Origin of the sequence: Legionella gratiana, from assembly GCF_001467695.1 — a bacterium.
Taxonomy (GTDB): domain Bacteria; phylum Pseudomonadota; class Gammaproteobacteria; order Legionellales; family Legionellaceae; genus Legionella; species Legionella gratiana.
In genome coordinates, this window is sequence record NZ_LNYE01000022.1 from 173,015 (window position 1) to 230,685 (window position 57,671).

Below are 57,671 nucleotides of genomic sequence, written 5' to 3' on the forward strand. Positions count from 1 at the left end.
AAAATCAGGTGCTTGGTACAGTTATAAAGGCGAGAAAATTGGCCAAGGTAAAGAAAATGTGCGTTTGTATTTGAAGGATAATCCTCAAATTGCAGCAACGCTTGAGCAGCAAATTCGTACCGAGCTCTTAGAGAAGAAGCTGCCTATGCTTGCAGCCACTGAGGACGAATTTGAGACTATTGATGACTGAAGCATTTGATAGTGCTGTGCGCTTGTTATCCAGGCGCGAACACAGTGCGTTAGAGCTTTATGATAAATTAAAACAGAAAGGATATAGCTCAATAGAAGCTCAAGAAGCTTTGGATGCATGTCAACGTATGGATTTGCAAAGTGACTGTCGTTTTGTAGAAGTGTACAGTCACTTACGCATTCGTCAGGGTTATGGCCCTTTAAAAATAAGTCAAGAGCTAAGTACTAAAGGAATTGATAAGGAATTAATTCATCAGCTCTTACAGCAGGAACAAGAGAATTGGTTTCAACATGCTTTAAATGTTTGGCGGAAAAAAAGTAAAGGACAACTTAATTTGACTTTTGATGAGCTGCAAAAACAGCAGCGTTTTTTGCTTTATCGTGGATTTAGTATGGATATTATTGCTCAGATAAAAAAAGAATTAAAAGGTTCGTCTCTTCCCCAAGCTGGAGAAGAATCATAGTCTGGATACGGCAGGTTCAGCACCTTTAGCTTGCTCGTTAAGGACGCAACTGCTTTTTCTAGGTTGAAGATTAAAATTAACTTAAATTGGTATTGGTTCGCAAATGAAAAGTTCTGAAATTAGACAAGCATTTTTTGATTATTTCACAAAACAGGGGCATCAATTAGTGGAGTCCAGCTCTTTGATTCCAGCTAATGATCCTACTTTATTATTCACCAATGCAGGTATGGTGCAATTTAAAGATGTATTTTTAGGAGTTGAAACACGATCTTATCAACGTGCAGTTACAGCACAGCGATGTGTTCGTGCTGGCGGCAAACACAATGATTTAGAAAATGTAGGATACACCGCAAGACATCATACTTTTTTTGAGATGTTGGGTAATTTTAGTTTTGGCGATTATTTCAAACGAGAGGCAATAAAGTTTGCTTGGGAGTTTCTAACGCAAGTGATGCATTTGCCTGAGGAACGTCTATGGGTTACGGTTTATAAAGAAGATCAGGAAGCAGAGGACATTTGGTTAAAAGAAATGAAGGTTTCTGCAGCACGTTTTTCGCGATGCGGTGAAAAAGATAATTTTTGGTCTATGGGTGACACAGGCCCCTGTGGACCATGCACTGAAATTTTTTATGATCATGGGGCTGAAGTTCCTGGAGGGCCTCCGGGAAGTCCTGATGAGGATGGAGATCGCTATATCGAGATTTGGAATTTAGTATTTATGCAATTTAATCGAGATAAAGAAGGTCATTTACATCCTTTGCCTAAGCCTTCTGTGGATACCGGTATGGGACTTGAGCGCCTTGCTGCAGTCGTTCAAGGGGTCCATAGCAACTATGAAATTGATACATTTCAATACTTGATTCAATCTATTGCAACGCTTGGAACTATTACTGATTTAAATCACACTTCTTTAAAAGTAATTGCAGATCATATTCGTTCGAGCGCTTTTTTAATTGCTGACGGAGTACTTCCAGGGAATGAAGGTCGGGGTTACGTATTAAGGAGGATTATTAGACGGGCAATAAGGCATGGTAATAAGTTAGGACTGCCAACTCCATTTTTTTCACAGTTAGTAGGGTCTTTAATTACCGTTATGGGGGATGCTTACCCTGAATTGATTCAATCCAAAACCCACATAGAAAGAATTCTTAATCAAGAAGAAAATCAATTTGCTCGTACCTTAGAGCAAGGCCTCCGTTTATTGCAAGAACAAATGCATTCTCTAGGTGGCCATGAAATATCAGGAGAAATCGCATTTAAATTATACGACACCTATGGCTTTCCTATTGATTTAACCGCTGATATTGCTCGAGAGCAAGGTTTATATGTAGATATGAATGGCTTTAATCAATTAATGCAACAGCAAAGAGAACAATCTCAGGCAGCCAGCCAATTTACTGTAGATTATAGTACCAACACTCAATTAGATTACCAATCTGATTTTCATGGTTATGAAAAGAAAGAGGTCGAGGCAAAAATTATTGCATTGCTTCAAGATGGAAATGAAGTTCAAGTGTTGGATCAAGGAATGAAAGGATCGGTGGTGCTTGATCATACTCCTTTTTATGCGGAAAGTGGCGGTCAGGTTGGCGATAAGGGAATGCTGACAAGCACCGATTTTCGATTTCGAGTCGATGACACACAAAAAAAAGGTCAAGCAATAGTGCATTACGGAGAAATGTTGGATGGTACGGCTACTTTGAATCAATTTGTTCATGCACAAATAGATAATGAGCGGCGTGAAGCGATTCGATTAAATCATACAGCAACCCATTTATTACATGCTGCTTTAAAAATGGTAGTAGGTTCGCAAGTCCAGCAAAAAGGTTCTTTGGTTGATGCAGAGCGGGCGCGTTTTGATTTTTCTCATTTTGAGCCATTGACTGCTGAACAAATTCAGGTAATTGAATGCTTAGTTAATGAGCAAATTCGAGCAAACAATCAGGTAGTAACTCGAATTATGGATATTGAATCTGCTAAAAAAAGCGGGGCGGTTGCTCTTTTTGGGGAAAAGTATGCTGATGAAGTACGTGTATTAACTATGGGGGAGTTCTCTAAAGAACTTTGTGGAGGAACTCATGCTCGACGAACGGGTGATATAGGGTTATTTAAAATTACTGCTGAATACGGAATCGCCAGTGGTGTAAGGCGCATCGAGATGATAACAGGTCGTTATGCTTTAGCTTGGGTTAATGAGCAGCAAGCTCTGTTAAATGAATTAGCTTCTTTGTTAAAAACGACAATGAATAATTTATCCGATAAAGTAGGACAGCTTATTGCTGAAAATAAAAGCTTGGAGAAAGAAATTACCAAGTTACAAAGTGAAAAAGTGCAAAAATCGGGCGCCGATCTGGCAAATGAAGTAGAGAAAATTAATGGAGTCAGCTTACTTATCAAGCAATTAGATGATGCAGATAATCAAACCATGCGAACTACTTTAGATCAACTGAAGTCGAGACTTGAGTCTGCTGTAATTGTTTTATTTACTCTGGGGCAAAATAAAATGAATGTGATTGCAGGAGTAAGTAAAAATATCTTAGGTAAAGTACCTACTGCTGCTGCTTTGGTCAAGCATCTGTGTGGTAAAGGTGGAGGACGTGATGATATGGCTCAAGGCGGAGGAGAAATTCCAGCTGATTTAGAGAGCAGACTCAAGGAAATTAGAGAAATGGTATCTCGCTCCTAAGGTGTACTGGCATTGTTGACTTAAGGGTTTTGTCATTTTCGCACTAATGTGCCAAATGTCGCCTTTCGGTATATGATGCATGAATGCTTACCCTCAAAAAATAGGTCCTCGCTTTCGCGAGGACGACAACAAGTTCCTTAAGTCAATGGAAAGAAGATACGGAGATATTATGAGGTTTTTACAGGAGTTTAAAGAATTTGCTATTAAAGGGAATGTTATTGACTTGGCAGTTGCGGTAGTTATTGGTGGTGCCTTCGGTAAAATAACCAGCGCTTTAGTTAGCGGCATTATTATGCCGATTATTGGCTTATTATTAGGTGGAATTAATATTACTAATAAAGCGTTTACTGTGGGTGATGCAGTAGTTAAGTGGGGGGAGTTTCTGCAAACAGTTATCGATTTTACGATTATTTCCTTTTCAATTTTTATAGTGATAAAGGTTTTTTCATTTTTGAAAAAGAAAGAAGAAAAGAAGGAAAAACCTTTATCAAGAGAAGAAATTTTATTAGCTGAAATTCGTGATTTATTGAAAGACAAAACGGACATGAAAAAACAGTAAATAGGGTGCCTAGATGAGCAGCAGCTTCAAATAAATGGCGAAAACGGATAAACAAATTTGGGACAATGCTGCTTTTGATCTTCTTTGTGCCTAAAATCAGAAAATTTATCTTTTTTATCTTCAAATCATTCACCACTACACATTAAGGAAGGTTTGGATTTATGCGATTAGTGTAATTTTCATCCAAAAATGATTCTTTAAGATGATCTTTAAATGTTTGGCTTGCGAACTTTTCTTTTCCATCTTGCACTAGTTCCTTTATCTCTTCAGAGGTTGAGTTCATCAATTTTTCAGAGCGTGTTTTATTAAAAAAGAACCAGTTCCCAGTAAGTGCAAAATTTACTGTATTCGTCAACAAAAATAATCCAGTAACATGTAAAATAAAATTAGTAATTACTTTCATTGCTTTTAAACTAAGATTTCTATTAATACTCAAGGCATTATCAACAAATGTTTGATCTGCTAAACTAATTTCCTGCAACAGCTTTTCTTGATCTTGTTGGGTAGGTGTTTTGTTTAATAAATAAGCGTAACTACTCTTAAATATCTCTGCTTTATACTCTAAAGCCTCTTTCTTTATGCATTCAGATTTACAACTAGGATGATCCTTAGGGCTTTTTGGAATACGCTTTGTGGTGGCAATAAGATACTGGATCACGTCTTCAGTTTTATTGACAATTTGAGTAAATTTTTTACCAGAATCATTATTTTCTAAAATCAAGTTAATAAACTTTTTTTTCCATTCATGTTCAAGTTGTGTGTTACCTACTGCCGCAATTGCACTAAGTTGTTCAAAATTGAGGTTATCTGGAAACTCTTCTTTTTTAGTTTCTGAAGACTCGTTTATTGTTTGATATGCTTCTTTCGCCTTTTCTTCAATCATCCTCCTATAAAATGGTTCTTTAACAATAATCGAGCAATTATCAGCACCAAAGATTTTTTGCCTGAATTCTTCAGGTGTAAAACAAACGTTATACCTTTCATAGAGTTTTTGTGCATCTTTATAAGTTCGGTCATGATCAAAATCTTTGGCGTAGCCCATTTCATGTAATTCCCAGCGAGTTAGATTGCCTGCAATACTATAATGAACCGAATCGCCATGATCTTGATGTGGCATTAACAATACTTTTGTTTTAGTTTCCTTTGGAAATTTTGCTACCATCTGGGAAAAAAATTGATTGTGTAAAATATCATTTTCCATATTATGAGTGGCTAAAAGAGTAGTAGCTGATCTAATATTTTTGCACTTAGTTAAATCATGATACTTAGAGTAAAGCGAACGGAAACTTTTTTCTTGCGCTTGGCCAGGGACAGGTTGATTCGGAAGAATATCTATGGGAATGTTTAAGTCATTAACTTTTTGTGCCACGGCCAAAGCAGTTACTCCACCTCTACTAAATCCTGTTAATCCAATAGCAGTGGCTGTAATTTTTTTACAATCTTTAGGTTCAATCCTACAAATGCCATCTCCGAAAGTGGTACGTAGTTCCTCTAAGTCTAAAATTTGGTCTTTATCAAATGAGTTTCTTATTCTGGATGCAACATTTTCTATTTCGGGAAAAATAACCCCATTACCTATTTCTTTATGATAACAGCCTCGAAAGTAAACCCGGATTACCTCATCTTTCTTAAGGCCCATAGCAATTTCCATATTTTCAGCATTTTGCGTTCCATCTAATCCAGTACCATCAAAATAGAATAATACTTTTTTCGATTCTATAGTATCTTTCGACATTGCTTCCACCTTCTACAACAATACTTCGTATTTTTATATATTTAACCATCTAGATTTAAATTAATACAATCGAATGTATTTATATATAATATAAGGATTGCAAATAACTTATAAATTTCAATAAGTTAATTAGATTAATGTAATGAAATAAAGTTCAAAATTAATCTTTTTAGCCAATGCAAATCACCTCTTTAAAACGAGAGCCGAACTTGATGCACCAAGTTCTTGCTGTTTTATGGCTTACCGCAATACCACGATAAAGTAAACGCTCTTTTTATATCACGATAACTGTCATTAAAACGGCGATAGCTCCATACGACAAAGCTAATTATTTTTAGGAAATCGATATCTTTTTAACTTTTGGGTCCAAATGGATCGATAAAATATTGTTTTTTAGTCTATGGTACAAAGTCCGAACAGTGGATAAAAAACAACTGAATTTAGATGAAGAGTTAGTTACTTTAAGGGATCAATATAAAAAAACACTCCCAGAAAGACCTCGATAGTATGTTGGCTACTGAAGAGATAAAGTTTTATCAATTAAATGAACATCGGTTGACGGACTCAATAATTGCAAAATGTACCCATGCAACGATTTGTTCCTTAGCTAATACTAGAAACAAGCATGTGCTATAGAGCACTCAGTCCCAACACCTCATCATACTGAAACGTGACGAAGAGGTTGTTATCGAATAAGGTTCGTAGGATTTAGATATGAAGCAAGTTAGCAGCATTTAAGTAACTTATTTTCATTTTATCTTCATCATCCAATTGCACAGAATCGAGCCATTGGCTTGCTTTTAAGTTATCTTCGTAAGGGTAGTCAACAGAGAACATGATTCTATCTGTGCTAACTGTGGAAATTGCATGCATCAAGGACGGAGTATCAAAGAAACCACTTGTTGTTAGGAATATATTAGTATTTAAATACTCTGTAATTGTTTTCTTACATTCTAATTTTTCACGCCAACCTTCTTCTTTTAACCGATGATCAAGTCGCCAAGCCCAAAATGCAAGCATTTCCCCCATGTGTCCAATGATAATTTTAAGGTTTGGATACCTATCAAAAAGTCCTGATAGCATTAAGCGCAAAACATGTTCGGCTGTTTCAATATGAAATCCCCATGTTGAGCCATGTAATGCTTGATAGGGTGAATAGGTAGCTACTCTTCCTTCAGGAATGCCTCTGGGATGTATATAAACCGGGATGTTATTGTCATGAATGTATCCCCAAAATTCATCATAAGCCTTGTCATCCAGATATTTTGCAGGTGTATAGTTACTGCTATCATATCCATTAATTAGGCAGCCAACGATTTCTTGAGCACCTTGAATGCGTTCAAGCTCATTGATGGCAAGTTCTGGGGCATAAGTGGGGACGCAGGCAAAGGCACGAAATCGACTTGGGGATCGAGTAACACAGTCTATTAAGTAGTCATTCCACTTTTGGGCGCACGATTCTAATTGCGATGCCAGCGCTAATGATTGCAATCCTGGAGTCGTTACAGAGAGTACTGATAAGTCAATCCCCGCTTCATCCATACTCTCAACTCGTAGCTTATGTATCTCTTTTAAAGCAGCTAAATTTTGACTAAACTCGGGATGGCTTTTGTGTTCCAGAATTAAGTCTTGACCAGGAACAACAATCGCTTCTTCTAAAGCAATCCTTTTCATTTTCAACCCGTTTTATTCATTAATATAGATAAGTCTAGTATATTATTTATGGAATAAAGAATATTTGTTCCATGACTAGCCAAATTTATAAATCAAATGGTGTAAAAGGATTTTATCCTTTAATTGGCTTATCTGTTTTTGGAATGTTTGCTCGTGGTATGGCAATTAACCATGGTAAAAAATATATGATTCATTAATGAATAATGATAAATGTGAAACAAGTAATAAATTGTAGTTTTCAAAAAAATAATTTTTTGCGACATTTATCTTTGGGATCTAGAATTATCCAAATACCTTATAGTTTCAGGGATGAGATTATGTGCTTTTCAGCTTCTGCTAGCTTTACTGCCGCTGGTGTTCTTTCTGCTGTTGGCATTTGTTCCTTATTAAAAGCACGCACCTATCCTTTATATCTGTTTGCTGTAACTCCTTTATTTTTTGCATTACAGCAGGCTTTAGAAGGTATTGTTTGGATTACTTTAATGCAAGGTGATTCTATTAGTCTTTTAAACAAAATAGGGGTTTATGGGTTTCTATTTTTCGCAGGTGTTTTTTGGCCAATTTGGTTATCAGGTTGTTTGTATCTTTTAGAAGATGATAAAAAACGTAAAAAATTACTCTTTATTGTTTTTATCATTGGTATTATTGCAGCAAGTAAAATTTTATTTCGATTAGTTGCTCATGAACATACGGCAGTGATTAGCGAACATCATATTAATTATCCTATGTTTGCATTAACTTATGAGATTACTTCCATTAAACGTGTTTTATATTCCTATACTCTTGATTTAATTTTAACGATGGCATACCTCATAGCAGTAATCGTTCCATTTTTTATTTCCAGTATTAGGGGGATGTGGATTATTGGTGCGGTAACGGCAATAGGTTTTATTGTCGCAGCAGTCTTTTATTCCTTAGCCTTCGGATCAGTTTGGTGTTTTTTTGGTGCCTTAGCAACAATTGCAATTTATTATGTAGTAGTGAACTATAATAATACGCATTTAAAGGGGTGATTTTAATATCATCATAGATCTCATATGAATCCAGGCTGGGCGAATCAATGACTGTTCTTTTTAAGAATAAGGCTTTCCTAGCTTAGTTTAAAAACGCTGAACTGTTCCTTCTGTAGTATGTGTTTGTACTTGTTCTTGTTCGCTATTTTTTTCCTTAATAAAATTAAGCCGTTGTTTTAAATCACCTGTCGGATTGGCCTTCTTACTTATTGTGAGATTATCTATTTCAGTAACTAACTCAGCAGAATCCTTAAAGCCACCGTTATCAATTTTCTTAACAATCTTATCAACATCCGATACATGGTGCCTATTCCAATGACCAGTAAAAAATCGTTTTATTGCACCCCACAAGTTATCTCCTCCTTTAGTATAGAACTGGATCCCGTATAAATGCCACGTATCCTACTTCGCTCATGATATAGGGGGAGTGAGAGCCACTATTATCACAAATAGCTAAGTTTTGCATGAAACGAAAAAAGCATTGATTAATCCCCTAAGTGTCTGTAAATAGGCTATAATTTGATCCAGGAAAGGACATTAACAGGGATTATTATGACTACTGGATTATTAAATTTAATCGCCGTGATTGTTGTTTTTGGGGTGGTTTTATGGCTAATAGATACATTTATTCCTATGCCACCATCCATTAAAAGTCTGTTAAATGTATTAGTGCTGATTATTTTAGTTATTTATATTTTACAGTTTTTTGGTTTGATTAAAACAATATTACCTATGATTAAAATTTTAAAATAAATGCACTAACTTTATCTTTTATAGGACAGCTGCAAGTTTTGGTTATTCTGTATTTAGGTGTTTCAGTGCAATTTAAAAATACATTCATATGTTGCCCATTTTTTTATAAAGAAAAAAGGGTAGGCGAGTAATGATTGCCATAATTGCTCGCCAGAAGAAAGGATAATAGATCATTCTTTTGTTTTTACTTAGGGCCTTTAGGCAGGTTTTTGCACAAGAATAGGGCGGTGCAGCATAAAAAACTCCAGGTACACCATAGGTTTGTTTTGTATCAATAAAGCCCAGTCGAGCTATAGTGATGTGCTGATTATTAGGCGCAGCCTGTTGTAAACCCTGTAGGTAAATTTCAATGCTTGCTTTACTCGCCCCATACAGACTGTTTTTGGCACGTCCACGACATGCGGCAACAGAGCTTAAAAACAATAAATGATATTCTTTTTGTGGGCGCTTGAAGTAAGAGTGGATAAGCAAGGTAGTGGTTAAAATGTTTGTTTTTATAAGTTGAGTAATTGTTTCTGCATTCAAATGCAAGTTATCGGTGCAATCACTGTGCGCCATAAACACATCGAGCTCACGCTCTTCATTTTGCAGAACTGTAAGTAATTTATCAACTTGCTGCGCTAGATCTACAAGGATTACATCACAGCGTACTTGATATCGCAGTCTGATATCATTCGCAATAATATTGAGCTGATTGATCTGACGTCCAACGAGTAATAATTGATGCCCAGATTGAGCTGCAATATGGGCAAATTTTTCCGCAATAATAGAGGATGCACCTACAACAAGCCATGTTCGTTGTCTCATTTTATTATCCCTAATCGTGTTGCGAGATCAGAATGCATAGTACATGCATGATGTTTTAGTGTTTCTGAAAACTGTTTATGGTTTTCATACATTTTTTTATATTGCGCTTCATTTAAAAGTAAATCTTTAGCTAAATAAATGCGACCATTTAGTTCTGTGATTAGTTGATTCATTATGGAAATGGTCTGTTTTGCGGCGGAATTATGAATAAAATCTACTGCTAGAGTAAAACCTGGTTTACAAAAAGACAGCAAACCTTCTCCAGATCGATTAAAAAATTTCAGTACTGCAAGCGTGGGTGTCGCATTGTAAGTTCGCATTATTTGAATGAAACGCTCTAAGATTGTTGTTACATTCTCTGTGTCAAAAACCGCTTGAAATTGAATTAATCCTTTAGGGCCATACAGCCTATTCCAGTGCTTTATCTTATCAAGTGGATTATTAAATTGTTCGAGTGTGAGTTTTTCCTCTTCTTTTTTACTCTTAAAAAAATATCGATTAAATAATTTCATGTTCCAAGACCTAATCAAAGAAAAAGGAATTTTAGGTACAGTATAAGGTTTATGTTCTTTAATATTAAAAGACTCACAGTGATTCGCTATAGACAGGATGGCGTGTGGCATGGGGTTTAATAAATCAAGCCAAGCGACTTGATAATCATAATGAATTCCATCACTTAACATAAATTCAGTAAGTGCTCTTAGTGATTGAAATTGCATGTGTTTTGCAGCAATAAACCGGGAGGCTTTTTTAAGACGGAGAGTAGCACGAGTAATAATACCAGTAAGTCCTAAGCCCGCGATTGTAGCGTGAAATAAATCGCTATTTTCGTTGCGGTTGCAGTGAATTTTATTATTAGCAATTAATAAATCAAAACTAATAAGATGATGTCCAAAACTACCTGCTTTATGATTGTTTTTTCCATGAACATCATGAGCGATCCCTCCTGCAACAGTAGCATGTACTGTGCCAGGGAGAACTGGAGGAATGAAATCGGGATGCAATAAAAATAAGTCTTTAAGTGGTACTCCACCTTGGCAGATAACAATCCCAGTTTGAGAATCAAAGTCAATAAAATGATTCAATCGTTCACTGTCGATAATATAACCATTAGTATTAAAGCAACTGTCGTTATAGCTTAATCCTGAACCACGCACGAGTAGTTTTTGTTGCGGATTATGAGCGATATAATCCGCAAGCTGTTCTTCATTATCAGGTCGTAAGCAAAAAGATGGGCTTTTTCCACGGCTGAAATTAGAAAGAATTTGTTTTTTGCTATACATTTCTAATGTCCGCAAATTAATCGGGATATTTAAGACTATAATTCATTTAGAAAACCATTGAAAAGAGAATTATCATGAAAACTCTAATTGTCTTTTTAAGCTTCATTTTTTCGTGTTCTGTTTTTGCAGCAATTATTCCTCAAGATAGTTTGGGTGCGCAAAAATACGATAGATCTCAGTGTCTTAATAATACGACTCAAGATTGTATTAACTCCCAATGCTTGACGTCCGAGCAAATGGATTGCCAGGATAATTGCCGAAACATGGCACAAGCAAAATGTCAGCAAGAAATTAATGAGTAAATTTTTTGACTATGTTTTCTCAGGATTTTAACAATCCACATAGTCGAAATTTTGACAAGGTTTGCGTCAAAATCCAAGACATTTTATTTTTATAATGAGCTATCTCGAATCGTTTTAACTTGATGAATGACTTAAAGAATGGGCAGTATTTCGTGAAAGCTGCTGATTGTTATTCATCAGACTAGAGTTGGAACAGTTATTGCAGGATATACGTCAAAGTAGTGAATTTGTGCAGAAATAGTGTATGAAAAAAGTACGATGATGTACTAGGAGAGAATATCATGTCTAAAGAGAAGCAAAACATCAGTGATGAAGCTTCTGACCTGAGAAATTTATCACATTCAAAACCTATTCAAGTCATAGCAGTTTCTGCCGGTAAAGGAGGAGTGGGCAAGAGCAATGTTGCTGTTAATCTAGCAGTCGGGTTAGCTCAACTTAATAAGAACGTAATGTTGCTTGATGCTGACCTAGGGTTAGCAAATATTGATATCATGCTGGGACTGCATGTTAAATACAATTTATCACATGTGATTCGAGGAATTTGTCATTTAAGTGATGTTATCTTACCTGGACCTTATGGTCTTAGTGTTATTCCTGCAGCTTCGGGCACGGAGTTTATGACTCAACTTTCTCCCCCAGAGTTAGCAGGGCTTATTGATGCATTTAATGAACTGACTGATGACTTAGATTATATGATTATTGATACGGCAGCTGGAATTTCTGATACTGTATTAAGCTTTATTCGTTCTTCACAAGAATTAATTGTAATTGTTTGTGATGAACCTACCTCTTTAACCGATGCATATGCTTTAATTAAAGTAATGAATAAACGTTATGAATGGACTCGATTTCATATTTTGGCTAATATGGTGAGCAATGAGAAAGAAGGACGAGATTTATTTAATAAACTATTTAAAGTTTCTGAGCAATTTCTGGAGGTTCAGCTAGACTATTTAGGGGGGGTTCCATTCGATGTACATATACATAAAGCGATAAAAATACAAAAACCTGTGTTAATTGCTTATCCTGAATCTGCTTCTGCATTAGCACTAAAACGGTTGGCAGAAGAGATATCTGAATGGTCACCTAGTTCTTTATTAGGTGGTAATACCAGCTTCTTTTTAGAGCGTTTGATAACAGGTGAATTTTAAGGAGATTATTGTGGATGCTTTGGCTGCTTATAGCAAAGTCAACCAGCAAATCCAAGAAACGCTGGTAAAAAATCATGCTTTGTTGGTTAAACGCATAGCTCACCACTTATTGGGACGCTTACCTCAAGGGATACAACTCGATGATTTAATCCAAGCTGGAATGCTTGGCTTGTTGGAGGCGGCGAGACATTACGATTCGTCAAAGGGTGCTTCATTTGAAACTTATGCAGGAATTCGTATAAGAGGCTACATACTTGACGAGGTACGACGTAATGATTGGGTCCCCCGTTCAGTACATCGAAATGCGCGACTGATTTCTGAAGCCGTTAAATATGTGGAGCATCGATTAGGAAGAGAGGCTAAGGATTCAGAGATTGCTGCGGAACTTGGTGTGTCACTGGAAGAATATCATGAAATGCTGCAAGATTCCGTCAGCAGCCATTTATATGGTTTTGAAGATTTAGGGGTTACTGATGACGCACTACAAATAGATGAGGAATGTGCCTCTACTGAACCTCATGTCAATGTATTTCGTAATGACTTATTGAAACGTTTATCCGAAGTTATTCGTGGATTACCTCATAAAGAAAAAATGGTTTTGTCATTATATTATGAGCAGGATTTAAATTTAAAAGAAATTGGAGAGGTTATAGGAGTGAGTGAATCTCGTGTTTCACAAATTCTTAGCCAGGCAACACATCGTATAAAATCACGCTTACCGGAATAAATGAAGGAAATTAGACTTAATACTAACTATCTATCAAATTTTTATTCCTAGTTTTAATTAAATTTCATGCAAATAGATTTTTAAGCTCCCCTCAAATATTGGATTTAATTTTTTTCAACAAGTATATATAATTAGCACTTGGTAAATAGTTTTAAATTGAAACTTAGTTTATGGTGATGTTTATGCCTAAAAGTTATAAAAAAATACACGATCAAATAGCAAAACGATATCAGCTCAATTACTTGAAAGATCCTACCTCCAATGCTTTGGCTGAAGATATTAACGATCTTACGCTTGATGATATTATTTGTTTATTAGAAGAGATCAGAGATACTCCAGAGCTAATCAAATTATCTATTTCCTTATCGAGAAGAAGTGATTTATTTGATAAGTTGATCCTTATGAAAGGAGCTGTACCCCATGAATGGGTTTTAAGATTGCATACATATAATATGGTGGCTCAATGTGAGGAACCTGGTTATGTAATCAGTAACTTGAATCGAAAAATAAGAGATGATGAGAATCACATTCATGAACATAGTTGGCAACTTGCTTCTCGATTTTTGATGGGCGGTTTTAGGAATCATCAGTATGCAAAAACTGAAGATGGTCCTTTATTTAATCGCTTTAATTTAGTTCCTACCAGTAAAGATGGCGTATCGGGGGAGAAATCTTCTAGAAAGGCAGTATTTGAAGGCAAAACAGGTATCAAAGAAATCAGCGATGAATTATATCAGCAAGGTGATTTAGTACATTATCCAATAGAAATTCCCCATAAAGTCGATACTAATCTTGCTTCTTATGTAGGAATGACGATAACGTTAGCACATACCTCGGAACGTCACCATGAAAATTCTATCTTCTATGAGCAAACACAAGACATGGAAGCCAATTATGAAAATAATGAGCTGGCTGTTGAAGCTCAAAAATATACAGAAGAAGAGCATCTTGATGCGATAAATACAGCGATCACTACCCTAAAGCTTTTGAAATTATGTGATCAATTAGCGGAAGCAGGCTTTGAACGTTTTGATCGACATGTTGATCCAATTACAAAACAGTTTTCTCCAAATAATGTTCTTGAAACAGAATTATTACCAACAATTGCTATGTTGATATTACAAGAAAATGATACGTTTGTAGAATACCCAATGACAGCGGAATTATGCGGGAAATCTCAAAGTGAAATTCAAAATTTGATGACAAAGCATGCGAAGAGGAGTGAGGCATTAAAAAAGCTTATTAATAATGCAATTACAGAGATGCATGAATCATCTTTGCTGCAACTTATCAAAGTATCTCAGCATAATCTAATTGAAAATTTATATACAGATTCTCCTAAAACTTTAGCTGAGGATGCGCTGAACGTACTAGAAAGAAGAAAAAAAGAGGTGCCGAAACATGTAATTAGTAGGACTCTGGGATTTTTTTCTCCTGTACAAACGAACATAGGGACTGAAGAGACAGAACTCAAGGGGCAATTTATGAAAAAGGGAACAGAAATTAATTCTGTGAGTTTGGTTTTGAATTAAGTTTCACTCTAGAAGAAATAACGCCGCTGTTTTTTTACTTATTTTCACGGTAAAATCTGCGGTTTATCTTTGGCTATGCTCATGTAAAATCGTAGATTGTATGCCATGAAGCGGATCTAAGAAATTTGTGTTTTTTAAATCTAAATTCAGTTTTATTGCATCAACTACATTATGAGGCATTAACCTAATCACTATTTTTTAAGAGACATTATATGTTAGAAGTGAATCAAATTAGCCTTAATCTAGTGGATCTAGATAAGCGAGTATCAGCACTTAGGGGGTATCTTTGACTTTGATGCGAAACGTGAGCGTTTGGAAGAAGTTGTTCGTGAATTAGAGTCATCTACGATTTGGGATAATCCTGATGTGGCCCAAGCATTGGGCCGTGAGCAAACTCAGCTTGAGGCTCTTGTTTCTACTCTAACTCAATTAGGTCAATCCATTACTGATTTGAATGAATTATTTGAAATGGCTCGTGAAGAAAATGATGAGCAAGCAATCAATGAAATTAATGAAGAATTACAGACCATAGAAAAAAAAGTAGCTGATTTAGAGTTTCGGCGTATGTTTTCAGGGAAAATGGATGATTCCAATGCCTATTTGGACATACAATCCGGATCTGGTGGTACTGAAGCGCAGGATTGGGCTGAGATGTTATTACGCATGTATTTGCGCTGGGGTGAGCAACATGGATTTACAACGGAACTTATTGAATGTTCGCCTGGAGATGTTGCCGGTATTAAAAGCGCTACTGTTTATTTTCAAGGTGAGTATGCTTTTGGGTGGTTGCGTACTGAGACAGGAGTGCATCGCTTAGTACGAAAGTCACCTTTCGATTCAGGAAACAGGCGCCATACCTCTTTTGCTGCGGTTTTTGTCTCACCTGAAATAGATGATGATATTGATATAGAAATTAACCCAGCTGATTTACGCATTGATACATACCGAGCTTCTGGAGCGGGTGGCCAGCATGTAAACCGAACTGATTCTGCGGTACGAATAACGCATGCACCAAGCGGTATTGTGGTACAATGTCAGACTGATCGAAGTCAACATCGCAATAAAGATCAGGCTATGAAGCAATTGCGTGCTAAGTTGTATGAATTGGAAATGCAAAAGAAAAATGCAGAGCAGCAAGCATTAGAAGCCAGTAAATCTGATATAGGTTGGGGATCCCAGATTCGTTCTTATGTTTTGGATCAATCTCGTATTAAAGATCTACGTACTGGTGTTGAAACAAGTAATACCCAAGCTGTTTTGGATGGTGCATTAGATCAATTTATTGAAGCCAGTTTAAAGGCAGGAGTAGGGCAGCATGACTGAAGAACAAGTAGAACATTTAGATGAAAGTGAAGTTTACCATATTCGTAAACAAAAATTAGCAGAACTAAGAGCCCAAGGTTTTAATTTTCCAAACCAATTTCGCCGTGAACATTTAGCTCAGGAACTCATAAAAGAGTATGACTCATTAGATAAAGAAACATTAGCACAGAAACATATCAAAGTATCTGTAGCAGGTCGAATCGTTTTAAGACGGATTATGGGTAAGGCGAGCTTTTTTCATATTCAAGATTTTTCTGGACGCATACAAGTATATATTCGAGCTAATGATCTTCCAGAACAGTATGAACAGTTTAAACATTGGGATTTGGGGGATATCGTTGGTGTTGGTGGAGAATTATTTAAAACAAATACAGGTGAGCTTACAGTAAATGCAGAGAGTATTGAATTATTAACCAAATCATTGCGGCCTTTACCGGACAAATTTCATGGCTTGGCCGATCAAGAAATGAGATATCGCAAACGTTATGTGGATTTAATTGCTAATGATGAAAGTCGCGTCACTTTCTTAATAAGATCGCGATTAATTCAAGCGCTTAGACAATTTATGGATAAGAATTATTTCTTGGAAGTTGAAACTCCAATGATGCATCCTATTCCTGGTGGTGCCTTGGCGCGTCCCTTTGTGACCCATCATCATACCTTGGATATGACCATGTATTTACGTATTGCACCTGAGCTTTATTTAAAGCGTCTCGTTGTGGGTGGTTTTGAGCGTGTTTACGAAATAAATCGTAATTTCCGTAATGAAGGCATTTCAACTCGTCATAATCCTGAGTTTACCATGGTTGAGTTTTATCAAGCTTATGCAGACTATAAGGATTTGATGAATTTTACTGAGGAAATGATACGTTATCTTTGTAATACAGTATTAGAAAGACGTCAGGTAGAATATCAAGGTCAAATTCTTGATTTTGATAAGCCATTTGCACGAATGACCGTGAAAGAGGCAATTTTACATTATCATCCTGAAATCAATGTGAAGCAGTTAGAAAGTGTAGTTTCCTGTCGCACTTTATTGGAAGAAAAAAAGCTACCCTATAAGGAAACTGACGGTATAGGAAAATTGCAAATTATCTTATTTGAAGAAACCGTTGAGCACCAACTGTTTCAGCCTACGTTTATCACAGGTTATCCTACAGAAATATCACCATTAGCACGCCGCAGTGATCAGGATCCGGAGTTGACCGATCGTTTCGAATTTTTTATTGCCGGGCGTGAAATTGCCAATGGTTTTTCTGAGTTAAATGATGCAGAGGATCAAGCAGAACGTTTTCGTAAACAAGTTGCAGAAAAAGATGCAGGGGATATGGAAGCGATGCATTTTGATAGTGATTATATCGAAGCTTTGGAATATGGATTGCCTCCTACTGCAGGGGAAGGGATAGGTATTGATCGATTAGTGATGTTATTTACTAATTCACAGTCAATCCGCGACGTTATTCTGTTCCCTCATTTGCGACAATAACTCACATTAAGTGAATAAGACATCATCCCGAACAAAGCGAGGGATCTCCCTGATGTGGCATTGTGCTAAACCAAGGAGATCCCTTGCTTTGTTCGGGATGACGGTTTTGCGGACATACTTATTCTAAATTTAAAAAAAGGACTAATAATAAAAATATCAGGAGGATCTGGTTGTGACTTACTTCCAAAAAGTAATTGCATACATTCGAGAAACACAGGAAATGGCTTTATTTGCCACTATGGCAGATGCAAGATTATCAGCAGCGTTTCGCACATCACCGTTGTTTTATATCATGTTGCCTTTTATAGGCTTTTTATTAACTCTGAATGCCATGGCCAATGGATATCAACTTGCAAGAGCCAATAATAGGAATTTTGATCGGTGGTTCTTTTTTATTACTTCTATGACTTGCGCTACTTTAGCGAGCATCTCGCTTTATGGGGCAGCATTATCTGAAATTCTAAGTTTTACCTTTGCTGCAGGCCCCTGGTTCTTTTTTAGCAGTTTAATTGTTGGTTTAGCCAGTCAGTTAGTGATGTTTGGATTAAATTTACATAGAGTTTCTGAGTCACCTAAAGGAAGCATCCAACAGGCACATTATATTCAAGCTACTTTTAATAATGCATTTGTTCTGAGTTTATTAACGACAGTTTTAGGAGCAGTTATTTTTGTGATGCTTTTCCCTGCTGTTGCTCCTGCAGCTGGTTCTGCTTTTGCAATAACAGCAGTAGTTCTGACCGCTTTGGATATCTTATGGCAAGTGATGCCTCAAAATCAAAAACAAAAAGTGAAAGAATGGTTTAATATAAATAAGCCGGATTTGGAGCAAGATGCAACGGCGAGTCAAAAGCAGCATGAGAAGTATGCAAACATCATCAATGATGAAAAAGAACCTCAACATCATCGACTATTTACGCGCTGTGATTACAGTGCAGTGATTAGAACGATGAAGGTCGATGAAGCAAAAAATTATTTGTCAACGCTCATTCAGTATAAATTAAATACATTTGGAAGACATATCAGTTTACACGATGAAAAAACGAAGGATAAGGTTTTCCTTTTAAACCAATTATTAAATGTTATAGAAGGTTCTGTTGAAATTTCTAGAAAAGATATTATGGCAATGTATCCTTTAGCTTTTCAAAGTTTCTGGGCTGAAAAAGGGGAAGTAGAACAATTATTTGATGCAGTAATTATGTTGCAGAATAAGTGTCGAACTGAAGAAATTAGAACGTTGCGTGCTGTAATTTCTTGTTAGCAGTGATGATATATCAATGAATAGGATAAAATTCACTCAAACGTTTATTTAACGTGAGTTCGATATAAAAATAAAGATATCGAACTGAGTTTATTTAGAACTCATGTTATTTAATCTATATTATTAGTTAAAAATTTTTTTATAATTTTATCCAGAGAGTGAAGATGTCTTTTAAATACCGTGCAATTACAGCAAATTGTGGCAATGATGCAATTGGGTCCGTAGCCAGTCAACAAATTACTGATTTACTTATAAAGGATGAAGCTGATTTTTTTATCGTTAATTGTCAGGAAACTGATTTTAATAAAACCAAAGAGCAATTAGAAAGTCGAACTCCCAAGGGGTATACAATAGAATGCTTGTCTCAAATGGCGACTCATACTAAATTTGGAACGCAATTCCATCATAACACGGGAATTACCTCATTTATTATTTACAAAAAGGATCTGATAATTAGTTCGATTCATGTTGTTGAGGCACGACGTGAAGAGAGTCGATTAAAAGGTGGCTCTGGATACAATAAAGGCGGTTTAGTGACCGATTTTACCATCACCGGATCTGATGGTAAAGGTATTAAGATACAAACAGTTAGTGGCCATTTGGATGCAAGTAAAAAGATAAAACGTAATCAAGATTGGCATACTCTTTATAAGGCAACCTTAAAAAACGTAAAAACATGGGATGATCTTGTTGATGCTTGTCCTCATTTATTGCTTTCTGGCTATGATGCAAATACTAGAAATCAACTTGATGATGAGGATAACGAGAAGAACATGTGGGATAGTCCTGATGATTATCCAGAAATACAGGCACTTTATCATGCTTCGCTTGGAGGAGTCCATTATAGTAGGCAGTATACCTACAATCATGTGTTTGAACCTCATGATGTGAGGGACCCTAATCGACTTGGTTATGCAGCACGGGGAATGTTGGACTTTGTTGGGGTTTCTGATGGTCGTATCGGTCAGAAAGAAGTCATCACGAATCAGCAAGTTATTCAAATCCAACCTGAGAATGGTACAAGGCGAGATCACAGTGTGATTGTTAGTCCCATCCAAGATTACACACTACTTTCTCCTTTTGAACGCGTTAAAAATCAAGTTGCCGCTCGATTACAAGGCGTGGCGCCTCAATTGGCTTGTGACATTCGTGCATTTAAAGAAAATGAGAAAGAAAAATTAGTAGAAATCTATAAGGATTACTTAAATCCCGATGGATTATTAGATAAAGCGATTGCTTTACATACAAGAAAATTGGAAAGTTTTAATCGCCTCAATGGCCTACTGATAAATAGCTCCATTCAACAAGAGATTGCCGATGTTCTATTTGGCGAATGGTTTACAGGAAATGCAAAAAAAGACAGGCAGCAACAAGAATTAATGCGCGCATTTCTGGATTCCTTGAGTTCTTGTGCACATGAATCAGGGATGGGCGTTCGTCTGAGTTTATATAAACAATTGAAAAGTAAGATTACTAAAAATGAACCAATAAATGCTGTAGATGAGTTTAAAAATTTGGCAGTTAATCATTATATCAAACTATATAATTCATTTGCCGAAGCTTTAGAAAAAGAAAACAAGAACGATTTTATGCTTGACTTGAAGGAAAGAGGTGCAAACATTTTAAAACAACTTGATATGATTGCACATCATAAAGATCTTAATGCATTGAAAAAATTAGATCCCAATAAACTCGATATGCTCACTCATATTGTTGAGCGATGTGGCGATGCTTATGAGAAGTTAGAGAGAGGTGAGAAAACAGAACCGGTTACAGAGGAGTTAACTCAATTGTCTCATGAGGCTAGAGGAAGCAGCTCTATCCTTTGGCAAGCTTTAGGGGATTCTTTAGATTTATTTGTGCGTCTGATTTCATTTATTTCTCGTTTATTATCCAATGGAGAAACTTCCGCTAGTGCTGAAAATACCAGTTTAGAAATTGTTCAGGATAAAAGACTGTCTGATTCTATACTAGACTATAAAACCGCTTTAAAAGCGATGACTCCTCAAGATGAGGATGGAGAGCAAAACGAAAATGAAATGGATTTAAGATAGATAAAGCATCCTTGCTTTATAACTTCTTTTAGATGTGGTTGCCCTAAGTTTTATTAATGTTTTGGCAGTGCTACAAATAAGGAGCCTGCGTGATTTAGCTCATTTGCCTCTATACCAGCTTGGTCACCTTCTCCCTTATAAACGTCCACATGTGCCCCCATAATGGCGCCGCCTGCGTCTTGAGCCACACACCATGAAGTAGCTTTTTGACAGTTATAGATAAAATTCATTCCAATAGGAATGACCTTGTGATCTGTTGCGCAAGAAGCGTGTGGTGTTAGAGAAATATTTTCTGAGCCGTAAGGTCCACCAGCTTCTTTAGCAAAAAATACAAAGCTTTGATCGCGATTTCGTAAGTCGGTAGCTCTATTGCGGTTAAGAGGGTTATCTAGATATTTGCGGATTAGCTTTTCTGATGCAGCACTTTGCTTAATTTTTTTAGATACATTACAGCGCAACTTTGCTTCATCATGACATTTAGGATCTTTAGCACAACGTTCTATTGTATCAAGATTGCCCCCGCAGGTTGGATCTTGGGCGCATTGGACTATACGGCCAAGCATGGTGCGTGGTCTACCGTTGGCGCCATCGTAATTGAGACGAAATAATTGACCATCAAGAATTAATGAACCAGATCCTTGAAGCATTAAAAAAGATGGGTCATTGGGATCTTTAACATAGCCAATTACATATTGTGGATTTAAAGCTCCATGATCAATTTCTTCTCGGTCTGGCACTACAGAGTATGTGCCATCGGCATTTTTCAGACAAAATCCACGTACCATTTTGGTAAGTGGGTCAACGCCGCAAAGAGGCGCTTTTAAATTAAATTTTTTGCATTCCAAAGCGACATTTACAACGCCTGGATTACTATAGATAGGATGTACAAATGCTCCACCACGTTTGGTACGGGCTTCAATAGCGGTTGGGGCGTAATAGGCCGTAAATTGAAATTCACCTTTTTTAAATCCTGCATGATTTTCTGGCCAGCCATCGCTTTTATACCAGTCAAATTCCGTTTTGATGTTCGATAAAAATTTTTGAAAATTGCCATCAGCAGCTTTTGCAAGCATGAGCATTTTTTTGTTAGTATCAAGACACCATTCTCGGCGCTTGAATTTATGTCCAGCAATGGTCACTGTCTGAAATCCACCATAGTTTTTATTGCAGTTTTCGATCTGATTATTTAATGCTTTAATCACTTCATCCATATTGCCCACGGGGTTATTTGACGGCAATTCTGATGCGGAAATTTTATGAAATTTAAAGCGCAATACACCAGGCTCTTTGGCGGCCATTTTCTGTCTGGTGGTAAAGTCTGCGAACCTTCTAATATCTAAACAGCGCTGGATTGGATCAGCAGGCAGGGCTGCTTGAGCAATGATGCTAAAAGTCATGAGTGCCATTATTAAAGCTGATTGAAACATGGGTATCCTTTACTATGAAAGATTCGGAAAAAAAGTAATTCTTAGAGCTTACAGGAGATGCGACTGAGACTCAAATCTGATTTTTAATGTTCTGTATTAGTTGAACTTGAGATACACATAGTACGAATTCATATAACAAAGGCTATACTTGTTTACAGAATTGTAAAATTAATATCAAAGATTATGAGAAAATTTCATTTAGTAGAAGACAAATCGCCAACTCATGCTAATTTAACTCGTTTCTTAAAAGCCGATGGATGGAAGCCGAGTAAATTTTCAGCACTAGCTTCAGTGAATGAAGAATGGCTCCAGTTTTCACCGCTGATTAGTGAAACCTTAGAATATAAACATCTGTTGGCGGCATTTCTTCAAGCAAATAATCTCGAATATTTGATGCCGGAGACCTTTTTTATCGATGATCAGATTTGGCCTGTAGTATTGGCAAATGTTGGCAACTCACCGTTTGCTAATACTCCTTGGATATTAAAACCATCTATGTTGAATAATGGACAACATATTCATATATTTCATGATTTAAATGACATTGAGGCGCATTTTCTTTCTCCTCAGCGCATGGGTGGGCCTCAAGTTTTGCAACGTTATATTGTTAAGCCGCAACTAATCCAGGGACCCATATCGGGCCATAAATTTTCTATTCGAGAATTGTTGGTGATCTCCACACACTTTGGCTCAGCACTTTTTCCTAGTGGCTATTTGAATATTGCCTTAAAACCTTATCAAGAAGATAATTTCAACCAACTGGAGGCTCATCTCACTAATGAACATCTTAGTGATGAACGATTGAATGTAGTTCAACGCTTAAGTGATGAGATGGCAATTTTTCAACCTTATAAAAATAAGATTATTTCTATCTGCCAACTTGTAGTAAAAACATTGAAAAAACAATTTGCTACTATTTGGCAAGATAATCAACCTCGAATTGCTTGTTTTGGGTTTGATTTTATGGTTGAAGCGAAAGATAATAAGCTTTGGTTATTGGAAGTAAATCATGGGCCTTGTTTTCCTATTGATGAGTCACATCCTTTATTTAATGTTTTGTATCGTCCTTTTTGGGAGCAATTAATCAAACGATTTATTGATAGGGAACCATCAACTTTTATTGCTTTGGATTAGGGCTAAATTTCATGTAATAGCTTCCTATAATTTAAAAGTTACGCATTGTATCTAACAAGCTTGTGTGCGATTTATTTTATTAGTCCTAAAGAGATAACTTCAGATAAATCATTACATTACGAACGTCTTATTTGCTGCTGTTTGTTAGCTGTTCTGTATTCTTAAATTTTTTACCACTTAATTGCAATACGTTTTTATATTTAATACTATCGGACCTCAAAATGAATTTAAGGACATATCACATGAAGCTTACTGAATCTCAAAAATTAACCTTAATAAATCTAAACCAAGAATTTAAAAGCATCATTAAAGATCAGCAGCAAGATACTAGCAGTTTTGATAATCATGTGGATTGCTTAAAAAAGCTTGAGAAGCTTACAGCTCGCTGGATGAGTTTCATGTCTCCCTACATTTCTTGGCAACTGAATCAAGGAGAAAAACTATTAGATGCTAAATGGAATATATTTAAGCAACTAAAGATAAAAAGTAATTTAGTAAAATACAAAAAATTAATCGAGGAAGTTAATTCTATATTTTTTGATGAAGATTTAAAACAGCTAATAAAATTAGCATTTGAAGGAAAACCAGTCACAGGAATCAATGTAAATATAAACGATAAGGAAAAGTCAAGAAGTAGTTATAGAGGGACATTTTTTGAACAACATCATTTAGTAACCTATCGAATTAAATTTTTGGATGGTACAGAGCTGAGCTGGCATTCGTTAGAAGATGAAAAAGAAATGCAAAAAGCGAGGCAAATTTTTGAGAAAAAGGTTCCTCAATCTAAAAAAGAGATTACCAATGAATTAACCACTATGGTGATAAAAGAAGAGGAGGCTAAGAAGACTTCAATGGACGAAGAAAATTCTGTATTAAATACAGATAATTCTTATAGCGGCTGCGTATTTATGTAAATAAAATAGAAATTTTTAATGAAATTTCCTACATTTAGAGGGGAGGGGCAAACAAATGTTACCCCTCTATAAGCTTTAAAACCTATGATTTCTTATAAAAGTTTCAAACTGGTCTTGTCCAGAAAGAAAAGTATTTTCTGCGCTCACCAAATCACTTCGGGACATATTATGACCTCCACCAAAAAAGCCATTTTGGGCATACACTTTGTGACCGGTTCTAATACCTCTTTTCTTTTCATCTTGTTTTACTCCTTCGTGCAATGATGCTCGATGAGCAATGACACCATCACCATAAGAACGATTGGATTTTTTAGCTACATACATATGATTTTTGTATTCATCAGGAATAGCATTATAAGCTTTAGCAACATTGACTTCCCAACCAGCTGGCTTCATTAAGCTCCAGGATGCAGATTCGCAAGATGTCGCTAAAACTTCACCAAAAATATTATCTACTTCAGGTGCAACAACACCTGCAGCTGCTTTCGATATCGAAGCAAAAGAACGATCATTCCACAAATAAACGGGCTTACCAATATTATGAAAATGACTGGCAACCATTGTTGCAACACCACCACCAAGTGATAAACCATCTACTGTAATTTTCTTGGAATCAACGCCGCTGTCTAACAAACGCTGTACTTGCGCAATGCCATCAGTCACTAAATCTTGAAAAGTTGTAGGTGTTTTTTTACTGTTGCCAACACCACGATAGTTAAACCCAATGACTGTTACATTTAATTTATTTGCATCATATGCATAATCACGCAATACATTCTGATATAACATCCCATTTCCATTAAATTTAATAATAAAATGTTGGTTTTTAAGAGGCTTATTGGACTCTGCTGTTGGCTTTAATTCAATCGTATCTAAAACAGCATGATCATGTGTACCCACATAACCACCTTCAATAATAAGATTATTTACATGAGCAAATTGATTCAATGTTATTTCACTTATATTTTTAGGTTCAAGCCATTGGGAAGGTAACACTAATTTTCCAATACTCTCACTAGATGAAATAGAACTAAAATTTAAAAATGAAAAAAATGATTCTTCACTATTATAAGGATTTGGTGCTTCATATCTAAACATATTTATCTTCCTATTTATTATCTTAGAAAAAGGCGTACTGACTGGCAGGATAAGAGAGAAAGGTGGTAAGTTGAGCTTTACACTCAACTTTTACCGAATTACATCCCAGAATAATTGGGTCCGCCTCCGCCTTCAGGTGCTTGCCAAACTATATTTTGTCGAGGATCTTTAATATCGCAGGTTTTACAGTGAATGCAGTTTTGTGCATTAATTTGTAATCTGGGGCCCTTTTCTTCTTCAATTAGTTCATATACTGCTGCTGGGCAGTATCGACATTCTGGAGAAGCATATTTATTTAAATTAATATCAATTGCTAATTGTGGCTTTTTTAATACAAGATGGCAGGGTTGATTTTCCTCATGATAGGTATTGGCTAAGAACACGGAAGAAAGTTTATCAAAGGTAATAATGCCATCCGGTTTAGGATAGTCTATTTTTTTTGCTTTATTTGCTGGAATTAAAGTTTTGTTATCAGCATGATTAGTGAGTGTCCAAGGAGAACGTCCACGGGTAATGTAAGTTTCAAAAGCAGCATTGATTAAGCCTGGAAACAGGCCATATTTAAATCCTGGTCTTATGTTACGTACCGCATACAGTTCTTTTTCTAACCAGGAACTTTTGACTTTGTCAGTATAATTAGTGAGTTCAATTTGGGTAGTATTTTCTTGCTGTAACGCCTCAAAACAGGCTTCTGCCGCGAGCATTCCTGACTGCATGGCAGTGTGTATTCCTTTAATCTTGGGAACATTAAGAAAACCTGCTGCATCACCAATTAATGCGCCACCCGGAAAAGTCAGCTTTGGTAAAGACTGCCATCCACCTTCATTAAGTGCACGAGCCCCATAGCTGATGCGCTCACCACCGGTGAGTATAGGTTTGATTAATGGGTGTGTTTTGAAACGTTGGAATTCTGCAAAAGGATTTAACCAAGGATTTTTATAATCAAGACCCACTACAAAACCAAGAGCAACATGTTGATTTGATAAATGATAGACAAAGGAACCACCATAAGTCGCATGATCCATTGGCCAGCCTACAGTATGAATGACTTGTCCCAGTTTATGTTGTTCTGCTGTGACCTGCCATATTTCCTTAATACCTAAACCATAAGTTTGTGGATTCGCTTTATCTCGTAAATGATAACGCGACATTAACTTTTGACTGATCTGTCCACGGCAACCTTCAGCTAATAAAGTCTGTTTGGCAAGTAAATGCATTCCAGGTTGATAATTAGGGGTTTTTTCTTTATTTTTATCGAGACCAACACAACCTGTTACCACTCCAATTACTTGATTTTGATCATTATAAAGTGCTTTTACTGCAGAAAAACCGGGATAAATCTCACAACCTAGAGCTTCAGCTTGTTCTGCAAGAAACATACAAAGCTCGCCTAAACTAATAATGTAATTTCCCTCATTATGCATAGGCTTAGGTGTAGGCAGCTTATAGGCGTGTTTTTGAGTTAGAAAATAAAAAAAATCTTCTTTTACTGGTGTATTCAAAGGAGCTTCTTGCCAAGTGTTAGGAAGAAGTTCTTTAAGGCTTCTCGGCTCTAGGACTGCTCCAGAAAGAATATGTGCTCCAACTTGAGCTCCTTTTTCTAAAATACAAACAGAGACTTCTTTTTGTGCGGCTAAAGCTAGTTGTTTGAGTTTAATCGCGGCAGATAACCCCGCCGGACCTGCGCCTACGATGATTACATCAAATTCCATGGTTTCGTATTCCACGCACGCTCCTAACTGTGATTAAAAAAGATAAAATAATCGCTTTTCTGCGCTTTAAGATCAAGATTAATATTTAATAAATTAATGGAAAGTAACACTTCCGAAAATTTAACTATGGTAGAATATATTTAATTTTTACAACATTAAGGTTAGCAATACCCTTCATTTATCTTAATAAGGAAATAACATGCCGGAAATTGTTACTAAACATCCAGAGATAGTTTTTAAAATGCTTAAAGAGGCTAATGTTAAGTGTGGTACTGGTGAAAACCAAACCATCCTCAAGGCATGTCCCTCGGATAAATTCTGTTCATTACCCACTGGAGAACTATGCATTTACGGCATTAAAGATGTTTCTCAAATGACACAAATAAATGTTTTTGAGTTGTTTCGGGGGGCAAATACGCTTATACCCTTAATGGGCTTGTTTATTATGATATTTGTGTTAGGGATATTAACTGGAATAAAAATTAGCAAAAAATAAATGACAGGTATAATAAGTTACCTAAAAACTCAATAAGAATAAGTCTTGCTCTATTATGTTTACTGTTTATTTTTATGCGCAAAATAAGCTAAACTTTTTGGTAGGGTGTGCGAAAGGAGTTTGTCAATGAAAATAATACTGGGCTGTTTGTTTCTTAGTTTATCAATGATGACTTATGCAAATGATAATCCAACTCTTGCAAATGATAATCCAACTCTAGATGTTAATGTCAGTAGTCCAAGTTTCGAAGTTACTTTACCTGCAAATCCAACTACCGGATTTAAATGGTCCATCATTCATTTTGATAAGAAGTTATTAACTCTAAGTAATAGTTTTTACGAGCGACCAAAAACTAATCTCATGGGTGCCGGGGGACAAATGCATTTTATTTTTACCTTGCAAAAAGGAAAAAATTATCCTGCAAATACTAATATCCTATTGAAATACGAACGTTCTTGGGAGCCCTCAAGTGCAACGATAAAAAATATTAAAGTGAATTTTGTAAAAACTGCTGGATCCGGTTCTAAATAAAAACGCTCGATATATATCGAACTGACGTAAAATAGTATTTGAGATAGAGAAGCATGGTAGTGTGCGTATTTTCGAAGCGATTTTCGTTCAAAATACGGCAAATATTTACCTTTCCTTGGTAGAAAGTGACCTATTGCATTAGGCTTTTAGAAACTTAAACGGTAAATATCGAGGCTCCCAAAACATGCTAACCACTAATTTTTCTAAGTCAGCATCTTTATTTTTCTGGGCATAACCTGAGTCAATAGCACAACGCGCTACCGCTATGGCTATTTCTTTAGCAACTGTTTGAGCATCGTCCAAAGAAGGAAGTAAAGGAAGATAACTTTCTCTTTTGCTGGGTGCAAATTCACAAAGAGCATGTGCAGCAGCTATAATCATATCTTTTGTGAGTCGAGAGGCATTGACAGCAAGTACTCCAAGACCTATTCCTGGGAATACTAAGGCATTGTTACATTGTGCAATTTGTACCATACGATTATGGAATTCCACAGGAGGAAAAGCAGTACCTGTTGCAATCAATGCTTTTCCTTGACTCCAAGTTAATATATCTGCTGGTTTTGCCTCACATCGTTCGTCTGGATTAGAGAGCGGGAAAATGATAGGGCGCTCACAATGAGTGGACATTGTTTCGATAATGTCTTGTGAAAAAGCTCCTGGCTGAGCAGAACAACCAATAAGGATCGTTGGCTTAACATGCCTTACTGTATCGGTAAGTGAAGGATGATGTTTTTCGTTAATTGCCCATTGTGCGATTTCTTTAGGATCACGACTATACGGCTTTTGAGCTTCAGTAAGATCGGGGTCTGTATTGAGTAATAAACCTTGCCTGTCAATTAACCAAAACCGCTGATAGGCTTCTTCTGGGCTAATCCCTTCACGTACCATTGCATCAACAATTTGATCGCTAATTCCGGTACCAGCAGATCCTGCACCAAAAACAACAATACGTTGTTCCTGTAATTTTGAATTTGTTACATCGCAAGCAGCTAATAAGGCAGCTAAGGTTACGGCACCCGTACCTTGAATGTCATCATTAAAGGTACATAATTGATCTTGAAATTTTTCTAAGATCCGACGTGCATTACCTCGCCCAAAATCTTCCCAGTGTAAAAAGGCGTTGGGAAATTGCTTATGAATTTCATGAACGAACGCAGAAATAAAATCATCGTATGCTGCTGGATTGATGCGTGGATGACGACAACCTAAGTACATTGGATCATTTAATAAATCTTGATTGTTTGTGCCTACATCAAGAAATATAGGTAAGGTCCGCGTTGGTTCAATGCCACCGCATAAACAATAGACCATTAACTTAGCAACGGGAATATCCATACCACCAATTCCCTGATCACCAATTCCTAGGACACCTTCGCCATCAGTCACAACGATCACATCGATTTCAGGATTAGAACGGTTTTTTAATATTTCATCAATTTGATTTTTATCTGAATGAGAAATGTATAAGCCTCGAGGTTGTCTGTATTCAAGACTAAAGCGTTTTACTGCAGTTCCTACGATAGGGGTATAAATTGTAGGTAACATTTCACCTAAGTGTTTGATAATTAATTTATAAAAAAGAATCTGATTTTTATCGTGTAAGTTATTCAGATAAATATTTTGTTGCAATCGTGTCGTATAACTTGAATATTGTAGGTATGCACGTTTCACTTGCTCATCTAGGGTTTCAACGCGATGAGGGAGTTTGCCGAGTAGGCCGAATTCTTTTCTTTCTTCATTAGTGAATGCGGTGCCTTTATTCAGTTGAGGTGTCGTTAAAAGAGGTTTACCACAAATGGAAGTTTCAAGATATTGTTCACCAGTTTCTGGATCACGTTGCAATTTAAAATCAAGCATGGTTTTCTCATACAGATGGCATTAGCGTTTGTCTAATGATAATATTGGTGTTTTGTAGTTTACAATAGGTTGAGTATGAATAAATGTTTGTTGGCACTATTAATGACTTTGGAATTGGTCTCTTGCTCAGCAAAAAACGAATATTATTACCAAACGCATCCTGATGAATTACAACAAGCTCTGAAAGCCTGTCCAGAGAGACAACCGCAAGGATTAACTTGTGAACAAATGGAAACTCTTGCTAATCGTATGAATGAGCTTGCCTATCAATTACAGATGAGTCCCCAAGGTTTTGGCCAAAAAATTATAGCGTTACAAGAGGCTATTGCTAAAGAACAAAGCCAGTTAAAAACGGAACGTAATAATGAACGTTTAGAAGCAAGTTTAATGAAAAAGAAACAAGATTTGGCTGATCACTTGGCAGTGGTTAGATGGTTTGAATCCCCCAAGAGTTAAATCATGAGAGTATTAATCAGTAATGATGATGGAGTTTTTGCCCCTGGGATTAATATCTTAGCGAGAGAACTTTCAACCTTTGTCGAAATTGAAGTGGTTGCCCCAGATAGAAACAGAAGTGGTGCAAGTAACTCTTTAACACTGTCTCAACCCATCAAGGCTAAAAAATTGGAAAATGGATACTATAGCGTCGAAGGTACTCCAACTGATTGTGTGCATTTAGCGGTAACAGGATTTTTAAATTCTGAATTTGATATGGTGGTCTCTGGAATTAATGAAGGTGGGAATTTAGGCGATGATATCCTTTATTCAGGGACAGTAGCAGCTGCAGTGGAAGGTCGTTATTTAGGTTTGCCCGCACTTGCGATTTCAATGGTTGGCAATAATATTCAACATTATGAAACAGCAGCAATTATTGCCAAACAATTAGTGATGCAACTAAGCATACACCGATTACCTTCACAAACTATTTTAAATGTTAACATTCCTAATCTGCCTTTAGATAAAATAAAAGGACTGCAAGTGACGCGATTAGGAACACGACATGGTGCTGAGCCTGTTGTCAAAGATACTGATCCTAGAGGTCGACCTATTTACTGGATTGGATTGCCAGGAGCAGAGGCTGATGCAGGGCCTGGAACTGATTTTTATGCAATTAATGAAGGGTATGTTTCTGTCACTCCTCTTCATTTAGACATGACTAATTATAAAATGTTTGATCAGTTAGCCCAGTGGCTTAATGGTATCCATGTTTAAGAAAATTGAGGTAATCAATGATAGGTTCATTTTTCAAAAGATTTTTATGCCCTTTTCTCTCACTGATTTTAGTGGGTTGCGGAAAGAATTGGGCGCCAGTGAGTGAATTACACTGGTCTTCTCAAAAAGTACATATAGTGAAACGTGGGGAGACCCTTTATTCAATCGCTTTTCGTTATGATACTAATTATAAGACTTTGGCACGTTTAAATCATATTAATCCGCCTTATTATTTAAGAGTAGGGCAAGTCATAAATTTAAGAAATATTCCGCGTAATAGGCAAGTTTCACGCAATCTCAGAACATACAAACCTTATTATGCTCCCCCTAGACCAAGACCAATCGTTATCCATTCACCTGTGAATCGATATGCTCGTTCTGCTTCAGGTTGGTTATGGCCAGTAAGCGGGCGTGTAGTTACTACATTTATTCCTGATCAAGGCAAAAAGGGTATAAATATTGCATGTAAAAAAGGTGAAAAAGTACTTGCGGCAGCAAATGGTGTTGTAGCTTATGCTGGAAGTGGTTTAGCAGGTTATGGTAATTTAATTATTATTAAACATAATTATGGTTATTTAACTGCTTATGGCCATAATGCACGAGTTATGGTTTCTGAGGGACAGTATGTGAAGGCGGGTCAGATTATTGCAGAAGCAGGTATTATTGACCATAAATATATAGGTCTTCATTTTGAAATTAGAAAGTCGGGTGTTCCTGTCAATCCATTGAATTATCTACAAAAAGGTTGATAGACTACTTATAGTTAGAGCAGCAATACTTTTGTTATGAAGTATAATGTAGTTAACTTGAGTTATATAAATTAATATTTTATATCGACTGTTTTTATATTGAACCCAAAACAAGCAGTTTTGAAATAGGGCTAATACCATAGGTGAAAACAATGCGCGAAGACGATGAGCCAATTAAAGAGCCGGAACCTAAAGATGAAGATTGGTCTGAGCCAGACGATGAATCACTTCTGATTGAAGAAGATCTTGATTCGTTAGTTGAGAAATCTGAAGATGATGATTTTGAACTTCCTGATTTTTCTGATGATGCTGCTTTTCCATCATTTCGAGGTAAAAATGCACTTAAAATGATGGATGCAACGCAATTGTACTTAAGTGAAATTGGATTTTCACCTTTGCTTAGTGCTGAAGAAGAGGTGCATTATGCAACACTTGCTTTAAAAGGAGATGTTGCTGCTCGCAAAAAGATGATTGAGTCTAATTTGCGCTTGGTGGTTAAAATTTCACGACGTTACCTGAATCGAGGATTGCCTCTACTTGATTTAATTGAAGAGGGGAATTTGGGATTAATGAAATCAGTAGAAAAATTCGATCCTAAGCGAGGATTCCGATTTTCTACATATGCAACTTGGTGGATTCGGCAAACGATCGAGCGAGCTATAATGAACCAAACACGAACAATTCGTTTGCCGATTCATGTGGTTAAAGAACTGAATGTATATCTAAGAGCTGCAAGACAGCTGACACAAAAGCTTGATCATGAACCTTCACCTGAAGAAATTGCTGAAATGGTTGATAAGCCTTTGGAAGATGTGCAAAAACTTTTAGGATTGAATGACAAAGTAACCTCTGTTGATACACCTATAGGATTTGATGAAAATAAATCATTACTTGATACTATTCCTGATGAAAATAGTGTTAATCCTGCCGAGTTATTGACTAATGAAAACTTACGTTTACATATAGAATCTTTATTAGACAAGCTCACTGAAAATCAGCAGCAAGTTATTGCAAGAAGATTTGGCTTGAGAGGCTTTGAAAAAGCAACTTTAGAAGATGTAGGTAAGGAAATTGATTTGACACGTGAGCGGGTTCGTCAAATTCAAGTTGAAGCATTAAAAACATTGAGAAGTCTGTTGGAAAAAATGGGCCTAACACAAGAAGATCTGTTTTAGTTCTGTCTCAAATAATTTTAGAAAGTTGTTGGCCTGGGTGAGCATTATTGTTCACTCTGGCTGCTTTTTATTTATCTTAAAAACACAGTTGAAAAGGAGTTGCTGTAATGCAAAAAATCACTTTGTCTGCTTTAGCGTTATTTTCATCAGTAATTTATGCGGAACAATTAACAACATTTGCTGATATAGCTGATGCCGTTTCTCAAGGGAAAAAAATTACTTTAGTCATGAATCTTCAGGAATGTATTTCACCAAAAATGCCTTCGAATTCAATAATAGGGTCTGTGAGGCCCAATGCATTTTTAGTGATTAATAACAGCCGGATTACTGCTTCGGACAGACATTTTACGCTGGATAATCCTACTGCAATGGGGAATCCTACGTTTGAATATATTAAATATAATATTAATTCAGATGGAAGTGTCTCCATAAAGAATACAGTAATGAATGCTACCAATTACCAACAAATAGCAAGCTATCAAGTAGATTGTGAATTAAACAAAGGATTTAAAGCATTTGACTGAGGTATTAGTATACCTCTTGGATGGATAGCACAAACGGTCAAATTTGAGCTTAGGGTGAGGGAACATGGCCGTTTTCCTGGATGGGATGATCGGTTTGTCTTGTAGCCGTTCAAGTAATGGTGTCCCATAGGAACGGCTACATTCAATTCCTTAGTCAATACTAAATGCTGGTTTAAGTCCTTGCCAGCAAGTCGCATAATTTTTCTGTCTTTCAGGAATACGCATTGCTTGTTCCGTGACTTGCCATACATCTCTTGTTTCAAACATAAAGGCTAATGTATTTAGATAAGATTCAGGTTTTAGTGTTTGTGCTACGGCTTTCTCATAGCTTGTTTGATCGGGCCCATGAGGCGTCATACAATTATGAATGCTTACGCCACCTGGTGAAAAGCCTTCTTTTTTGGCATCATATTCACCATATACAAGACCCATTAATTCATTCATGTAGTTACGGTGATAATAAGGAGGTCTGAACGTATGCTCGGCGACCATCCATCGGGGAGGAAAAATCACAAAATCCAAATTGGCTACACCAGGGGTGTCACTTTCTGAAGATAATACTGTAAAAATACTAGGATCAGGATGATCAAAGCTTACTGTATTAATTGTATTAAACAAGCTTAAATCATAACAGTACGGGGCATAATTACCATGCCAAGCAACTACATTAAGTGGAGAGTGATTACATTTTGTCGTCCATAACTTATTTTGATATTTGCAAATTAGGGTAGTGTCAGTTTGATTTTGTTCAAATGCGGCTACAGGATATTGAAAATGTCTTGGATTAGCTAATCCATTGGCACCAATGATTCCGAGTTGGGGTAATGTTAATGGACTACCGCTATTCTCACAAAGATAACCTCTTGCTTCCGAGCTAATGAGTTCCATTTTGAATGTAACACCACGAGGAATTACAGCGATCATTCCTGGACATATGTTTAATTTACCAAATTCAGTGTGTAGATTCACTTCCCCCATATAAGGAACAAAGAGCATTTCTCCATCATTATTAGCAAAGTATTTATCATGCATCGAGTGAGAGCATTGATAGAGATACGCATTGACTAGAGGGGTTCCTGCTAGATGGAATAGACCATCAACAAAGTCAAAATTTTCTTCTTTGAATAAATTAAGTGGTGACCAGCGCAATGGATTAGGGGATTGCTCTGCATGATAAGGTTTAAAGAGCTCTAATTCATAAGCATGATACGTTCCTCGTACCACAGACGGCAATATACGGTAAAGCCAACTGCGTAAATTACTATGTCTTGGACGAGTAAAAGCTGTGCCGCTTAACTGCTCTGCATAAAGACCTAAATTACAGTGTTGAGGTGAGTTTTGACTATTAGGTAAGGCACCTGGAACTGCTTCAGTTTGATGATAATTACCAAATCCTTGCAAATACACTGTTTCTCTCCTTTAGAGTTGGCTTATTGATAGTCTTGGGATGATGATAGAGTAGTTACTTAGGAACGTTTTCCAAAGTAACGATTTTCATCTTTTAGACCGCAATTACTTAAAAACTTAATAACTGGTGGCTACTATAGTCTAAAAATGCTCAAAATGTCGAGATCAAATAGCTTCGGTTATTCTTTATTAACAAAAGAATATGTATAATCCTAGAAAAAGTAGTGGGGTCCTACTATGCGTTACCCAACTGCCTTTTCTAGGATAATTGATGCAAGTTGAAATCAGGTTTTGAGGTACTATTATGGCTGGTCATAGTAAATGGGCGAATATTAAATTCCGAAAAGGGGTGCAAGATGCTAAACGAGGAAAAATATTCACTAAATTAATTCGAGAGATTACCGTTGCGGCTCGTCTTAGTGGGGGAGATGAATCATCAAATCCAAGATTAAGAGATGCTGTAAAAAAAGCACTTAGTGCGAATATGAAGCGCGACACCATTGATAATGCGATTAAACGGGGTGTTGGGGGGCTTGATGGTGAGGCAATGGTTGTTATGCGTTATGAGGGCTATGGTCCCGGTGGAGTTGCTGTTCTTGTAGATTGCTTGTCTGATAATAAAAATAGAACTGTATCTGAGGTACGTCATGCATTCACAAAGAATGGGGGTAACTTGGGTACCGATGGTTCAGTGTCCTATCTTTTTACGAATCAAGGCGAAATTCTTATGGAACCTGGCCAATCTGAAGAACGAGTGATGGAAGTCGCAATTGACGCTGGAGCAAATGATGTTTCTGTTGAAGAAGGGCAGATTGAGGTGATTGTACCTGTAGAAGCGTATCATAGTGTATTAAATGCTTTAACAGATGCAGGATTGAAGATTGAACAATCTCATTTAACCATGCGTGCTCAAACTTTAGTACTTATTGATGATGAATCAGCACAAAGTTTGCTGAAATTAATCGATATGCTCGAGGATTTAGATGATGTACAGGAAGTATACAGCAATGCTGAATTTTCAGAAAAAATATTAGAATCAATGAATTAATGACTATTATTTTAGGGATAGATCCTGGTTCAAGGATTACGGGTTATGGTCTAATAAAAGAAGCAGATCGTAAAATTGAATACATTGATAGTGGGTGTATACGCACTACGCCAGATAGTGAGTTGAGTCAAAAATTGTTGCAAATTTATGATGGAATTTGCCAATTAATGGATCATTATTCGCCTACAGAAGTGGCTATCGAACAAGTATTCATGCATGAAAATCCCAATTCTGCTTTAAAATTGGGACATGCACGAGGTGTTGCTATGGTAGCAGCAGCTTCACATCGTGTTAAAGTCAGTGAGTATTCGGCACGGGAAATCAAACAGACTGTAGTGGGTTATGGTGCGGCTGAAAAAATTCAAGTAAGTCATATGGTGGTGAGTTTGCTTGCTTTAAATAAGGCTCCTCAAAAGGATGCTGCAGATGCCTTAGCCATAGCAATCTGTCATAGTCATATGCGCTATCATTTATCAACTGTGATCGGTAGACGAGGATTAAGGAGAAGGAAAAGATGATTGGTTGGTTGGATGGGCATATTGTTGATAAACATCAGCCAGGAAAGTTAGTGCTCAATGTCCATGGAGTTGGATATGATGTGGAAACCTCATTAAATACCTTTTTTAAATTAGATGCCATCAATAGTTCAGTGGGTTTACATATACATACTATTGTTCGAGAAGATGCGTTACTTTTATATGGTTTTTTAGATCGCCAAGAACGAGAATTATTTAGGGCTTTAATTAAAGTAAACGGAGTAGGTCCAAAACTAGCTATGTCCGTTCTTTCGAGTATTACTCCCAATGAGTTTATTCAATGCATTCAACAGGAAAATGCTGATTTTTTGATGAAATTACCAGGCATAGGTAAGAAAACAGCTGAACGATTGGTAGTAGAAATGCGTGATAGCTTGAAACAATTTTCTGTGTCTGTTTCTGACTCTGTAAAATCTAATCCTATGATGAGTGGTCAGGATGAGGCAGTGAGTGCTTTAGAAGCATTGGGATATAAGCCTCAAGAAGCGTTAAAAGCAGTTAATAAGGTAAATGATGGTTTGAAAAGTTGCGAGCAGTTAATTCGAGAAGCGTTGCAAGTGTTAGCTCGAGGATGAGCCTATTTTTGAGAATAAATTTTGGAATTTTGCATCCCTGCTCGGATTGATTCAATCCATTACGGCCGTTAAAAAAGATGAGCGAACTCAGTACACTTTAAAAAATCTGGCATGGGTTATTTTTTTCTACTTCTTGATCTATAGTCTTATCCTTATTTCTTATTTCATTGATTTGTTGTTTCATATTTTTCATAGTTTCTTTAAGTTCTACTTTATCTTCCATATTTTTACCAGTTTTAAGAAAAAAGCGTTTTTCCTGAGATTGGTTTAAATAAGACTCTATAAATGCTTTTCTTTCTGGGTCTGCCATAAGCGATTGATTTTTTATTATTTGCTGATGATACTTATCTAAAAGGGCGCAATAGGCGAATTGATCCTTTGGACGAACAGGGGAAGCCATACTCATGCGGTATTCTAAAGATTTTAACGCCTCAGAATAAGACAAAATAGGAATACCTTGCTTCTTTACAGAAGTAACTAACTGCAGCCCAAAATCTTGAGCGTCTGCTAATTGGACAGTAATATCAGGCCATTTTTTCTCTTTGTGCTCAAGTTTATAATCGCACACGCCCCCTAAACCTTTTTTAGATGGATCTTTCGTGATTTTAAAAGGGAATTCCGAGATATTTTTTAAAGCTTCCATTATTTGATGTGCTTTTAAAGGATTTGAGACGAGAATATCAATATCTCCTGGATTTTCAAATCCATGTGTTGAATATTCAACTCCATGTAAGAGTAATCCCATACTGCCTTGAACGATGGGTTTGATTTGATTGCTTTTATTTGTTTGATCCCACTTTTGGAAACATTGCGTCAAATTTCTCGCTACACAACAGAGGTGATCAGTAGAATAATTAATAGGTTCTGAATTTGATTTAGAATTCATCATTAACTCTTACAATTAATTTATATATTATTTAATCATAAAGATTAATATTAGTACAATTGATTGTGTTTATATGTTATATCAATGAATTGAATATTGAACTGATAAAAGCAGTTGATCTCTATTACGAAAATCAACTGCTTTTTTAGGATTGCCGTTATCATTGAACGAGAGAATAGACTAAAGGAGGGGCGGGGAAAGGAGAAAGGCTTCGTTAATGCATTTAATCCCGGAATAAAAAGATTTGTACCCACGATAGGTTAGAGATGATGCCCATGTAAGTAGATCCTTCGCGCAAAAAACACACTCAGGATGACCTACCTAGTACTCTTTCAAAGGAAAAAAGATCGCTTACCATTGAATTGTTCAAATCTGGGTACAATGAAACTTTCTAGGAAGTTACCAATGATTTATTATTGCTCTACAAGGAAGGCGTATCTACTTAAAACCATTTCTTCTTTTTAAAGTATCTAAAGGGTACCCATGCAGAAAAAAACATCATAATAAGTGCAATAGGATAACCTATATACCAACGTAACTCCGGCATATGTTCAAAATTCATGCCATATATACTTGCAATTAACGTTGGTGGTAAAAAGACAACAGCAGCCATAGAGAAAATTTTAATGATATTATTTTGTTCTATGTTGATCATACCTAGAGTTGCATCAAGTAAGAAATTAAATTTGGTAGATAGGAAACTTGCATAATCATTGATGGCATTGATATCTTTATTAATTATTATTAAAGACGACCGCATGTCTTTGGATATTTCAGGACCATGAGTTTGTTCTAGGAACGAGATTAATCGAATCAATGACACTAAGCTTTCTCCTGCTTTAGTTCCTAGATCACCATTTGCCCCTATATTTTGTAATATCTGTTTATAATCAGTTTCGTTTATTGTTGGGTTGCTTGCTTTTGAGTGAAAAATTAGTTGTGAAATTTCATCAAATTTATGGCTTATTTTTTCTAAAATATCAGCAAGCCTTTCTGTTGCTGTATCTAATAATTCAATGAGCATCGATGTTGCATTGAATACCTTTGTTTTCGATCGTAATAATTTTGAACTAAACAAATCAAACGTATAAAGTTTAGTATAACGTACAGTAATTAATTGTTTCTTAGTAAGAATGAACGTGACTACATCAGTTTTTACTTCAGGTAAATCTGACATAGCAACCATGGTTGCTGTCATAAAGAGAACATTATTTTCAATATACAGACGGCTGGAAGGTTCAATTTCTTCCATTTCCTTTTTAGTAGGAATTTCAAGTTGCAATTGTTCCTCGACAATTGTTTCTTCTTTTTTTGTTGGACATATCAAATCTATCCATAACGCATTATCAAGTAGGTGATTATTAGCTTCTTTAAGTTCTTCAGACTGTATGCCTGATTGTGTTTGAAAATAAATAACCACCATGTTTTCTTATCCTTATGAGTTCAAGTAAATACTGATATTAGCTTACCTTATTTTTTAGATCATTAAATCTTATCATTAGAGCCTACGCAAAGAAAAATTGATCTAAATTTGGGTTTGCCTGAAGAGTGAATAATCGCCAGGCATTTTATATTGAAAACTCATTTGAAAAGAGCATATTGGGAGTGACTTAGAAAGTAGCTATCAGGATAATAGGCAAATAATACAGAGCCGTTTTTAATGGTATTGATGATGAATTTTGCTAGGCTTGCAGCGATTGCAGGACAGCCCCATGAACAGCCAGCACGGCCTGTTTCTTTGATAAATGAAGGTTCCACATACCATGCTCCATGTACCACAACTCGTCGAGTGTGCGCGTTAGAGTTTAAGTCTTTCTCTAAGCCTTCGAGGTTTAAAGAATAACCTTTATGTCCTATATAAGTATCTTCAGTAATATAGGTTCCAAGGCTGGATTCTTTGCTCAACATCTCGTTAGAAAACTTATATGGGATAGGACCTCTGCCTGAATTTTTACCATGTGCAACATAGGTTTTAAGTACTAAAGTATACTTTTTCATATCAAAAATCCACATGCGACGTCGATTAGATGGAACAGAAAAGTCGATAATTGTAAGAATTGGATTTTTGACTTTTCCTTGAACAAAAGCTTTTTTATAGGCTCTTAAAGCAAGTTTAATTACCTCTTTATTTAACTTTGGAGCTGAGTGGCTTAGTTTTTGTAATATGACTTGCTCAATGGGAGGATTTATCTTTTGTTCTATGTTAGTGTTTGGAGCTGGATAATGATGTGTTATTACTAGGGATAATAAAAAAGCAATTGGTTTAATCATTGTGCCTCACATATTTTGGGGATTAAAAATAGAACCTATACTGCATTGAGAGTCATTTCATCATGAGTTTTGGCGCGTCAATCACCATTGATGCTTTCTTGCTAACCCCATGAATTAACTGATTTTTTACCGAAACTAAAAAATCGAATTTCTTCCTGACATAGCCTATATATGGCTAAGATTATTCGTAAAGGTCTTAATTTAATCGAAACTTCAAGGTTAAATTATAACCATAAAGATTTAAATTAATCCAATTTGTTGTTTTTATATATCATATAAGAGAGATAAATATGTTATTAGTAACAGTTAATTAACGCTCCTAAGAGAAGGATGTATAAATGAATAACCACGCTAATTAACTATTTTCCTGTGTGGGTAAAAAGAATCTTACAATGAGTCCGGTACCTTCTTTAGGGGTATCTAAAAGTAATCTACCGCCGTGCAATTCAGCTATCTGTTGGACTATTGCCAAACCAAGGCCGCTCCCTGGGCTTTTATTTCCCAAAACGCGAAAAAAACGCTCAAAAACACGAGATTGCAATTCAGCTGGAATCCCTGGGCCATTATCGCTTACTTCGAGCATGACTTCGTTTTGAAGCTTTGAGAGACGGACTAAAATCCGTCCGTGTTCATTGCAGTAACGAATGGAGTTATCTACAAGATTACGAATCAATATTCCTAATGCTGTTGAATTTCCATAAACAATTAGATTTTCAGTATTGCTTTCAAATTCTAGATCAATTTGTTTTTCTACTGCTGCTGGTGCAAGCATAGCAAGTATTTCCCGAGTTAATCTGCTTAAATTAACCTCATCTTTTTCATCCATGTGTGTTGCTTCAGGAACAAGTCGACTCATGGTAAGGAGCTGTTGTACTATATGAGTACTACGATTGACACTAGCGATAAGTTTTTGCAATGCTTGATTCTTTTCTTCTATATCATTGGAATGTAAAGCAACCTGTGCTTGTGTTTTAAGTGCGGCAAGAGGAGTGCGTAATTCATGTGCTGCATCAGCAGCAAAACGCTTTTCTCGTTCAAATCCTTCTTTAAGTCTAAAAAACAATTTATTCAACTCATCGATTACAGGTTTAATTTCTTCAGGAATCTCATGCAGATCAACTGGTTCAAGATGAGTAGGTGCACGGTTTGCTACTTCTTCTGCTACCTTATCAAGACTGTCCAAACCTCGACCAATAATAATCCAAATCAATAAACCAGATAATGGAAAAGTCAAAAGCATAATATAAAGATCGTCTTGTGCAATCCTGTGTCCTAGTTCATTACGTGTATCATAACGTTCTGCCAACACAGTACGTATGCCTGCTTTATCATTATAAGTAGTAAATACACGCCAATCTTGATTGGATATTTTTTTATCACTAAATCCATCGATTTCCGAAGCTAACGGTATTTTAGGTGCTGTAGACGAGTGCAATAATAATTTCCCACCATTAGTCCAAACTTGAAAATTAAATTTGTCGAGATAATTTTCTGGAGGTTCATCATTTAAAAATCGCTTTTTATAGAAGGTATCAATTTTTTGTGGAATTGTTTCAAGTGCATCTTGAATTTTGACAAGAGGACGTTGATGGAGATCATCACCTAGTAGAGCTTGGTAAGATAATGCAGAAATGGCCATCAAAGTATCTAAATGGTCCTGGATGTCCTTTTGATCAAGATAATAGTTTCCTATAGCAGTTAAGGTAGTCGTTATCGTAATCGCCAATAAAAGATTTATAAGAAGAAACTTACGTATAGAAGATTTCACGATACAATAATACCATCATTTTTTTCTGCCATATATCCAACACCTCTTATTGTTCGAATAAAATTGGCATTAAGTTTTTTACGTAAATTATGAATATGAACTTCTAATGCATTACTGTCCACATCTTCTTCCCAACCGTAAATACTTTGCATCAGTTGTTCGCGAGATAGAACTTGACCACTGTTTTCTAGAAGTTTTTGTAATAGGGCGAATTCCCTGCGTGGGACATTAACTAATACATCATCAACAAACACAGAGTGAGCGGCTGGATCTAGAGTAATATTTCGATATTGTAAGACTGCGTCAGCACGACCTTGTGAGCGCCTCACCAAAGCTCTAATTCTCGCGCTCAGTTCATTTAAGTCAAAAGGCTTCACTAGATAGTCGTCAGCTCCACTGTCTAAGCCTTTGACACGATCCTCTACAGACTCTCTGGCTGTTAAAATAATAACAGGAGTAGGATTTCCATCATTACGAATACTTTGTAGTAAAGCAAGACCAGATAGTTTGGGTAATCCTAAATCAAGGATAATGAGCTCGAATGATTCAGATTTTAAAGCTGCTCGAGCGGCTTCACCGTCTTTAAGCCAATCAACAATATAACCAAACTGAGTTAACCCAGTTTTTACAGCGTCGCCAAGTAATTCATCATCTTCAACTAGCAATAGTCTCATTCTTGCTCCTACTGTTTTTCAAGTTCAGTGCCATCCATGTGCTTTGTTAGATAAAAAGCTTGAATTAATACAAAAAGTAGAGTTAAGCCGACTCCACCAAATAATTTAAAGTTAACCCATGCATCAGTATTAAAATTATACGCTACATAAATATTGACGGCCCCCATCATGAGAAAAAATAATGCCCAAGCTGTATTTAATCTTAGCCATATTTTTTTAGGCAATGTGACGTTAGTGTCCATCATTTTTTGAATTAAAGGCTTACTACCCACATAGCCTGAACCAAAAAAGACTAATGCAGAGAGCCAATAAATACCGGTTGGCTTCAATTTAATGAACCATGGATTATGGAAAAAGAGGGTTGCTCCTCCCAGGATCATAATTATAGCGAGACTGACTAAATGCATTTTTTCGTAATGTTGAAATTTTAATCTATAAAAAGCGACCTGACTTAAAGAAGCGATCATAGCAACAGCTGTAGCGGTATAGATGCCAAAAAATTTGTATACGATAAAAAATAAAACTATAGGAAAAAAATCAAATAGTAATTTCATATTGTCTTTATATAAAAAAGTAAGTTACTTTGAGTATAACACAAGTTTTGGTGCTCTCCTTCACGCTTATCTATCAGAAATAAAAAATAATAATTATTATTCATCAAAGTTTAGAGTAAATACACTCGAACTTCTTTTATTGATACTCATTACTAAAGATAAACTCAGATTTTATTAAGTCAAGCTCCGAAGTTTCAAGTTCACTCCTAAATTGGCAGATATGAATGACTTTTCTTAGATCACCATTTTAGTGTCTCATAGGCTACCATACAAATCTTAAGCAGCTATTAAGAAAGGAAGCACAGCAATTAATAACTTTGTACTGGCATGTATGGTTTTTTGATGAAAGCAGCACTAAAAAACTTAATTCCTATCACTCAGCGTGAAGAAGGCTGTATCTACTATGATTTACATTAAGAAAACGAAAACTCACAATGTTTTTTCTTTACGAAAATTGGAAAAGCGAACTTGTAACGTAAGGCTTTCATCAAGAATCAAGCATATCTTGAACGGATAACTAAGGCACATAGTCAGGGAGAGGAATTGTTAACACGCCTTAACCAACAAATATTTTTTGCCCAAAATATAAGGGAGTATTTCTTTTAAGTTCGGGGTTTAGAGCAAGGATACGTTCAATTATAGTTTGATGCTTTTGTGCTATGCTACTGAGGCTATCGCCTTTTTTGACAACATAATAGATCGGTTGGTTTACTTTTTTCAAAATAACGAGCTGTTGCCCTTTATGTAAAGGTTGATTGTTTGTTATTTTATTCCATGCTTGTATCTCTTCAGCACGAACTCCATAGGTTCTAACTAATTTATCATAGGTATCATTCTCCTGTACAATATGAATGATGCGGTGATTTCTTGATACAGTCATTTGATGTGTTAATGGAGTAGTTGCGAGAAGGGGCTCTTTTTTAACAACAACAGGGGTATTTTTAGTACTTGGAATTAAGATAGATTGATTGGGTTTTAGATGATTAGTGGTGAGTTGGTTTAATTGTTTGATGAAGTTTACAGTAGTGTGATACTTCACTGCAATATTATCCAAGTTATCTCCTGGTTTGACTTGGTACATTTCCCAACTGACTCGTTTGTGTTCGGGGAGGTTGGCGAGATTGAAATAAAATTGCTGCACTTTTTCAGTGGGAATGAGTAATTTAAATGGCTCGTTGGGAGCAGTAGTCCAGCGATTAAATCCAGGATTTAGCTTAATTAACTCCTTATAGCTAATGCCTGCCATTTTTGCAGCATGATTTAAATCAATAGGACTCCCTATATTTACCTCTTCGAAATAAGGAAGGTATGCGATTTCTGGTAATACTAACTTATATCGGCTAGGATTGTTGATGATTTCCGCTAATGCAAGCAAGCGCGGAACGTAAATTTGAGTTTCTCGAGGAACAGATAACTCCCAAAAACTTACAGTGCGCCCCGAGTGTGGTATTGCTTTTATGGCGCGATCTATTGTTCCTGCTCCCGCATCATAGGATGCTATTGCCAATATCCAATCGCCACTAAAGAAGTTATTGAGATAAAGCAGGTAATTAAGCGCTGCATCAGTGGATGATCGGATACTTCGTCTCGCGTCAAACCACCAATCTTGTGTTAGTCCTAAATCTTTGCCGGTAAGGGGCATTAATTGCCATAAACCTGCTGCACCAGCTACAGAATATGCAAAGGGATCATAAGCGCTTTCGATCATCGGCAAGAGGGCTAATTCACCAGGCAGCTTTTTTTTCTTGATTTCGCTAATAATATGATAAATGTATGGTTCTGACTGACGACACACTTTGTGAAGAAAACCTGGATGAGCAATAAACCATTGGATTTGATCTTGTACTTCAACTCGAGAAGTTTCATGATTTAAAGTAAATTCGTATCGTAATACTTCCCATACATTGGGTACTGCGTTCGCTATTGAACCACAAGTAATATCCCAAAAAAGGAGTGCATAAAAGAACAAAACTTTTGTTATGAAAAAGTTAAATTTCAATAGAATTTACCTATGAATACAATTGCTCATCAGTGTACTAAAATTTACTTTGGGATTAAACCGGATTGTATCCATTTAACTCATAAGGGATTAAATTAATCCTTTATGATCTAGTTCGTTTAACGACATAAAGGGCATAGAAATGCCTTTATGTCGAACTCACGTTACTTAAATGAATTTTTTTCTTCGCGTAACACTCTGAATATTTCTAATGAATTTAGCGATTTTGCCCCATGTTTTAATGCATACTGTTGTACCTCTGGTTTGTCAGTGCGTAAAAAAGGGTTAGTTGATTTTTCTAGTTCTAAAGTAGATGGGAGCGTGCAGGATTGATCGTGTATGTTGTGCAAATATTTTTGTATGGACAAGTTGTTAGGCTCTACAGTCTGTGCAAAGCGCAAATTTTGTTGTGTATATTCATGAGCACAGAATACTTTTGTGGTTGTTGGTAATGCTTTAAAAAGAAGTAACGATTGATGTAATTGCTCTAATGTCCCGTCAAATACTCGTCCGCAGCCTGCTGAGAAAAGTGTGTCTCCACAAAACAACCATTCGTGCTGAGATTCATAATAGCTAATATGAGTGGATGTATGGCCTGGATTAAATAATATATTAAAAATACAGTGTCCTACTTGGATGGTTTGATGTTCTTGTACAGGATTTGTTATATAGGGAATTCGTGGATCATTAGGGCCATAAACTGTGCAAGAAGGGGAGGTTTTAGTGAGTTCGTCTACACCCCCAATATGATCGTGATGGTGGTGAGTTAATAAAATAGTACGTAGTTTGAGATGATTTGAGTGGGCAAATTGTAATACGGGTTCTGCATCACCTGGGTCAACACAATCAAAGACTCCTGTTTTTTCATCAATAATTGCCCAAATATAGTTATCAAAAAAAGCAGGAATAGGAAAAATTTTCATCAGTTGGCCTCAATAATAGAGAAAGAGCTCTCCGGATTAAAATGATTTTTAAGGGTAGTTAATACAGACTTCATTTCTTCGGCTAACGTAAATGGGGGATTAATAATCCATAAACCACAACCATACATACCTTCAGTAGGAGCCGAGGTTAAGTTAAATTCAATATGCAAAGTATTTTTTATATTGATATCTTTCATACCTCTGTTGAGTTTATCAGTTAATTTTTTAGTAACGAGAGGATACCAAAGACAATAAACACCTGTAGAAAAACGAGAGTAGGCTTGTTTCATGGCAATAGGAATTTCTTTATATTCTTCTTTTATTTCAAAAGAAGGATCAATAAAAATTAATCCTCGTTTTTCTGGTGGCGGAAGCAAGGCTTTCAGTGCAGCTATTCCATCATTTTTACTGAAATGTACTTTTTTATTAAAATGAGGTAATTGAGTAAGTTCTTCAAACTCTCTTGGATGTAACTCACAAAAATACATTCTGTCTTGCATGCGTAGCATATTGATGGCTAAGTAGGGGGAGCCTGGATAATATCTTAATGTATTTGTAGGATTAAGTTGGTTAACAATATTGAGGTAATCTTGGAAAAGAGAGTTTAGAGAATCTTTATTAGACCAAAGTAGTTGAATTCCTTGTTGGTATTCTTTTGTTTTTTCAGCTTGTTTGTTTTTTAAGTCATACAAACCTTTGCCAGAGTGGGTCTCAAGATAAAATAATGGCTTATCTTTTAGAGTTAAATAACACAGAAGTCGCGTTAAGGCTAAGTGTTTGATGACATCAGCAAAATTTCCAGCATGATATCCGTGTTGATAACTGAGCATAGAGTTCCTAAAACATTTTTTATAATTGTCTACTATACTCTTTTTAAGAGAGTATAAAAGGGGAAAGTTATGGAACTTCACGAAGATTATGATGACCAATCATTCTCTGATTATAACTACGATGATGATGTTGAATCCATGAATCATCGAAAGAATGTTAGACGTATGCTCGAGGATAAACTGGAACGCAAACGTTTAAGAGAAGAGTTTAAGGATGATTTCGATGAGTTAAGCGGTGATTTCGATTGGGATGTTTTAGATAAATAATTCTTTATGACTACTGATGATCCATGCTGCGTATTTAGTAGTGAAATAGCCTGAAATCGGTTCTTTTACTCATGTACGTGGTTCAACGCTTGGGTAGCAGATTTTAATGTATTTTCAAGTAAGGTTACTATGGTCATTGGCCCAACGCCGCCTGGAACAGGTGTTATCCAAGCAACTTTATTTACTGCATTTGTAAAATCAACATCTCCTCTAATACGGCCATCCGCTAATCGATGTATCCCAACATCGATGACTATTTGATCCTTACTAAGCCACTCTGAATCGATAACATCCATTTTTCCTGTTGCCACAATAACTAAATCAGCAATACGTACCAGTTTTTCGAGTTGTTGTGTAAATTTGTGTGCAATTGTTACTGTGGCGCCTGCTAAGAGTAATTCCAAGCTCATGGGGCGACCGACTATGTTGGATGCACCAATAACAAGAGCATGTTTTCTTTTCACGTCAAGTTGGTAGTGCTTTAACAAATTCATAATGCCAAATGGGGTGCATGGACGTAATAAAGGGTTACGTTGTGCAAGTCGACCTAAATTATAGGGATGAAAACCATCAACATCTTTTTCTGGTTTGATGCGTTCGATTATAGCACTCTCATTAATGTGGGCGGGCAAAGGTAACTGTATGAGAATACCATCAATTTGATCAGAACTATTTAATTGATCAATCAGATTGATTAATGCATTTTGTGTTGTTTCTTCAGGTAAATCATAAGAATGGGAAGTAATACCTACTTCAGCACAAGCTTTTCGCTTATTGGCTACATAAACTGTTGAAGCAGGATCATTTCCAATGAGGATAACAGCAAGACCTGGTGCGCGATGACCTTGTTCTATGTGATCTTGCACTTGCTTTTTTAATTCATTTCGATGTAGAGAAGCGACAACTTTTCCATCAATTAAAGATGCTGACATAATTACCTATGAGAAAAGTAAGGCGGTTATTATGAATTAGAGGTTTGTATAATGCAATAGTGCTTTAGAGGAGTAGAGGAAATAAATAATTAATAATCTATATCATATGAGCTAATTACTTGAATCAATTAATAAATAATGTTAATTTTTTCAATATATAAGTCCCGAGCTAGTTCAACTCCAAAGGACGCGGAGCTCCTGATTGAAAAAAAATGTTTTGTTTTCAACTTTATTTGCATTCACTTTCCCGGTCTATGTTTATGCATTTGGTTTAGGGGAAATGAGCGTGAAGTCTGCCCTAGGGCAACCTTTTGCTGCAGAAGTTAAGTTAATTGATGTGCATGAGATTTCTTTATCAAACGTTAGAGCTGGCCTAGCTGATCCGCAAAGTTATCAAAGCCTTGGCATAGAATGGCCTGAAACAGCAAATTCACTTTTTCTTGAAATTAAAAAAAATAAACAGGGCAAATATAGTGTAGTTATTTACTCGACAGAGCAAATAACGGAACCTTATATGCAGCTTATTATTGATTTAACATGGTCCAAAGGACAAATCTATAAAGTTTATACAGTATTATTAGATCCTCCAGGTTATAAACTAGCGAGTACAACTGCTCAAAGTGGCCTGACCTATCAGCGGCAATTCTCTAATTATCACCAAAAGACAGTTGTTTCTACTAAGGTAAGTCACAACACAAAGAAAGGAGTTTATGGTCCTACAATTGCCAATGAAAATATATGGCAAATCGCACAAAGGTATAAAACTTCTGATGCAATTTTACCGCAAATCGTTCTAGCAATTGTTGGCGCAAATCCTGATGCATTTACTCAGGGCAATTTAAACGGATTAAAGGTTGGAGTTCGTTTGAAAATTCCATCTGCTCCAGGATTTGTTGAAGTTCCTGCTGATTTAGCGACGGTTGAAGTGATGGCTCATGATAAAGCATGGAATGAAAAAACATCGATTAATCATGTATTATCACCACCTTACATGATAGGGCAAACACCCAGTATAAGTCCTCCTATTGAGTATTCGCAGATTCCACCAGTACCAAAATTTTCAGGTTCAACACTTCCTGTAATGAATCAAACTCAATCTGAGACCACTTCAGTCAACTTATTATCATCAATAGAGAGTCAAAAACAAATCAGCCCTGAACAACGCAGAACTCTTAATGCAGAAATATCTATTACCGCTGCTGCTGTAGACTCTTTGCGAGAATCTAATGCTTTATTAACAGAACAATTAAGTTTATTACAAGCACAAAACAAAAAATTACAAAAGCAGTTGGATGAGCGAGATAAGCAAATTCAAATATTGATGAGAGAGCGGATAGCTATTGCGGGACAGACAAGCTCCAGTTCTCTTGGTACTTTCTCTAATGCTGGGTTTTTAATTAGTTTATTGCTTATTGCAGGTTCAGGAGGTATTACCTATTATTATTTTAAACGTAGGGATCAGAGAAAAAGTAATCTATCTAAAGTAACTAATCCCGTAGAATCCGCCCCAGCGTCTACTCCCGCGCCAGTGCCTACTCCTACTCCGATTGAATCCTTTATTCACTCTAAAGAACAGCCAGTTGCACAACAAGAGATAAGTGAGCTGAGATCAGAGCCCAAGTTGAAACCAGATCTAGAATTAATTCCTAAACCTCAAGTTGCGGAGCAATTAGTTTTACCATCAGCAGAAGTCGAAAATTTAAAGACTGTTGCTAATGCTCAAGACAATGTTTCTACATCGACTGAACCTCGATCCCAATCTCAGCCTAAACCAGAAGATAATGAAAGGCTATTAGAGTTCTCATCAGATGTAGTTGAGGATAAATTAATAAAACCGAGCCATGAAAATCAAAACTTATCTAGTGAGGAGTTACCTGAAGAAAATCTATTAGAATTTGAATCAGGCTTGCATCATACAATTGCAAAAGAGTCTATTCAAGAGGCAAATTATCCTAAGGAAATAGCTAGCGAGGATAAGGGATTAGAGTTTACTTTTACTCCCTCTGACTCAGAGAAAACCACCCCAGAGAAAACTACTAAGAACGATATTGATCTTTCTAACTTAAAGAATGAAAAGGCATTAGATACTCTTTTAGCTCTTGCTAAAACATACATAGGAATGGAAGATATAGAATCCGCTTTAAATTCATTAGATGAAGTACTGCAACACGGTAGTAAGGTGCAAAAGGAAGAAGCAAAACGCCTACTCGCTGAGATAAAAGGGCAGTCTTGATTTATAAATATTTTCTATTCGGTATCAAGGTTTGTTTGGTTCTACTATTAGAATGCGCTCCATTTTAATGAGTAATTGATTAATCAGGGCACCGTCAGGAGAATTTTGTTTCACTAAATCAAGAGGAGTCTGAGAATTGCTATCGCAGTACTCAAACAAGCAAAAGAGAATGCAATACGTAGTGCAATCTTAATAGATGACTTAAAGATCAGGCTGGATTATTTTGGAACAAAATTAAAAGATGATTACGAGAAACTTAACCAAATAGTGAATGAAAACGCTTCTAGGTGTGAGCCGTTAATGCAGGACATCAGCGCTGTTAAAATTGGTGAGAAAAGTGCTATACCCCTATCAATGCTTCAAGAAGCGAGGCAGGAAGTAATACGGGATGCAAGATTAGTTGTTGATGATTTGAGACGCAATTTAGTTGAATTTAATACAAAATTAGAACGCGTTAAAAGTCAACTTCCAAATCGTGTCGAGGAGTATCAAAAATTAAAAAATGATTTAATTGGCTTAAAAGTTGGAAACAACGATAAAGAAATGGATAAGTTCCTAGTTGAGTGCGATAAAGCAATCATGCAGACCAGAAATTTAGATGAGCGGTTGGGAAAAATAACGGAGCAAATTCAAAAGATGCAAAGAGTCATACAGGGTTTAAAATCCCGGGAAAATGAAGCAGTTAAAACACTTATCAAGGATTTTGATGCTAGAAACAAATGGTACACTATAGGGATGGGTAAGAAAGCACGTAAAATTGAGGCAGCTCTTGCGAATGTACCTATAGAAGAAAGAGCTAAATTGCTAAGCTCGAATGATCAGACAGTAACCGATGTACTCGACGCTATTGCATGGAAGAGGAAATCTATTTTTAGTAGTGCTAAAAACAAGAAGGAAAAATTGAAATAAAGAATTCAGCCGATGCATTTAAAGATTTTAAAGAAAAGTTTAACGATGCGATAGCAAAGAGAGCTGATGTTAAACTTGAGACTACGGCACCCAAAAGGTACTCCTAATACGCGAGGACTTATAGTTTCGCTATTCTACAAAACATCTTGTCAAAAAAGATAAGTCATACTGACTAAAATCTCATTGGAGTGATAAGAGCCTGGATTTAATGATTGGTTAGACCATGTTTCCACTCCATTACCTGAAGAATATGGACCTAAATCCTGATAAATATAACCTACGGAAAGAATGAACTGCGGTAAAAAATGTACATCAACACCAGCACCTATATTGTAGGCAAATTCACTGGTATTGGCGTTTCTGAATCCTGGGTTAATTCGTGGTGTAACGTTTGTTAAGGCTGTTTCATGATAATTAGAGACCTTATTAAAAGAGCTTCCTATTCCTCCATTGATATAAGGTGAAAAGATCCCATGCTTGCATAGATTCATTTTTCCAGAGATTAATAGAAGGTTTGAAGTAAAATCTAACTTATAATCGTAATTAGTAAATTGAGGTAAGGAGTATTGCGTAATTTGCCCCTCAAGCTGAGTTTTGAAAAAATACTGCCAAAAGATACTTAATGAGTAGGAAGGAAACCAAACGTTGTCATTTTGCCATCGTCGTCCTGCGGATGCTGCGATAACAGCCCCGTTGTTCTTGCTGATTGAGTATTGATCATAATTGTAAGGTGTCGAAAACTCGGAACCATTATTTACTTGCATAGGAGTTTGCAAATCAGGAAATTGTGCTCCTGCTCCAAGCGAAATAAACCAGTTTTTTGGCGCATTGAAGACTGATTGCATGGATGAGTTTTGCACGTGTCCTGCATTCTTAGCGAATGAAGTGTGAGGACATACAAGGAGTAGGGCGGTAATACTTGGATAAAATAAATTCCGTTTCATAAATTAAATCTCAATTTTTAACACTGGTTTAGCAAGTCCCTTAATTGCAAACCGAGAAGCTACCATAAATGAATTCAAGAAATCAACCATAGATGCAGTAAGGGAACAGCAGTTATCGAGTAAAAAGCGAGGATATTAGTAATATCAAACTCTTAAGCTAAAATTCTAGCTCTGAGTTTTCAATGAAAAATGACTATAATATTTTAATAAACTTAAAATCAATTCTAGTAAAGTATAGACAAAACAAATGCTGTATTATAAATTGACCCTTTTATCAGGAATAATCAATGCGAATCGCTTTAGTGCTTGAGTATGATGGTAGTAGGTATCATGGCTGGCAAGCACAAACAGGATTGCATACCGTACAACAGGCCGTTGAAAATGCCTTATCTAAAGTAGCAGATTTGCCTATATCTGTGGTTTGTGCAGGAAGAACGGATACCGGTGTGCATGCAACAAATCAAGTCATTCATTTTGACAGTGAAAAGCAGCGCAGTATTCGTGCATGGATCCATGGGGTAAATTCATTTTTACCTAAAGATATATGCGTTAAATGGGGAAAAGAACTCTCCGAAGAGTTTCATGCGAGATATTCCGCAACTGCAAGACGGTATCGTTACGTGATTTATAATAGTGCTATAAGACCAGCATTGCTGCGCAGCAATGTAACATGGCAATATAGACAATTGGATCATCGTCTTATGCATCAAGCAGCTCAAACATTATTGGGTGAAAATGATTTTACTTCATTTCGCTCCGTTGAATGTCAGTCGAATACGCCGATGCGGAATGTGCATAAACTCCAAGTGAACCGAATGGGGGATTTGATAATAATTGATATAACTGCTAATGCTTTTTTACATCATATGGTACGGAATATTGCGGGTGTGCTTATTGCAGTAGGCTCAGGAAAACAACCTGTTTCTTGGGTAGACGAGGTGCTTAAAGCAAAAGACAGAAGATTAGGGGCTGAAACAGCTCCTGCTTATGGATTGTATTTGGTGCAAGTTAATTACCCGCAAGAGTTTTCTATATTACAGAATTGTCCAGGACCTATGTTTCTTTTGGAGAAATAAGTGAATTCATCACGTATACGAGTCAAGATGTGTGGTATGACGCGTAGCGAAGACATTGCGTGTGCTGTAAATTTAGGTGTAGATGCTGTTGGGTTCATTTTTTATAATAAAAGTGCACGTTTTGTTTCTATTGATCAGGCAACGGTCTTACTCAAAGATCTTCCGGCATTTGTAGACTCCGTGGCTGTTTTGGTGAATCCTGAGCGAGATTTGGTGCAAAAAATCATCGAAGAACTACCCATTCAGCTATTGCAATTTCATGGTGATGAATCAGCGGAATTTTGCCAACAATTTAAAAAACCTTTCATTAAAGCGATACATCCTTATTCGGCAGAAGATATTCATCAAGCAACACGAGAATTTGCGATGGCTCATGCCTTATTGTTAGATACCCCCTCTGCTGTGGCAAAAGGTGGAACTGGACTTGTTTTTGATTGGAAGATTATCCCGCAAGAGGTAGCCAAGCCTTATATATTGGCTGGTGGCATCGATGAATTTAATGTGCTTCAAGCAATTGAATTATGTCATCCTTATGCTGTAGATCTTTGCAGTGGGATTGAAGTATCGCCTGGAATTAAAGATCATGGCAAAATGGGTCGGTTTATGCAGAAATTAGTGAATAGATAGTAGCCTGTCCTCAGGTTGCATTTTTAAGGTAGATCAATGAACAAAAAAGAACTTCCCGATGAACATGGGCATTTTGGCCCCTATGGCGGTATTTTCGTAGCAGATACGTTAATGCATGCGTTACAACAATTGAAAGAAGCATATGCAAAATACCGACACGATCCTAATTTTCTTGCTGAGTTACATGCTGAATTAAAGGATTATGTAGGACGGCCTAATCCATTATATCATGCTCAACGTTTAAGTCGGGAACTTGGTGGCGCACAAATCTATTTAAAGCGAGAAGATTTGAATCATACAGGCGCACACAAAATTAATAACACTGTTGGCCAAGCGCTACTTGCTAAGCGGATGGGAAAAACTCGAGTTATTGCAGAAACCGGAGCAGGGCAACATGGCGTAGCTTCAGCCACCGTAGCAGCTAAATTAGGCTTAGAATGTGTGGTTTATATGGGTGCTGAAGATATAAAACGTCAAGCATCTAATGTATATCGCATGAAATTGTTGGGTGCAGAGGTTGTGCCAGTGACAGCGGGATCGCGTACGCTGAAAGATGCTTTGAATGAGGCCATGCGTGATTGGGTGAGCCATATTGATAATACATTTTATATCATTGGAACGGTTGCAGGGCCGCATCCTTATCCTCAAATGGTTCGAGATTTTCAATCGGTGATTGGTGTTGAAGCGAGAGCCCAGTTTCTAGAAAAAACGGGGCATTTGCCAGATGCTTTAGTTGCCTGTGTCGGTGGTGGTTCTAATGCAATCGGCTTATTTTATCCTTTTCTAAAGGATGCGACAGTAGTGCTCTATGGTGTTGAAGCAGGAGGAAAAGGCTTAGAAAGTGGTGAGCATTCTGCCTCACTTATCGCGGGGAAACCGGGTGTTTTACACGGCAATCGAACTTATTTACTTTGTGATGAACACGGCCAAATTAAGGATACTCATTCGATTTCAGCGGGTCTCGATTATCCTGGCGTAGGCCCGGAACATGCTTATTTGAAGGATTCTGGACGAGTAATTTATGAGGCAATTAATGATGATGAAGCATTGCATGCGTTTCGGACTTTAACGCGTGTTGAAGGCATTATTCCAGCACTTGAATCCAGTCATGCTGTTGCTTATGCAATGAAACTCGCAAAGACAATGTCAACAAATCAAAATATTATCGTGAATTTATCAGGTCGTGGTGATAAAGACATGCATACTGTGGCACAAATTGATGGGATTAGCGTATGAATCGAATTGATAAAACCTTAATGCGCCTAAAGAAAAACGGCAAAAAAATGCTCAGTCCTTACATTACAGCTGGAGATCCATCTCCGGACATTACCGTGAAATTAATGCATGAATTAGTCAGAGCAGGTGCAGATATTTTAGAATTAGGTATCCCCTTTTCGGATCCTATGGCTGAGGGACCTGTTATTCAACGTGCTATGGAACGCGCTCTTGCTCAGAACGTACACTGCCAAACTGTATTGAATATGGTCAAAGAATTCCGTGTACAAGATCAAGAAACCCCCGTGATTATTATGGGCTATTTAAATCCTATAGAGCGTTTTGGCTATGAGCTTTTTGCACAAAAGGCTGTAGAAGCGGGTATTGATGGAACTATTATAGTCGATTTACCTCCAGAAGAAAGCGAAGAACTTGCCGAAATCTGGCAAAAATATGATTTATACAGTATCTTTCTTTGTTCGCCTACCACTTCAGATGAGCGTATGGCATTAATTAGCAAGTTTGCAAAAGGCTATTTATACTATGTGTCTTTGAAAGGTGTTACTGGGTCTGATGCACTTGATATGGCATCTTTGAAAACGCAATATCAACACCGAAAAGCACAAAGCACACTTCCTTTAATGGTTGGTTTTGGTATAAAAACGGCAGAAATGGCAGCAGAAATTGCTCGTTTTGCAGACGGTATTATTGTAGGGGCTGCCTTAATTACGCATATCTTGGATGCTTATAATACGAATAATGATATATTGCACGCCGGAGCAGATTTAATTTATTCCATGCGACATGCCATGGATAATAATGGAAAAAACGATGACTGAAATAACTGAAAAGCGAGCTCATTTTATAAGACAACTGATTACGGATGAATTAGCGAGTGGTAAGCATAAATCTGTAGTTACCCGTTTTCCCCCCGAACCTAATGGTTATCTACATGTTGGACATGCTAAAGCGATTTGTGTCAATTTTGGTTTGGCACAAGAGTTTGGTGGGATTTGCTATTTACGTTTTGATGATACAAATCCCATTAAAGAAGAAGAAGAATATGTCAATGCCATTATTGAAGATGTTCGTTGGTTAGGTTTTGACTGGTATGCGATGACTCACTCTTCTGACTACTACCATGAACTTTATGATTTTGCTGTATTTTTAATTAAAAAAGATAGGGCTTATGTTGATAGTCTTAGTATGGATGAAATTCGTGCTTATCGCGGTACTTTACAGGAGCCTGGTCGCGAAAGTCCTTACAGGAATAGATCTAGCGAAGAAAGTTTAGATTTATTTGCCCGTATGAAGGCAGGTGAATTTCCCGATGGGACACATGTGTTGCGCGCAAAAATTGACATGCAATCCGGTAATGTGAATATGCGCGATCCCGTCATTTATCGCATTCGCCATGCGCATCATCAACGTACTGGTGATGAGTGGTGTATTTATCCTATGTATGATTATGCACATCCTATTTCTGATGCCTTAGAAAAAATCACTCATTCTTTATGTACCTTAGAGTTTCAAGATCACCGACCTCTTTATGATTGGTTTGTTGACCATTTACCTTTACCAGCAAAACCCATACAAACAGAGTTTGCCCGTTTAAATTTATCACATACAGTCACTTCAAAGCGTAAATTGCGTGCGCTGGTTGAAAAAAAAGCAGTATCTGGGTGGGACGATCCTCGAATGCCTACTTTGCGGGCAATGCGTAAACGTGGCTATCCTCCTGCAGCAATTCGTCAATTTTGTGAGTCAATTGGTGTATCACGCAGTGATTCAGTAATTGATATGTCAGTACTCGAAGAATGTGTCCGTGCTGAACTAAATCGAACAGCAAAGCGTGCTTTATGTGTGATGGATCCCCTAAAAATAGTCCTTGAAAATTATCCAGAGGACAAAACTGAATTTTTAAAACCTGCATATAATTCACAAGATCCAAATTCAAGTACGCGGGATTTGCCGTTTACGCGAGAACTTTTTATCGAGCGTTCGGATTTTATGGAAGATCCACCCAAAAAGTATCATCGCCTATCACCTGGTGCTGAAGTACGTTTACGTCATTCTTACGTGATTAAATGTCATGATGTAGTTTATGATGAACAAGGAACTATTATTGAATTACGCTGTACCTATGATGAAAATACTTTAGGAAAAAATCCC

At 36.6% G+C, this 57,671-nt stretch carries 56 protein-coding genes (2 of these 56 running past the window's edge); 35 read left to right on the forward strand and 21 right to left on the reverse strand.

Going from position 1 to position 57,671, the window contains the following annotated elements:
- The 4 genes from recA to mscL all read left to right on the forward strand — a co-directional run.
- Positions 1-190, forward strand: the 3' end of a protein-coding gene (gene recA / locus Lgra_RS08575; protein WP_058498851.1) for a recombinase RecA. It extends 854 nt beyond the left edge of the window; 190 of the gene's 1,044 nt are visible here — the last part of the coding sequence; its start codon lies beyond the left edge, outside the window; its stop codon occupies positions 188-190.
- On the forward strand, positions 183-653 hold the full coding sequence (gene recX, locus Lgra_RS08580; protein WP_058498852.1) for a recombination regulator RecX: 471 nt from the start codon (positions 183-185) through the stop codon (positions 651-653). The genes recA and recX overlap by 8 nt, the downstream gene beginning before the upstream one ends.
- A gap of 103 nt (positions 654-756) precedes the next feature.
- Complete coding sequence (gene alaS, locus Lgra_RS08585) at positions 757-3,339, forward strand: alanine--tRNA ligase (RefSeq protein WP_058498853.1); 2,583 nt, start codon at positions 757-759, stop codon at positions 3,337-3,339.
- Between the two features lie 169 nt (positions 3,340-3,508).
- Positions 3,509-3,898 (forward strand): large-conductance mechanosensitive channel protein MscL, encoded by a 390-nt coding sequence (gene mscL / locus Lgra_RS08590; RefSeq protein ID WP_058498854.1) that lies wholly within the window; start codon positions 3,509-3,511, stop codon positions 3,896-3,898.
- A gap of 142 nt (positions 3,899-4,040) precedes the next feature.
- Here the strand turns inward: mscL and Lgra_RS08595 are convergent, their stop codons facing one another.
- Positions 4,041-5,549, reverse strand: a complete 1,509-nt coding sequence (locus tag Lgra_RS08595; RefSeq protein ID WP_131743503.1) for a hypothetical protein — start codon at positions 5,547-5,549, stop codon at positions 4,041-4,043.
- Between the two features lie 792 nt (positions 5,550-6,341).
- Positions 6,342-7,307, reverse strand: coding sequence for an amidohydrolase family protein (locus Lgra_RS08600; RefSeq protein ID WP_058498856.1), 966 nt, complete (start codon positions 7,305-7,307; stop codon positions 6,342-6,344).
- Positions 7,308-7,378: 71 nt separating this feature from the next.
- On the opposite strand from Lgra_RS08600, the gene Lgra_RS18465 reads away from it, so the two are divergent.
- On the forward strand, positions 7,379-7,504 hold the full coding sequence (locus Lgra_RS18465; RefSeq protein ID WP_274519565.1) for a hypothetical protein: 126 nt from the start codon (positions 7,379-7,381) through the stop codon (positions 7,502-7,504).
- 120 nt (positions 7,505-7,624) lie between these two features.
- On the forward strand, positions 7,625-8,320 hold the full coding sequence (locus Lgra_RS08605; protein ID WP_058498857.1) for a DUF6629 family protein: 696 nt from the start codon (positions 7,625-7,627) through the stop codon (positions 8,318-8,320).
- An 87-nt stretch (positions 8,321-8,407) separates the two neighbouring features.
- Here Lgra_RS08605 and Lgra_RS08610 read toward each other — a convergent pair whose 3' ends face one another.
- Positions 8,408-8,701: a DUF5617 domain-containing protein gene (locus tag Lgra_RS08610; protein WP_274519567.1), complete on the reverse strand. Its 294-nt coding sequence runs from the start codon at positions 8,699-8,701 to the stop codon at positions 8,408-8,410.
- Between the two features lie 171 nt (positions 8,702-8,872).
- Here Lgra_RS08610 and Lgra_RS08615 point away from each other — a divergent pair, with 171 nt between their 5' ends.
- The gene (locus tag Lgra_RS08615; protein WP_058498859.1) at positions 8,873-9,073 is read left to right on the forward strand and encodes a Thivi_2564 family membrane protein; all 201 of its coding nucleotides are present in this window, start codon (positions 8,873-8,875) and stop codon (positions 9,071-9,073) included.
- Between the two features lie 84 nt (positions 9,074-9,157).
- On the opposite strand, the gene Lgra_RS08620 is transcribed toward Lgra_RS08615, so the two are convergent.
- Together Lgra_RS08620 and Lgra_RS08625 are read right to left on the reverse strand one after the other, a co-directional pair.
- On the reverse strand, positions 9,158-9,880 hold the full coding sequence (locus Lgra_RS08620; protein WP_058498860.1) for an SDR family NAD(P)-dependent oxidoreductase: 723 nt from the start codon (positions 9,878-9,880) through the stop codon (positions 9,158-9,160).
- Complete coding sequence (locus Lgra_RS08625) at positions 9,877-11,163, reverse strand: FAD-binding oxidoreductase (protein WP_058498861.1); 1,287 nt, start codon at positions 11,161-11,163, stop codon at positions 9,877-9,879. The genes Lgra_RS08620 and Lgra_RS08625 overlap by 4 nt, the downstream gene beginning before the upstream one ends.
- 74 nt (positions 11,164-11,237) lie before the next feature.
- On the opposite strand from Lgra_RS08625, the gene Lgra_RS08630 reads away from it, so the two are divergent.
- From Lgra_RS08630 to Lgra_RS08665, 8 genes are all read left to right on the forward strand, one after another.
- Positions 11,238-11,465, forward strand: a complete 228-nt coding sequence (locus Lgra_RS08630) for a hypothetical protein (RefSeq protein WP_058498862.1) — start codon at positions 11,238-11,240, stop codon at positions 11,463-11,465.
- 281 nt (positions 11,466-11,746) lie between these two features.
- Positions 11,747-12,616 carry a MinD/ParA family protein gene (locus Lgra_RS08635; protein WP_058498863.1) on the forward strand — a complete coding sequence of 290 codons (870 nt, stop codon included), beginning with the start codon at positions 11,747-11,749 and terminating at the stop codon, positions 12,614-12,616.
- A gap of 10 nt (positions 12,617-12,626) precedes the next feature.
- Complete coding sequence (locus Lgra_RS08640) at positions 12,627-13,343, forward strand: RNA polymerase sigma factor FliA (RefSeq protein WP_058498864.1); 717 nt, start codon at positions 12,627-12,629, stop codon at positions 13,341-13,343.
- A 182-nt stretch (positions 13,344-13,525) separates the two neighbouring features.
- Positions 13,526-14,875: a hypothetical protein gene (locus tag Lgra_RS08645; RefSeq protein WP_058498865.1), complete on the forward strand. Its 1,350-nt coding sequence runs from the start codon at positions 13,526-13,528 to the stop codon at positions 14,873-14,875.
- A gap of 212 nt (positions 14,876-15,087) precedes the next feature.
- A protein-coding gene (gene prfB / locus Lgra_RS08650) for a peptide chain release factor 2 (protein WP_115385398.1) occupies positions 15,088-16,198 on the forward strand; the annotation gives its coding sequence in 2 pieces (ribosomal slippage) (positions 15,088-15,162 and positions 15,164-16,198; 1,110 coding nt in all).
- On the forward strand, positions 16,191-17,684 hold the full coding sequence (lysS, locus tag Lgra_RS08655) for a lysine--tRNA ligase (RefSeq protein ID WP_058498866.1): 1,494 nt from the start codon (positions 16,191-16,193) through the stop codon (positions 17,682-17,684). The genes prfB and lysS overlap by 8 nt, the downstream gene beginning before the upstream one ends.
- A gap of 172 nt (positions 17,685-17,856) precedes the next feature.
- Entirely contained in the window at positions 17,857-18,942 is a 1,086-nt protein-coding gene (locus tag Lgra_RS08660; RefSeq protein ID WP_172468388.1) for a hypothetical protein, read from the forward strand.
- Positions 18,943-19,106: 164 nt separating this feature from the next.
- On the forward strand, positions 19,107-20,996 hold the full coding sequence (locus Lgra_RS08665; RefSeq protein ID WP_058498867.1) for a hypothetical protein: 1,890 nt from the start codon (positions 19,107-19,109) through the stop codon (positions 20,994-20,996).
- A 53-nt stretch (positions 20,997-21,049) separates the two neighbouring features.
- On the opposite strand, the gene Lgra_RS08670 is transcribed toward Lgra_RS08665, so the two are convergent.
- A complete protein-coding gene (locus Lgra_RS08670; RefSeq protein WP_058498868.1) occupies positions 21,050-22,423 on the reverse strand; it encodes an MltA domain-containing protein in 1,374 nt (457 codons plus the stop codon).
- 183 nt (positions 22,424-22,606) lie between these two features.
- On the opposite strand from Lgra_RS08670, the gene Lgra_RS08675 reads away from it, so the two are divergent.
- Together Lgra_RS08675 and Lgra_RS08680 are read left to right on the forward strand one after the other, a co-directional pair.
- A complete protein-coding gene (locus Lgra_RS08675) occupies positions 22,607-23,557 on the forward strand; it encodes an ATP-grasp domain-containing protein (protein ID WP_058498869.1) in 951 nt (316 codons plus the stop codon).
- A gap of 242 nt (positions 23,558-23,799) precedes the next feature.
- Positions 23,800-24,471, forward strand: coding sequence for a hypothetical protein (locus Lgra_RS08680; protein WP_058498870.1), 672 nt, complete (start codon positions 23,800-23,802; stop codon positions 24,469-24,471).
- A 75-nt stretch (positions 24,472-24,546) separates the two neighbouring features.
- Here the strand turns inward: Lgra_RS08680 and Lgra_RS08685 are convergent, their stop codons facing one another.
- A complete protein-coding gene (locus Lgra_RS08685) occupies positions 24,547-25,569 on the reverse strand; it encodes an alpha/beta hydrolase family protein (protein WP_058498871.1) in 1,023 nt (340 codons plus the stop codon).
- A gap of 98 nt (positions 25,570-25,667) precedes the next feature.
- Positions 25,668-27,296: an electron transfer flavoprotein-ubiquinone oxidoreductase gene (locus Lgra_RS08690; protein ID WP_058498872.1), complete on the reverse strand. Its 1,629-nt coding sequence runs from the start codon at positions 27,294-27,296 to the stop codon at positions 25,668-25,670.
- Positions 27,297-27,480: 184 nt separating this feature from the next.
- Between Lgra_RS08690 and Lgra_RS08695 the strand changes: the two genes are divergently transcribed.
- Together Lgra_RS08695 and Lgra_RS08700 are read left to right on the forward strand one after the other, a co-directional pair.
- The gene (locus Lgra_RS08695) at positions 27,481-27,777 is read left to right on the forward strand and encodes a hypothetical protein (protein WP_058498873.1); all 297 of its coding nucleotides are present in this window, start codon (positions 27,481-27,483) and stop codon (positions 27,775-27,777) included.
- Between the two features lie 126 nt (positions 27,778-27,903).
- A complete protein-coding gene (locus Lgra_RS08700; RefSeq protein WP_058498874.1) occupies positions 27,904-28,308 on the forward strand; it encodes a protease inhibitor I42 family protein in 405 nt (134 codons plus the stop codon).
- A 138-nt stretch (positions 28,309-28,446) separates the two neighbouring features.
- On the opposite strand, the gene Lgra_RS08705 is transcribed toward Lgra_RS08700, so the two are convergent.
- Entirely contained in the window at positions 28,447-30,165 is a 1,719-nt protein-coding gene (locus tag Lgra_RS08705; protein WP_058498875.1) for an NAD-dependent malic enzyme, read from the reverse strand.
- Positions 30,166-30,240: 75 nt separating this feature from the next.
- On the opposite strand from Lgra_RS08705, the gene Lgra_RS08710 reads away from it, so the two are divergent.
- The 5 genes from Lgra_RS08710 (at position 30,241) to Lgra_RS08730 (ending at position 33,825) form a co-directional block, all read left to right on the forward strand.
- The gene (locus Lgra_RS08710; RefSeq protein WP_058498876.1) at positions 30,241-30,621 is read left to right on the forward strand and encodes a hypothetical protein; all 381 of its coding nucleotides are present in this window, start codon (positions 30,241-30,243) and stop codon (positions 30,619-30,621) included.
- Between the two features lie 3 nt (positions 30,622-30,624).
- Positions 30,625-31,377, forward strand: a complete 753-nt coding sequence (gene surE / locus Lgra_RS08715) for a 5'/3'-nucleotidase SurE (protein ID WP_058498877.1) — start codon at positions 30,625-30,627, stop codon at positions 31,375-31,377.
- A gap of 17 nt (positions 31,378-31,394) precedes the next feature.
- Entirely contained in the window at positions 31,395-32,126 is a 732-nt protein-coding gene (locus Lgra_RS08720) for a peptidoglycan DD-metalloendopeptidase family protein (protein ID WP_058498878.1), read from the forward strand.
- 152 nt (positions 32,127-32,278) lie between these two features.
- Entirely contained in the window at positions 32,279-33,301 is a 1,023-nt protein-coding gene (gene rpoS, locus Lgra_RS08725; RefSeq protein ID WP_058498879.1) for an RNA polymerase sigma factor RpoS, read from the forward strand.
- A gap of 107 nt (positions 33,302-33,408) precedes the next feature.
- Positions 33,409-33,825 (forward strand): VirK family protein, encoded by a 417-nt coding sequence (locus tag Lgra_RS08730; protein WP_058498880.1) that lies wholly within the window; start codon positions 33,409-33,411, stop codon positions 33,823-33,825.
- Between the two features lie 150 nt (positions 33,826-33,975).
- Here the strand turns inward: Lgra_RS08730 and hmgA are convergent, their stop codons facing one another.
- Positions 33,976-35,232, reverse strand: a complete 1,257-nt coding sequence (hmgA, locus tag Lgra_RS08735; RefSeq protein ID WP_058498881.1) for a homogentisate 1,2-dioxygenase — start codon at positions 35,230-35,232, stop codon at positions 33,976-33,978.
- Positions 35,233-35,536: 304 nt separating this feature from the next.
- Here hmgA and Lgra_RS08740 point away from each other — a divergent pair, with 304 nt between their 5' ends.
- From Lgra_RS08740 to ruvA, 3 genes are read left to right on the forward strand one after another with little or no spacing between them, the layout of a single operon-like run.
- A complete protein-coding gene (locus Lgra_RS08740) occupies positions 35,537-36,280 on the forward strand; it encodes a YebC/PmpR family DNA-binding transcriptional regulator (protein ID WP_058498882.1) in 744 nt (247 codons plus the stop codon).
- Entirely contained in the window at positions 36,280-36,798 is a 519-nt protein-coding gene (gene ruvC / locus Lgra_RS08745) for a crossover junction endodeoxyribonuclease RuvC (protein ID WP_058498883.1), read from the forward strand. The genes Lgra_RS08740 and ruvC overlap by 1 nt, the downstream gene beginning before the upstream one ends.
- Complete coding sequence (ruvA, locus tag Lgra_RS08750; RefSeq protein WP_058498884.1) at positions 36,795-37,391, forward strand: Holliday junction branch migration protein RuvA; 597 nt, start codon at positions 36,795-36,797, stop codon at positions 37,389-37,391. The genes ruvC and ruvA overlap by 4 nt, the downstream gene beginning before the upstream one ends.
- A 97-nt stretch (positions 37,392-37,488) precedes the next feature.
- On the opposite strand, the gene Lgra_RS08755 is transcribed toward ruvA, so the two are convergent.
- The 9 genes from Lgra_RS08755 to Lgra_RS08795 form a co-directional block, all read right to left on the reverse strand.
- Positions 37,489-38,277, reverse strand: a complete 789-nt coding sequence (locus Lgra_RS08755; RefSeq protein WP_058498885.1) for a hypothetical protein — start codon at positions 38,275-38,277, stop codon at positions 37,489-37,491.
- Positions 38,278-38,719: 442 nt separating this feature from the next.
- Entirely contained in the window at positions 38,720-39,700 is a 981-nt protein-coding gene (locus Lgra_RS08760) for a magnesium transporter CorA family protein (protein WP_058498886.1), read from the reverse strand.
- A 158-nt stretch (positions 39,701-39,858) separates the two neighbouring features.
- Positions 39,859-40,548 carry a murein L,D-transpeptidase catalytic domain family protein gene (locus Lgra_RS08765; protein WP_058498887.1) on the reverse strand — a complete coding sequence of 230 codons (690 nt, stop codon included), beginning with the start codon at positions 40,546-40,548 and terminating at the stop codon, positions 39,859-39,861.
- Positions 40,549-40,903: 355 nt separating this feature from the next.
- Positions 40,904-42,316, reverse strand: a complete 1,413-nt coding sequence (locus Lgra_RS08770) for an ATP-binding protein (RefSeq protein WP_058498888.1) — start codon at positions 42,314-42,316, stop codon at positions 40,904-40,906.
- Positions 42,313-42,990 carry a response regulator gene (locus tag Lgra_RS08775; RefSeq protein WP_003632139.1) on the reverse strand — a complete coding sequence of 226 codons (678 nt, stop codon included), beginning with the start codon at positions 42,988-42,990 and terminating at the stop codon, positions 42,313-42,315. Before Lgra_RS08775 ends, Lgra_RS08770 begins: the two co-directional genes overlap by 4 nt.
- Positions 42,991-42,998: 8 nt before the next feature.
- On the reverse strand, positions 42,999-43,544 hold the full coding sequence (locus Lgra_RS08780; protein ID WP_058498889.1) for a septation protein A: 546 nt from the start codon (positions 43,542-43,544) through the stop codon (positions 42,999-43,001).
- A 556-nt stretch (positions 43,545-44,100) separates the two neighbouring features.
- Positions 44,101-45,543: a lytic transglycosylase gene (locus Lgra_RS08785; protein WP_058498890.1), complete on the reverse strand. Its 1,443-nt coding sequence runs from the start codon at positions 45,541-45,543 to the stop codon at positions 44,101-44,103.
- A 164-nt stretch (positions 45,544-45,707) separates the two neighbouring features.
- The gene (gene gloB / locus Lgra_RS08790; protein WP_058498891.1) at positions 45,708-46,466 is read right to left on the reverse strand and encodes a hydroxyacylglutathione hydrolase; all 759 of its coding nucleotides are present in this window, start codon (positions 46,464-46,466) and stop codon (positions 45,708-45,710) included.
- The gene (locus Lgra_RS08795) at positions 46,466-47,296 is read right to left on the reverse strand and encodes a 23S rRNA (adenine(2030)-N(6))-methyltransferase RlmJ (protein WP_058498892.1); all 831 of its coding nucleotides are present in this window, start codon (positions 47,294-47,296) and stop codon (positions 46,466-46,468) included. The genes gloB and Lgra_RS08795 overlap by 1 nt, the downstream gene beginning before the upstream one ends.
- A gap of 69 nt (positions 47,297-47,365) precedes the next feature.
- Between Lgra_RS08795 and Lgra_RS08800 the strand changes: the two genes are divergently transcribed.
- Positions 47,366-47,563: a PA3496 family putative envelope integrity protein gene (locus tag Lgra_RS08800; RefSeq protein ID WP_058498893.1), complete on the forward strand. Its 198-nt coding sequence runs from the start codon at positions 47,366-47,368 to the stop codon at positions 47,561-47,563.
- 65 nt (positions 47,564-47,628) lie between these two features.
- On the opposite strand, the gene folD is transcribed toward Lgra_RS08800, so the two are convergent.
- The gene (gene folD, locus Lgra_RS08805; RefSeq protein ID WP_058498894.1) at positions 47,629-48,495 is read right to left on the reverse strand and encodes a bifunctional methylenetetrahydrofolate dehydrogenase/methenyltetrahydrofolate cyclohydrolase FolD; all 867 of its coding nucleotides are present in this window, start codon (positions 48,493-48,495) and stop codon (positions 47,629-47,631) included.
- 202 nt (positions 48,496-48,697) lie between these two features.
- Between folD and Lgra_RS08810 the strand changes: the two genes are divergently transcribed.
- Complete coding sequence (locus Lgra_RS08810; protein ID WP_058498895.1) at positions 48,698-50,728, forward strand: motility hub landmark protein FimV; 2,031 nt, start codon at positions 48,698-48,700, stop codon at positions 50,726-50,728.
- A 300-nt stretch (positions 50,729-51,028) separates the two neighbouring features.
- On the forward strand, positions 51,029-51,637 hold the full coding sequence (locus tag Lgra_RS08815) for a hypothetical protein (RefSeq protein WP_058498896.1): 609 nt from the start codon (positions 51,029-51,031) through the stop codon (positions 51,635-51,637).
- Between the two features lie 149 nt (positions 51,638-51,786).
- On the opposite strand, the gene Lgra_RS08820 is transcribed toward Lgra_RS08815, so the two are convergent.
- Positions 51,787-52,581: an outer membrane protein gene (locus tag Lgra_RS08820; protein ID WP_058498897.1), complete on the reverse strand. Its 795-nt coding sequence runs from the start codon at positions 52,579-52,581 to the stop codon at positions 51,787-51,789.
- 287 nt (positions 52,582-52,868) lie between these two features.
- Between Lgra_RS08820 and truA the strand changes: the two genes are divergently transcribed.
- The 5 genes in view from truA to Lgra_RS08845 are tightly spaced (at most 36 nt apart) and all read left to right on the forward strand, a layout consistent with a single transcriptional unit that may run on beyond the window.
- Positions 52,869-53,657, forward strand: coding sequence for a tRNA pseudouridine(38-40) synthase TruA (gene truA / locus Lgra_RS08825; protein ID WP_058498898.1), 789 nt, complete (start codon positions 52,869-52,871; stop codon positions 53,655-53,657).
- A complete protein-coding gene (locus Lgra_RS08830; protein WP_058498899.1) occupies positions 53,658-54,284 on the forward strand; it encodes a phosphoribosylanthranilate isomerase in 627 nt (208 codons plus the stop codon).
- 36 nt (positions 54,285-54,320) lie between these two features.
- Positions 54,321-55,520, forward strand: coding sequence for a tryptophan synthase subunit beta (gene trpB / locus Lgra_RS08835; RefSeq protein WP_058498900.1), 1,200 nt, complete (start codon positions 54,321-54,323; stop codon positions 55,518-55,520).
- Positions 55,517-56,338 (forward strand): tryptophan synthase subunit alpha, encoded by an 822-nt coding sequence (trpA, locus tag Lgra_RS08840; protein ID WP_058498901.1) that lies wholly within the window; start codon positions 55,517-55,519, stop codon positions 56,336-56,338. The genes trpB and trpA overlap by 4 nt, the downstream gene beginning before the upstream one ends.
- Positions 56,331-57,671, forward strand: the 5' portion of a protein-coding gene (locus Lgra_RS08845; protein ID WP_058499275.1) for a glutamine--tRNA ligase/YqeY domain fusion protein. It continues 315 nt past the right edge of the window; 1,341 of the gene's 1,656 nt are visible here — the first part of the coding sequence; the start codon lies at positions 56,331-56,333; its stop codon lies beyond the right edge, outside the window. The genes trpA and Lgra_RS08845 overlap by 8 nt, the downstream gene beginning before the upstream one ends.

Excerpts from the sequence above, each read along its gene's own strand:
- recX (WP_058498852.1), top strand. The coding sequence starts at position 183 with ATGACTGAAGCATTTGATAGTGCTGTGCGCTTGTTATCCAGGCGCGAA.
- alaS (WP_058498853.1), top strand. The coding sequence starts at position 757 with ATGAAAAGTTCTGAAATTAGACAAGCATTTTTTGATTATTTCACAAAA.
- mscL (WP_058498854.1), top strand. The coding sequence starts at position 3,509 with ATGAGGTTTTTACAGGAGTTTAAAGAATTTGCTATTAAAGGGAATGTT.
- Lgra_RS08595 (WP_131743503.1), bottom strand. The coding sequence starts at position 5,549 with ATGGAAATTGCTATGGGCCTTAAGAAAGATGAGGTAATCCGGGTTTAC.
- Lgra_RS08600 (WP_058498856.1), bottom strand. The coding sequence starts at position 7,307 with ATGAAAAGGATTGCTTTAGAAGAAGCGATTGTTGTTCCTGGTCAAGAC.
- Lgra_RS18465 (WP_274519565.1), top strand. The coding sequence starts at position 7,379 with ATGACTAGCCAAATTTATAAATCAAATGGTGTAAAAGGATTTTATCCT.
- Lgra_RS08605 (WP_058498857.1), top strand. The coding sequence starts at position 7,625 with ATGTGCTTTTCAGCTTCTGCTAGCTTTACTGCCGCTGGTGTTCTTTCT.
- Lgra_RS08615 (WP_058498859.1), top strand. The coding sequence starts at position 8,873 with ATGACTACTGGATTATTAAATTTAATCGCCGTGATTGTTGTTTTTGGG.
- Lgra_RS08620 (WP_058498860.1), bottom strand. The coding sequence starts at position 9,880 with ATGAGACAACGAACATGGCTTGTTGTAGGTGCATCCTCTATTATTGCG.
- Lgra_RS08625 (WP_058498861.1), bottom strand. The coding sequence starts at position 11,163 with ATGTATAGCAAAAAACAAATTCTTTCTAATTTCAGCCGTGGAAAAAGC.
- Lgra_RS08630 (WP_058498862.1), top strand. The coding sequence starts at position 11,238 with ATGAAAACTCTAATTGTCTTTTTAAGCTTCATTTTTTCGTGTTCTGTT.
- Lgra_RS08635 (WP_058498863.1), top strand. The coding sequence starts at position 11,747 with ATGTCTAAAGAGAAGCAAAACATCAGTGATGAAGCTTCTGACCTGAGA.
- Lgra_RS08645 (WP_058498865.1), top strand. The coding sequence starts at position 13,526 with ATGCCTAAAAGTTATAAAAAAATACACGATCAAATAGCAAAACGATAT.
- lysS (WP_058498866.1), top strand. The coding sequence starts at position 16,191 with ATGACTGAAGAACAAGTAGAACATTTAGATGAAAGTGAAGTTTACCAT.
- Lgra_RS08665 (WP_058498867.1), top strand. The coding sequence starts at position 19,107 with ATGTCTTTTAAATACCGTGCAATTACAGCAAATTGTGGCAATGATGCA.
- Lgra_RS08670 (WP_058498868.1), bottom strand. The coding sequence starts at position 22,423 with ATGTTTCAATCAGCTTTAATAATGGCACTCATGACTTTTAGCATCATT.
- Lgra_RS08675 (WP_058498869.1), top strand. The coding sequence starts at position 22,607 with ATGAGAAAATTTCATTTAGTAGAAGACAAATCGCCAACTCATGCTAAT.
- Lgra_RS08680 (WP_058498870.1), top strand. The coding sequence starts at position 23,800 with ATGAAGCTTACTGAATCTCAAAAATTAACCTTAATAAATCTAAACCAA.
- Lgra_RS08685 (WP_058498871.1), bottom strand. The coding sequence starts at position 25,569 with ATGTTTAGATATGAAGCACCAAATCCTTATAATAGTGAAGAATCATTT.
- Lgra_RS08695 (WP_058498873.1), top strand. The coding sequence starts at position 27,481 with ATGCCGGAAATTGTTACTAAACATCCAGAGATAGTTTTTAAAATGCTT.
- Lgra_RS08700 (WP_058498874.1), top strand. The coding sequence starts at position 27,904 with ATGAAAATAATACTGGGCTGTTTGTTTCTTAGTTTATCAATGATGACT.
- Lgra_RS08705 (WP_058498875.1), bottom strand. The coding sequence starts at position 30,165 with ATGCTTGATTTTAAATTGCAACGTGATCCAGAAACTGGTGAACAATAT.
- Lgra_RS08710 (WP_058498876.1), top strand. The coding sequence starts at position 30,241 with ATGAATAAATGTTTGTTGGCACTATTAATGACTTTGGAATTGGTCTCT.
- surE (WP_058498877.1), top strand. The coding sequence starts at position 30,625 with ATGAGAGTATTAATCAGTAATGATGATGGAGTTTTTGCCCCTGGGATT.
- Lgra_RS08720 (WP_058498878.1), top strand. The coding sequence starts at position 31,395 with ATGATAGGTTCATTTTTCAAAAGATTTTTATGCCCTTTTCTCTCACTG.
- rpoS (WP_058498879.1), top strand. The coding sequence starts at position 32,279 with ATGCGCGAAGACGATGAGCCAATTAAAGAGCCGGAACCTAAAGATGAA.
- Lgra_RS08730 (WP_058498880.1), top strand. The coding sequence starts at position 33,409 with ATGCAAAAAATCACTTTGTCTGCTTTAGCGTTATTTTCATCAGTAATT.
- Lgra_RS08740 (WP_058498882.1), top strand. The coding sequence starts at position 35,537 with ATGGCTGGTCATAGTAAATGGGCGAATATTAAATTCCGAAAAGGGGTG.
- ruvC (WP_058498883.1), top strand. The coding sequence starts at position 36,280 with ATGACTATTATTTTAGGGATAGATCCTGGTTCAAGGATTACGGGTTAT.
- ruvA (WP_058498884.1), top strand. The coding sequence starts at position 36,795 with ATGATTGGTTGGTTGGATGGGCATATTGTTGATAAACATCAGCCAGGA.
- Lgra_RS08755 (WP_058498885.1), bottom strand. The coding sequence starts at position 38,277 with ATGAATTCTAAATCAAATTCAGAACCTATTAATTATTCTACTGATCAC.
- Lgra_RS08760 (WP_058498886.1), bottom strand. The coding sequence starts at position 39,700 with ATGGTGGTTATTTATTTTCAAACACAATCAGGCATACAGTCTGAAGAA.
- Lgra_RS08765 (WP_058498887.1), bottom strand. The coding sequence starts at position 40,548 with ATGATTAAACCAATTGCTTTTTTATTATCCCTAGTAATAACACATCAT.
- Lgra_RS08775 (WP_003632139.1), bottom strand. The coding sequence starts at position 42,990 with ATGAGACTATTGCTAGTTGAAGATGATGAATTACTTGGCGACGCTGTA.
- Lgra_RS08780 (WP_058498889.1), bottom strand. The coding sequence starts at position 43,544 with ATGAAATTACTATTTGATTTTTTTCCTATAGTTTTATTTTTTATCGTA.
- gloB (WP_058498891.1), bottom strand. The coding sequence starts at position 46,466 with ATGAAAATTTTTCCTATTCCTGCTTTTTTTGATAACTATATTTGGGCA.
- Lgra_RS08795 (WP_058498892.1), bottom strand. The coding sequence starts at position 47,296 with ATGCTCAGTTATCAACACGGATATCATGCTGGAAATTTTGCTGATGTC.
- Lgra_RS08800 (WP_058498893.1), top strand. The coding sequence starts at position 47,366 with ATGGAACTTCACGAAGATTATGATGACCAATCATTCTCTGATTATAAC.
- folD (WP_058498894.1), bottom strand. The coding sequence starts at position 48,495 with ATGTCAGCATCTTTAATTGATGGAAAAGTTGTCGCTTCTCTACATCGA.
- Lgra_RS08815 (WP_058498896.1), top strand. The coding sequence starts at position 51,029 with ATGCAGGACATCAGCGCTGTTAAAATTGGTGAGAAAAGTGCTATACCC.
- Lgra_RS08820 (WP_058498897.1), bottom strand. The coding sequence starts at position 52,581 with ATGAAACGGAATTTATTTTATCCAAGTATTACCGCCCTACTCCTTGTA.
- truA (WP_058498898.1), top strand. The coding sequence starts at position 52,869 with ATGCGAATCGCTTTAGTGCTTGAGTATGATGGTAGTAGGTATCATGGC.
- trpB (WP_058498900.1), top strand. The coding sequence starts at position 54,321 with ATGAACAAAAAAGAACTTCCCGATGAACATGGGCATTTTGGCCCCTAT.
- trpA (WP_058498901.1), top strand. The coding sequence starts at position 55,517 with ATGAATCGAATTGATAAAACCTTAATGCGCCTAAAGAAAAACGGCAAA.